Genomic DNA, 57,671 nt, shown 5'->3' with positions numbered 1-57,671 from the left:
GCCTGCGACAAGCCTGGGAAGTGTTGCGCTATCGGCGCAATATCCGCCGGCTGCCCCGCTACGAACTGACCAGTCGCCAGATTCCGGTTAGCCGTAAGCGTTTGTTCATGGGTCGCGGCTTTCGCTGGACCCGCCTGCACACCCAGCGCTTGGTCGAGGCCCAGGATCCGGCGGTCGCCCACTATGTCGACCAACCGACCAGCTACCGCCTGGCCCGTGGACTCGAGCGGCGCCTGGAGCATGCACCGTTTCGACTCTCGATACTGGCCCGTGTCACGGCCTGGGACAGTGCCTTCAATCCGTTGCGCCCTTTGCCCCCGGTAGGTGGGTCGCCACTATTGCATGGGGTCGAGCCCGATGAAACGGAAGTCAGTCTGCCGCTGGGCGAACGGGTAGGACACACCCTGGTGCTCGGCACTACCCGTGTCGGCAAGACGCGACTCGCCGAGGTGTACATCACCCAGGACATTCATCGCATCGAACATGAGGTGGTCATTGTCTTCGATCCGAAGGGCGATGCTGACTTGCTCAAGCGGATGTACGTCGAAGCCAAACGGGCCGGTCGGGAAAAGGAATTCTATGTTTTCCATCTGGGCTGGCCGGAGATCTCCGCGCGCTACAACGCGGTGGGACGTTTCGGACGCATTTCGGAAGTGGCGTCACGCATTGCTGGGCAGCTCAGTGGTGAAGGTAACTCTGCGGCCTTCCGTGAGTTCGCCTGGCGCTTCGTCAATATCATTGCCCGGGCTTTGATCGAGTTGGGCCGGCGCCCAGACTACCTGCAGATCCAGCGACATGTGGTCAACATCGACGCGCTGTTCATCGAATACGCCCAGCAGTTTTTCGCCAAAACCGATCCGAAAGCGTGGGAAGTGATCGTCCAGCTTGAAGGCAAGCTCACCGAGAAGAACATTCCCCGGCATATGGTGGGGCGCGAAAAGCGTGTGGTGGCCATCGAGCAGTACCTGGCGGTGAAGCGGGTATTTGATCCGGTAATGGACGGACTGCGTTCGGCGGTACGCTACGACCGTACTTACTTCGACAAAATCGTGGCTTCGCTACTGCCGCTGCTGGAGAAACTCACCACCGGTAAGACCGCCCAGTTACTGGCCCCCAACTACACCGATTTAGATGACCCGCGGCCAATCTTCGACTGGATGCAGATCATCCGAAAACGCGGCATCGTCTACGTCGGTCTGGATGCACTGACCGACGCCGAGGTGGCCGCCGCGGTGGGCAACTCCATGTTCGCCGACTTGGTCTCGGTCGCGGGGCACATCTACAAACATGGCATTGACCATGGCCTACCCCCATCGGGCAGCAACAGTGACAAGCTGCCGATTAACCTGCACGCTGATGAGTTCAACGAGTTGATGGGCGATGAGTTCATCCCGCTGATCAATAAGGGTGGCGGTGCCGGTATCCAGGTAACCGCCTACACCCAGACCCTCAGCGATATCGAAGCACGTATCGGCAACCGCGCCAAAGCTGGCCAGGTTATTGGCAACTTCAACACCCTGCAGATGCTGCGGGTGCGTGAAACCGCGACCGCGGAGCTGCTCACCCAGCAGTTGCCCAAGGTCAATGTGCTGACCAAAACCCTGGTGTCGGGCGCCACCGACACCTCCGATCCTGAAGCCAACACGGACTTCACCTCGTCCTCACAGGACCGTGTCAGCAGCACCAGTGTGCCGCTGATCGAGCCTGCGCACATCGTCAGTTTGCCCAAGGGGCAAATGTTTTCCTTCCAGGCCGGTGGTCAGCTCTGGAAAGTCCGTATGCCGTTGCCAAAATCCTCCAACAACGACGCCATACCCAAGGACCTGCAGGAGCTCACCCAGCGAATGCGGGCCACCTACAACGCGCAGGCAGGGCAATGGTGGAGCGCGAGCGGTGGCGGCCCAACAACAAACTTCGATCTGGATCAGGTGGGGTAGCCCGGCCCCGCCAAAGGTTTCGATTCAGCAAACACGTATTCGGCAGGCGCCGTGGCGGCATCAACTCAACGGTGCGCAATGGAGTAAACGATGGCGACTTCCGTACAGAACACGCCGCGACGGCCACAGCCGATCCAACACCCAGGACTGATTGTCTCAACGATCAGCCTAGTGCTGCGCATTATTGGCTTGCTGATCGCCTCGTTGCTGTTCTCGATCCTCATCGAGTTCGCAGGCCTGCTACTGTTCTGGGGCGATCAGGGTTGGCGACACAGCCAGGCCATGTTGAATAGCGAATTGGGATGGCTCAGCGAGCACTTCAAAGCTTCACTCATCATCCAACAACCTGGGCCAACGATTGTCCAGTGGCTGGACTTCCTCAATCAGTGGCTGCTAGTCAAGACAGGCTTTGCGGATTTTTCCCGGCAAGCGCGGGTGTCGAGCCAGGGCAACGGCTTCTGGAGTTGGACCAATCAGCTCTACGTGAGCATTGAGGATTTCGTGCTGGCTGCAGTGTATGTGACCTTTACCTTCGTGGTGCGCCTGACCATTCTGGTCCTGGCCACACCACTATTTTTGTTGGCCTCGTTCACCGGTTTTGTCGATGGCTTGATGCGCCGCGACCTGCGTAAGTTTGGAGCCGGACGAGAAAGCAGTTTTGTCTACCACCGCGCTAAACGAGCAGTGATACCACTGCTGATCGTGCCCTGGGTCATTTACCTATCCCTGCCCTTTTCACTCAACCCTATAGCTATTCTTTTGCCTTGCGCAGTAATACTTGGAGCAACAGTAGCGATCACCGCGACGACGTTCAAAAAATATCTCTGAGTGCGTTCGTCAGAGGGCGAGTGTCAACACTCCACTGATAAATGAACACCCTACTTTATGGTTGTCGCTCCCGCGCGGGTGATAGGAATAATCAGCCTAGTAGGCTCGCACCAAAAGGGGAGCGGCCAATGGCGTTAAGCTAAAAGCTTCACCGTCTTGAAGACATGACCGAAGGTAGCCCTATTCGATTTGAGTGCTAGAGCGACCACAAGACGGTAGAGTCAAGTAACCTCGTCTTTTCAACGACGCTTCGCCTTCGCCAGCTCAGCGATCAGAAAATCCCTGAACGCAGAAACCGCCGCCGGTAAATTGCGTCCAGCCATGCTTTGCAGTTCGATGCGCCGTGCCTGCATGCCTTCATCCAGGATCGGCAAGCATTGGAGTGCCTTGTCGGCCACCTGCTTGTGCAAGGTCATTTCGCTGGCCAGGCTAATCACTCCCTCTTCGCGGACGAAGCTATAGAGCGCGGCAACGTAATTAGTGGTCAACACCGGGTCGAACAACAACCCCTGTACACCGCAACAGATGTCGAACAGTTGCCGTATCGTGGTATCGGCCTTCGGTAACGCTATGGGCCAGGGTTGCAACTCAGCGAGGCTGACCGCTTCACGCCCGGCCAAGGGATGAGAATTGGAGACCACGGCAAAAATCGCCCCGCTCAGGACATGTTCGACCTTGATTTCCTTTTGCGGCATCAGGCTGAAAGTCATCGCCAGATCGGCTTCCCCAGAACGAACCTTCTCAGTCGCTTCCGCAGGCGCACAGACCTCCAATGTGAAATGAATACCCTGATACTCACGCCTGAACGCGCTAATGCTCCTGGGCATGTATTCCAGTGCAAATCCTTCCGAGCAGGCAACATGCACATGACCCCGTTGCAAGCCATGCAGCTCGGTAATTTCCAGCACCACCTGCTCGGCCTCAAGCTGCGACTTGCGCGCATAAGCCGCAAGTCGCGCGCCCGCCTCGCTGAGCACCATGCCCCGGGCACGACGCTCAAACAGGCTGGCATCCAGGGCCAACTCAAGCTTGGAAATTTGTCGGCTCACCGCTGACGCCGCGACATTCAATCGCACCGAGGCTTCGCTGATCGATCCGCATCGCGCTACTTCCAGAAAATAGCGCAGTGCCGTGGACTGCACACCATACAGCTGCATCGGCGCCCCCAAGGATTGCCTTTTCGGCAACGGAAGTATCGAAATATTATTCTTGTGGCATTGATAGCCTTTCCCTACATTCGTGTCCAGACCAAAAAAAACATTACCTGACCTTTTCATTCTCCTTTACGCATTTGCGATTCGCTGCCCTTTGATTCAACCACTCTCGCCAACGGAGACGACGGCATGGGCATCAAAGGTTTCGCCTGCAGTATTGCGCTGATGGGCCTCATCAGCAGTTTTCCGGCTCATGCCGGTAAAGCCAACGACACCCTGGTTTACGCTTCCGACAGCGAGCCTGAAAACATCAGCCCCTATCACAATGATTTACGCGAAGGTGTGATTCTCGGCCGGCTGATCTGGGACAACCTGATCTACCGCGATCCCAACAGCGGCGAATACAAACCCATGCTGGCCACCAGCTGGAAACAGGTCGACGACACCACCATCGACTTTGAGCTGCGCAAAGGCGTCAAATTTCACAACGGCGACGCCTTCACCGCCGACGACGTGGTGTTCACCCTCAACTACGTGGTGTCGCCCGAAGCGAAAGTCGTTACCGTGCAAAACGTAGACTGGATCAAGAGCGCCGAAAAAACCGGTGACTACAGCGTCCGCCTGTATTTGAAGAAGCCTTTCCCTCCGGCACTGGAATATCTGTCCAACACCGTTCCGATGTTCCCCAAGCAGTACTTCGAGAAGGTCGGCCTGGCCGAATTCAGTCGCAAGCCAATTGGTACCGGGCCGTATAAAGCCGTGTCGGTGGTGGCTGGCGAAGGCGTGACCATGGAGATCAACAAGGACTACTTTCCGGACAGCCCACAAGGCAAGCCACATATCGGCCACCTCACGTTCCGGGTGATCCCGGATGCAGAAACCCGCCTGGCCGAGTTGATGACCGATGGTGTCGACTGGACCTGGCGTGTGACCTCAGATCAGGCAGTCGACCTCAAAGGCATGCCGAACCTGACCGTGACCAGCAGCGAAACCATGCGCATCGGCTTCCTGATTCTTGATGCTCGGGGCACCTCCACGGAAAACTCGCCGATGAAGAACCTCAAGGTGCGTCAAGCCATCAACCATGCGATCAACCGCAATGCGCTGGCCACGCAATTGGTGGGTGGCGAAGCTAAACCCTTGCAGGTTGCCTGTTATCCAGGCCAGTTCGGTTGCGATACCACCGCGGCCACGGTCTACAACTATGACCCGGCCAAGGCCAAGGCGCTGCTCGCCGAAGCCGGTTACCCAAATGGCTTCGAGACAGAAATCTTCGCTTATCGCGACCGTGATTACGTCGAAGCCATCATCGGCAACCTCCGTGCTGTGGGCATCAACGCCAAGCTACGCTACTTGAAATACGCCGCCCTGCGCGATCAGCAACGTGGCGGCAAGGTGCCAATGTCCTTTCAGGCCTGGGGCTCGTTCTCGATCCTCGACACCTCGGCGTCGGCCGGTACCTGGTTCAAGGGCAATCCGGACGACAACATCAAAGACCCGCAAGTCCAGGGTTGGTTGCAGGCCGCCGATAACGCCCTCGACCCGCAATTTCGCAAGGACAACTACCGCAAGGCGTTGCAGCGCATCAGCGAACAGGCGTACTGGGCGCCGCTGTTCAACTACTCGATGAACTACGCCTACACCTCCGAACTCGCGTTCACGCCGTACCCGGATGAGCTGCCGCGTTTCGTTCAGTCCAGTTGGAAGTAATCCGCAACCGAGCGGATTGATCGAGAGGTGCCGTGGCTTGCGGACTAACCCGCACCACGGACACGTCCTCACACATGTTATCCATTGGATATGAGGAAACTTGCCATGCTTGGATTCCTTCTGCGCCGTCTGGGCATCGCTATTTGCGTTGCCATTACCGTGTCGGTGATCAGCTTTTCTCTTTTGCATCTGTCCGGCGACCTGGCCACTGCCATTGGCGGACCGGAAGCCACTAGCGAACAGATCGAACAGATCCGCGTGCAGTACGGTTTGAACAAACCGCTACCGACCCAGTACTTCAACTGGCTGGGCGATTTGCTGCGGCTGGACCTGGGCAACTCTTTCTTCTTTCAGGAATCGGTCTACAACCTCGTCGCCAGCCGCTTGCCGATTACCCTCGGGTTAGGTGCCATGGCGCTGGGTATCGCCTTGCTGGTGGCGATTCCACTGGGCGTGCTGGCGGCGGTCAAACGCGACACCTGGGTTGACCGACTGGCCTTGAGCATTGCGGTGCTGGGTCAGGCAATGCCAAGTTTCTGGTTTGCGCTGATGTTGATCGTGGTGTTCGCGGTGACGCTCAAGTGGCTACCGGTGTCCGGCAACTCGACCCTGCTGCACTTCGTCATGCCGGCCATTGCCTTAGGCTACTACGCGACTCCGGCAATCATGCGTCTGACCCGTGCAGGCATGCTTGATGTACTCAGCTCCGATTACATCCGCACCGCCCGCGCCAAGGGCCTGCGCCCTGCCCGCGTGTTGTTCAAGCACGCACTGCGCAACGCCTTGATTCCGGTAGTCGCGCTGGCGGCGGTGGAGTTCGGCTTCATGCTCGGCGGTTCGGTGGTGATCGAAACCGTGTTCTCCCTGCAAGGCATCGGACAACTCGCCTGGGACGCCATCGCCCGTGACGACTTTCCGGTGGTACAGGCCGTGGTCCTGCTGATTGCGGTGATCTACATCATCCTCACCTTGCTGGCCGATGTGCTCAACGCACTGCTCGACCCGCGCATTCGCGTGCGCTAGGAGGCTTACATGAGCACCCCCACTACCCTTGCGATCAATGACTACCTGCCACCACCGAGCAGCCTGAGCCGAGTACTTGGCAAGAGCTTTCGTCATCGTGGTTTCGCCATCGGCGCGGTGTTGTTGCTGATCATCTTCGCTGGTGCACTGTTCGCGCCGTGGCTGGCACCTTACGACCCATATGCGCAAGACGTGATGCTGCGCATGAAACCGCCGGTATGGATGGCCCACGGCACCTGGGAATACGTCCTCGGCACCGACAAGCTGGGCCGTGACTACCTGTCGCGACTGCTCTACGGCGCACGTATTTCGCTGTTCATCGGCATTGCGGCGGCGCTGATTTCCGGCTTTATCGGCACCGTCATGGGGCTGTTGGCTGGTTACTACGGCGGCAAGGTCGATGCGTTTATCAGCTACCTGATCACCACCCGGCTGGCGATGCCGGTCGTGATGGTCGCGCTGGCCTCGGCCTCGCTGATGGGCGGCTCACTGAAAGTGGTAATCGTGCTACTCGGTTGCCTGTTATGGGATCGCTTCGCGGTGGTGGTCAGGGCTTCGGTGCAACAGATTCGCGATGCTGAATATGTGGCGTCGGCCCAGGCTCTTGGTTGCTCGACCCTGCGCATTCTGGTCAGTGAAATTCTGCCCAATCTGGTCGGCGCACTGATCGTCGTCGCGACTCTGGAAATGGCCCACGCGATCCTGCTGGAGTCGGCACTGTCGTTCCTCGGGGTTGGCGTACAGCCGCCGACGCCGTCCTGGGGTTTGATGATCGCTGAAGGCAAACCCTACATGTTCTTTTCCCCATGGGTCATCGCCATTCCCGGCGTCGCCCTGATGATTCTGGTGCTGGGCATCAACCTGGTCGGCGATGGCCTGCGCGATCTGATCCTGCCCGACGGCCGCAACTGATAGAGGAGTACCGAACATGGCACTACTCCATGTGGAAAACCTGCGCGTGGACATCCCCATGGGCAACAGCCCGACGCCGGATGACATGCTGCATGCCGTGCGCGGTCTGGATTTTGAAGTCGAGCGCGGTGAAATGCTGTGCATCGTCGGCGAATCCGGCTGCGGTAAATCCCTGACCTCGCTGGCGCTGATGGACCTGTTGCCACGCAAGGCTAAACGCACCGCGTCCCGGCTGACTCTGGACGGTATCGACATGTTGGGCCAGAGCGAGCGGCGCATGTGCGACCTGCGCGGCAATCGTCTGGCGATGATCTTCCAGGAACCGATGACCTCGCTGAACCCGGCCTACAGCATTGGCGATCAGCTCAGCGAAGTGCTGACTCAGCATCGCAAGGTGTCACGCAAGGATGCCCTGGCTCGCGCCGCGCAGATGCTGGAGAAAGTCGGTATCAGCAATGCTACCGAGCGCTTGCGTCAGTATCCGCATCAACTTTCTGGCGGTTTGCGCCAGCGTGTGATCATCGCCATGGCGTTGATGTGCGAACCGGACCTGATCATCGCTGATGAGCCAACCACGGCACTGGACGTGACCATTCAAGCGCAGATCCTGCGCTTGATCCGCGACATTCAGAAAGAACTCGGCCTGGCGGTGATCTTCATCACCCACGACCTTGGGCTGGTGGCACGGATCGCCGATCGGGTCGCAGTGATGTATGCCGGGGAAATCGTCGAAACCGCCCCTGCCCTGCAACTGTTCGAGAACCCGCAGCATCCGTACACCCGTGGTCTGCTGGCCAGTATTCCAATCCCTGGCCGGACCAAACCGGGTGAGGCGCTGGGTTCGATTCCAGGCCTGGTGCCAAGTCTGGTAGGCGAACAGCAAGGTTGTGCGTTCCGCAATCGTTGCGGTCAGGCGATACCGGCCTGCGCGCAAAACATCCCCGAAGTAGAACAGGACGGACACATGGCACGCTGCCTGTTCGCCGCACCGGACCCAGCGCCGATTCGCCTTCAGGAGAGTGCATGGTCATGAAAAAAGACATCACTTTGGAGCTGTGTGACATCCGTCGCGAGTTTCGGATCAACAAGGGCTTTTTCAAACCCGCCGCCACCCTGAAGGCCGTAGATGGCGTTTCCCTGCGCCTGATGCGTGGCGAGACCCTCGGTCTGGTAGGCGAGTCCGGCTGCGGAAAAAGTACCCTGGCAAAGATGCTGCTCGGTCTGTTGCCGCCTACCAGCGGCGATGTGCTGGTCAATGGCAGACATCTGGCGGCGACTGATCGTAAGGAAATGTCCCGGCACATTCAGCCGATATTCCAGGACCCGTATTCCTCGCTGAACCCACGCAAGACGCTGCGCGAAATCGTTACCCTGCCGCTGATCGTCCATGACATCGGCAGCACCGCCGAGCGGCGCAAGAAGACCGAAGAGATGCTCGATGTGGTCGGCCTGCCCAAACGGGTCATCGACAGCTACCCGAGCCAACTGTCCGGCGGCCAGCGGCAACGGGTGGCCATTGCCCGGGCGTTGATCATGCGCCCTGACGTGTTGATCTGCGACGAACCCACTTCGGCGCTGGACGTTTCGGTACAGGCGCAGATTCTCAACCTGCTGCAAGACCTCAAGCGCGAATTCGGCCTGACCTATCTACTGATCAGCCATAACCTGGCGGTCATCGAACACCTCGCCGACCGGGTCGCGGTGATGTATCTGGGGCGCATCGTCGAAGAACGCACTCGCGAATCGTTGTTCGCTAAACCCGGCCACCCTTATACCCGCGCCTTGCTGGACTCGGTGCTCACGCCCGATCCGCGCCTGGGCATTCCCGAAATCGGCCTGCACGGCACCTTCCCCAATCCGATGTCACCGCCGTCCGGTTGCGCCTTCCATCCGCGCTGCCCGAGCTGCTTCGCCCCCTGCAAAACGGCCTACCCGGCCAATGGTCCGCTTATCGGCGGCAACGTGCGTTGCCACCTTCACGACATTCCTGCCCAAACACTGGAGCTTGTCCACTCATGAGTCGTTCACTGGCCATCAGCAACACCACAGAGCAATTTGACAACGGCGCATTTTTCAGTCTGCTCGAGCGTAGCGTCGCCTTGCACACCGAAAGCCAGGCAACGGACAGCCAGCCCGAGTTGCATCGCTACCTCAATGACTTCATCACCCCGCATGTCGAGGCGATGGGCTTCAGCGTCAAGATCTATGACAACCCGGTGGCAGAGCGCGGCCCCTTCATGATCGCCACACGCATTGAACATCCAGAACTGCCGACCGTGCTCAGCTACGGCCACGGTGATGTGGTGCGGGGCTATGAAGCGCAATGGCGTGAAGGCCTGTCGCCGTGGCAAGTCACTGTCGAAGGCGATCGCTGGTACGGCCGCGGCACGGCGGATAACAAAGGCCAGCACCTGATCAACCTGACCGCGCTGGAGCAAACGCTCAAGGCTCGCGACGGCAAGCTGGGTTTCAACGTCAAACTGCTGTTGGAAATGGGCGAAGAAGAAGGCTCGCCGGGCTTGAATGCATTCTGTGCCGCGCACCGTAAAGAGCTCGCGGCGGATATTTTCATCGCCTCGGACGGCCCGCGCCTGGCGGCATCACGACCGACGATTTTTCTTGGCTCACGTGGGGTGTTCAACTTCGAACTGGTGGTCAATTTGCGCGAAGGCGCTCATCACTCTGGCAACTGGGGCGGGTTGCTGGCTAACCCTGGCATCATTCTGGCCAATGCCATCGCAAGCATGGTCGATGAACACGGTCGGGTGAAAGTTGCGGGTCTGATGCCCGAGACACTGCCGGAGCCGGTTCGGCAGGCACTGACCGATATTGACGTCGGTGGCGGGCCGGGCGATCCGGAAATCGACGCCAACTGGGGTAATCCGGAGCTTTCGCTGAGCGAAAAGGTGTTCGGCTGGAACACCCTCGACGTCATCGCCTTCAAGACCGGCAACCCGGACGCCCCCGTGCATGCGATCCCCGGTAAGGCCAACGCCCACTGCCATATCCGCTTCGTGGTGAACAGCGACTACACGACCTTTATCCCGGCTGTGCGCACCCACCTGGATGCTCATGGTTTCAGCAATGTCGAGGTCAAGCAAAGCCGCATCGATGTGATGCATGCCACTCGGCTAGATCCGCAAAGCCCATGGGTCAATTGGGCGCTCAGCTCCTTGGCACAGACCACCGGCAAAAAACCTGCGCTTCTGCCAAACCTCGGTGGCTCGCTGCCCAACGACGTGTTCGCGGACGTGCTCGGCCTGCCAACATTGTGGGTGCCGCACTCGTACCCGGCATGCTCACAACATGCGCCGAACGAGCACTTGCTAGCACCGGTGGTCAAGGAAAGCCTGCAAATCATGGCCGGGCTATTCTGGGACCTGGGCAACGACGCGGCACGCCTGACTCAGGAACATCAGTTACGGGAGCAGGCGCAATGAACGCGACGCCACAACAGGCGCTGGACTGGCTTGCTGACCAGCGCCAAGCCATGGAAGCGCTGCTACAGCGTATCGTCGACACCGACTCCAACAGCTATGACAAGGCGGGCGTCGACGCTGTGGGCACGCTGCTCGAGGCTGAACTGGAAGCTGACGGCATCCTGCTCAAGCGCATGCCCGTCGATGGTTTTGGCGACGTGATACTCGCCGAAGTGCCAGGCGCATCTGGAAAGCCGGTGCTGTTGCTGGGCCATCGCGACACAGTGTTCCCCAAAGGCACCACCACGACTCGCGGCTACAGCCGCGACGCCAACCTCGCCTATGGCCCCGGCGTCGCCGACATGAAAGGCGGCCTGGTGCTCAATTGCTTCGCCCTCATGGCACTCAAGCGCGCCGGTCAGTTGCCCTATCCGGTGCAGGTTCTGTACACCGGTGACGAAGAAATCGGCTCCGGTAGCGCCAGAACCCATATCGAAAACGCAGCCCGTGCCGCCCGCGCCGTGCTCAATACCGAACCCGGCCGGGCCAGCGGTAACGTGGTCAGCGCACGCAAAGGCGGTGCCACGCTGATCATCGAAGTCAGCGGCCGCGCGGCGCATGCCGGGGTCAACCATGCCGACGGAGCCAGCGCCATCGAAGCCCTGGCACGCAAGATCGTCAAGCTCCATGCCTTGACCGATTACCAGGCAGGCATCACCACTAACGTTGGCCTGATATCCGGTGGCACGTCCAGCAACACCGTCGCGCCTAGCGCCTCCGCCCGGCTGGACGTGCGCTTCATCGAACTCAAGCACTGGGATCAGATCTTTACCGCAATCCAGGCCATCGTTGCAGAAGAGGAACTGATCGGCACCAGCGCCATCCTCAAGGAAGCGACGACCTTTCTACCGATGGAAGCCCATCACAGCGAACGGCTGCTGCACATCTACCAACAAAAAGCGCTGGCGCTGGGTTTCAGCGTCGAAGGTGAATTCACCGGCGGTTGCGCCGACTCCGGATTCACCGCCAGCCTGGGCATTCCAACCCTGTGTGGCCTCGGGCCGGTTGGTGGCAAGGTCCACACCGATCGTGAATATCTGGAACTGGACACGCTTGTGCCTCGCGCGCTGGCCTTGGTGGCGACCATTCTGGCTGTCGGCGAGAGCAGTTGAGGTAATGAGTATCTAAGAATCGCCGGGGATAGGGTGTTCACGCAGTCACGCCCCGGCGTTGAAGGTTGACGTCATCACCTGATGGCATACCACCGACGAGATGACATTCGAGCATCCGACTGTGAGAGAGCATGGTCATGACAATTCCAAGGGTCCAACGCTACTGTCCGGAATTGGTGGACTACTCCTTCAACGCCCTAGATAGCGACAAGCGCTCAAGCCTGGAGGCGTAACGTATCGCCAGCATAAGAATCCATCGGGACCTTGCGCACCATGTTCCTGCGTATGCAACGCGTCCTGGATGCGTGCAACAGCCTACTGACCCAACGGGAGACACCGCGCCGAATACCGTGTGGCCAATGCACTGACGGCACTGTTTTTCGCCCGAGGCCAGAACACGGCGTTCGTCACGGTATCCTTCAAGAATGCCTGCACACCCTCGACTTGCCGGGGAAAGTTCCGTCGCCACCGCCATGCCGATGAGTTTACCCACGTCCACACCACACCGGGGCGCGACCAAAGCGCAACGGTAACGTCATCCCAATTGGCGGTGACATGAAGATGATCCGCCACATTCTGATTTGCAGTCGCGGGAAAACACCCACCAATTTATCCGTACCTTCCAGATGATGAGCATCGCAACAGGGGGTGATTTACAGCGCCTTGTAGATCAACGCGATGACAAACGAAAAATCTATAAACGGCTCGACCAGACCGTCACTTTCAGACTACAAGACAAGCCTGCGGTAATCCGTCAGCACACTGCCCAGATAGGCATTGAAACGCCCGGCGGCGGCGCCATCGATAACGCGATGATCCCAACTCAGGCTCAATGGCAGAATCTTCCGCGTGACCACTTGCCCATCTTCCATCGCCAGTCTTTCCCTGCTTTTACCCACCCCCAATATGGCGACCTCGGGCGCATTGATGATCGGCGTGAAATAGGTCCCGCCAATCCCGCCCAACGATGAGATGGAAAAGCAGCCGCCACTCATATCGCTAACGCTCAACTTACCTGCACGAGCCTTCTCAGCAAGCGCTGACATTTCCCGCGCAATCGCCAGCACGCCTTTCTGGTCTACATCCTTGATCACAGGAACGACCAACCCCTGCGGCGTATCGGCGGCAAACCCGATATGGAAGTAACGCTTAAACACCAGTTCGTCGCCATTGAGGCTGGCATTGAACTCCGGAAACTTTTTCAGCGCCGCCGCACAGGCTTTCATCAACAAGGCCAGCAACGTGATCTTTATTCCGCCTTGTGCTTTTTCCTGGTTCATCTGCACACGGAACTGTTCCAGCAATGTGATATCCGCATCGTCATGATTGGTAACGTGAGGAATCATCACCCAATTGCGGTGCAAGTTAGCGCCGCTGATTGTCTTGATCCGGGACAGCGCCTTGCTTTCCACCGGCCCATATTTGGCGAAATCAACCACCGGCCAAGGTAATAAACCACCCAACGGCTGAGCATTGGCCGCCGGCGCCTGGCCGGTCAGAGCCCCTTTTACATGGGCAAGGACATCATCCTTAGTGATGCGATGACGCGCTCCCGTGCCCTGAATGGCCTTGAGTGAAACACCCAGTTCCCGAGAGAACTTACGCACCGAGGGCGATGCCAGCGGCAAGTCCGTTAGTGAACCATTGGTTTCAGTTGGCGATGGTGTCGCAACGACCCGCTCGGGTTCGGCGCAGGTTGCAACAGCTTCGGCTACAGGTGCGATATCCGGTTGTGGAAGCACTGACAATGGCCGATCAATCTCGATAAAGGCAATCGACGATCCTTCGCTGACCTTGTCATCCAGCTTGACCGCCAATGATTGCAACACGCCCGCTTGCGGCGAAGGAATCTCCATGGACGCCTTGTCGGTCTCGACGATGATCAGGGGCTGCCCTTCGACTACCGCATTGCCCGCCTTGACCAGGATTTCAATGACACCGACATCCTTGGCATCGCCGATGTCGGGCATTCGAACTTCATGCACATTCTTCATAACCGTTTCCTGAAAATTCGATTCTGTCTGAAGCCGGTTTCAAGCGTCCCAAGGGACTACTGCGTCAACGTCAATGGCGTAGCGCTCAATCGCCTCGGCACAGACACTGGCGTCCAGATGCCCCTCATGCACCAGTGCAGTCAGTGCGCTCAAGACGACCTGATGGCGGTCCACTTCGAAGAACCTGCGCAGCTGGTTGCGTGTATCACTGCGACCAAAGCCGTCGGTGCCGAGCACGGTGTAATGGGCATCGAGATAACTGGCGATCAGCTGAGGCAAGGCGCGCACGTAATCGGTGCAGGCAATGATCGGCGCCGTGTCGTTGAGCGACTCCTGAACATGGCTGCGCCGCTCGGTTTGTCCGGGATGCAGGCGGTTCCAGCGTTCCACTTCCCGTGCATCTCGGGCCAGCTCGGTGAAGCTGGTGACGCTCCAGACTTCGCTGTCGATGTTCCAGTCGCGGGTCAACAACTCGGCCGCCGCGATCACCTCAAGCAGGATCGTGCCGGAGCCCAACAGCTGAACGCTGCCGCGCGCGTCTTCGACTTCATGCCGAGCGAACAAGTACATGCCTTTGATAATCGCCTGCTCGACACCTTCGGGAAGATTCGGCTGCGGGTAGTTCTCGTTCATCAACGTGACGTAGTAAAACTCGTCGACCTGACGCTCAAGCATCTGGCGCATGCCGTGGTCCAGAATCACCGCAAACTCACTGGCGAACGCCGGGTCGTAGGCACGGCAATTGGGCACCATCGACGCCATCAAATGGCTGTTGCCGTCCTGGTGTTGCAAACCTTCGCCGCCCAGGGTTGTGCGCCCCGCGGTGGCGCCGAGCAGGAACCCGCGAGCGCGCTGATCCGCCGCTGCCCAGATCAGGTCGCCGATGCGCTGGAAGCCGAACATCGAGTAATAGATGTAGAACGGCAACATCGGCAGGCCATGCACCGAGTAGCTGGTCGCGGCAGCCACCCAGGAACTGATGGCGCCGGCCTCGCTGATGCCCTCTTCGAGAATCTGCCCGTCCAGGGCTTCTCGATAACTCAGGATCGAACCAATGTCCTCCGGCTCATAACGCTGCCCCACACTGGAGTAGATGCCGATCTGCTTGAACAGGCTGGCCATGCCAAAGGTACGCGCTTCATCCGCCACGATCGGTACGATTCGCGGCCCCAGTTGCTTGTCCCGCAGCAAACCGCTGAGCATCCGCACGAAGGCCATGGTGGTGGACATTTCCTTGCCTTCGGCGGTGATGGCAAACCCGGCGTAGCTGTTGACGTCAGGCACAACCAACGACGCCGAAGTGGTGGGCCGCGACGGCATGTACCCGCCCAACGCCCGGCGACGTTCGTGCAGGTAACGCATTTCCGCGCTGTCGGTGGCAGGTTTGAAGAAGCTCAGCGAGGTCGCCTGTTCATCGGTCAGCGGCAAATTGAAGCGGTTGCGGAAGGCGATCAAGGCGTCCTTGTCGAGTTTCTTCTGCTGGTGCACGGTCATCTTGCCCTGCCCGGCGTCGCCCATGCCGAAGCCTTTCTTGGTTTGCGCCAGAATCACCGTAGGCTTCTTGCCCTCGCGCATTGCGCTTTGATACGCGGCAAAGATTTTCACCAAGTCATGACCACCACGTTTGAGGCGATCGATCTGTTCATCCGTCAAGCCTTGAGCCAAATGCGCCAGGGCTTCGTCCTGGCCGAAGAAATGCTCGCGGTTGAAACGCCCATCCTTGGCCGCGAACGTCTGGAACTGGCCATCGACCGTTGCCGACAATGCCCGGACCAGCGCGCCGTCTTTATCCCGGGCAAACAATCCGTCCCAGTCGGAGCCCCAGACCAGTTTGATGACGTTCCAGCCGGCCCCGCCGAACAGCGCCTCCAGCTCATCGATGATGCGACCGTTGCCACGCACCGGACCGTCCAGGCGCTGAAGGTTGCAGTTGACCACCCACACCAGATTATCCAGCCCTTCACGCGCCGCCAGGGTCAGCGCCGACATGCTTTCCGGCTCATCCATTTCACCGTCGCCAAACACCCCCCAGACGGTCCGCCCCGAGGTATTTTGCAGGCCGCGGTGCTCCAGGTAACGCATGAAACGCGCCTGGTAGATCGAGCTGATCGGACCGATGCCCATCGAGCCCGTCGGGAACTGCCAGAAGTCCGGCATCAACCACGGGTGCGGGTAACTCGACAATCCCCGGGCGCCATTGGCGCGCGCGCCGATCTCTTGCCGATAATGTTGCAGATCCTGCTCCTCGAGGCGCCCTTCCAGAAAGGCCCGCGCATAAACGCCCGGTGCCGAGTGCGGCTGGTAAAACACCAGATCACCGCCGCGAGTGTCGGTGCGCGCCTTGAAAAAATGGTTGAAGCCCACTTCAAACAAATCGGCGGCGCTGGCGTAACTGGCGATGTGGCCACCCAGTTCCCCATAGGCCTGGTTGGCTCTGGCAACCATGACCAGCGCGTTCCAGCGCATGATCGAAGCCAGTCGCTCTTCCAGCGCCAGGTCGCCCGGAAACACCGGCTGCTGCTCGACGCTGATCGTATTGATATAGGGCGTGCCGTGGCTGGGCCGCCAACCGATCTCGGAAGTGCTGGCCACGGCCACCAGCATGTCGAGGATCTGTTTTGCCCGGACCGTGCCGCCGTGGGCGATGACGGACAGCAACGCCTCCCGCCACTCGGCCATTTCCTGTACATCTACAGCTGTCTGGCCCCGCAATTGGGTCTGGGTATCGGACGGGCTCATGAGCAACTCCTGCAGGTGTCGGATAACACTTCAAGGTGGTGCGAACGGTTCACTCGGGCGAGGCTTTTCACCTGTTCTACTGCCGCAATGACCGAACGTTCGGCCGCCCCGTCTGAAGCAATCGGGTAGATGCAGGGCTGACCAATGGAAAGGTCGTGCAATAAACGCTCATCCAGTTCACCGAGCACGACAAAACAGTAGTCACCCTTGGCCACTCGCACTTCAGCGAGCTGGCCAGGCATCGTGTTCACAGCATCGACATGGATCAGTGCCACATTGTCAAAACAGCTGAAACCCTGATGGATCAAGTCAATATGATCGCTATCAAGCCCGCACGCGATGACCACGATACGTGTGCAATTTGAAGGCTCGCGCATCCACTTCAGGGCGTTGGTACGACAGTCGGCAGCTTGGCTCATAGGCGTTGCCTTTGTTGTTTGGGGTGGTTGATTCAACAGGCGAATTGGCGAGGACACTGGCTAAATGACGCCGCGCGCCTGCAGCACGCTTTTCGCCAGACGGCGGGTCGCCGAAAGCACTTGTTCTACCTGTTGATCCATCGCTGCGGTGGATGAGGCTATCGCTCCCAGTTCGACGACGCGCAACGGGTGACCGCGCACGGACCCCAGCCAGGTCAAGCCGGGAACCGTGCCGACTTCGACATCCAGTAAAAAACTGCCGTGGGAGACGGAGCGCAACAGGTGGCTGGCATAACACGCGTCGCCCCCAGCAGATTGCTCCGGGCTAGACCCGACCCGCAACCAGTCAACCATCAACTCCTCGGATTGCTTGACGGCTAGATAAGCCACCTGGTCCCAGTCATCTATCGCCACGTGCAGCTTGTCGATCATGTATTTGGGCAACGCGGCGCTGGTCACGATGACCACTCCGGCATCCGCCGAAGGTTCCTTGATCCAGACTGCGGATTGCGATATCGCATGCATGGCGGTACTCCCGGCGGTTTGGTAGGAGCAGCTTGCTCCGGGCGGTGATCCGACGATGTGGCCGTGACATTCAACATTGATGCCGACTAACCCACCGCTTCGTGAGCAAGCTCGCGCCTACAGGTTATTGGCGTTAATCAGCCGTTGCGGAACAGGAAACTGTAGGCGTTCAGCGCAGGTGCCCCGCCCAGGTGTGCGTAAAGCACTTTCGAGCCTTCGCGGAACTCGCCACGGCGGACCATTTCGATCATCCCGTGCATGGATTTGCCTTCATACACTGGGTCGGTCAACACACCTTCAAGGCTGCCGCACAGACGAATGGCTTCCAGCGTACCTTCGTTGGGCAAACCATATTCCGGGTAGGCGAAGCGTGTATCGAGCACCACGTCGTCTTCGGTGATCTCACGACCCAGTTCCACCAGCTCAGCGGTGTGCCGGGCGATACGCAGTATCTGTGCCTTGGTTTTCTCGGGCTTGGCCGAGGCATCAATGCCGATAACGTTCTTCGAACGGCCGTCCGCGGCGAAACCGACGACCATGCCGGCCTGGGTACTGCCGGTGACGGAGCAGACCACGATGTAATCGAACTTGAACCCCAGTTGTTTTTCCTGCTCCCGCACTTCCTCGGCAAAGCCGACGAACCCGAGCCCGCCGTAGGGATGTTCGGAACAACCCGCCGGTATCGGGAACGGCTTGCCACCCCGTTCCACCACGTCGTTCATGGCCTTCTCCCAGCTGGGCCGAATACCGATGTCGAACCCTGCAGCGTCCAGTCGTACGTCCGCACCCATGATGCGGGACATCTCGATATTGCCGACCCGGTCATACACGGCGTCGGAGTAGTTCACCCAATTTTCCTGCACCAGCACACACTTCATGCCGAGGTGGGCAGCAACGGCGGCGACCTGCCGGGTCTGGTTCGACTGGATCCCGCCGATGGAGACCAGGGTGTCGCAGCCCTGTTCGAGTGCCTCGGGAATCAGGTATTCGAGCTTGCGCGTCTTGTTGCCGCCAAAGGCCAGGCCACTGTTGCAGTCTTCACGTTTGGCATACAACTCGACCTTGCCGCCCAGGTGTTCGCTGAGGCGTTTCAAGGGCGTGATGGGAGAAGGACCGAAGGTCAGCGGATAACGTTTAAAACGATTCAGGTTCATGACTCTGCTCCTTGTTTATTGGATATCCAAGCGCCAGACCGAAAGGCAAAAAGGCTGCGTTCCAGGTTTTTTCAGAGGGGCTTCGATGAGTTCAATATTAAGAACAAAGCTGAAAATATGTGTTGCAAGTTTCAATTCATTAAAGAAACATAAGTCATCAATTAATACCTAAAACATATTTTTATTGTGTAGAAACCAATATGAGCGCAACAAATAATCCCAAGAAGCCCGGCACTTCAGGTGCGGAGCCGCACCCGCTGGACCGGACCGACCGCGCCATTCTCAAGACCCTGCAGCGAGACGCCTCTATCTCCAATGTGGCGCTCGCCGAGAAGGTGAAACTGAGCGCGCCGGCCTGCCTGCGACGAGTCGAACGCCTCAAGCAGGCGGGCCTGATCAAGGGCATTGTCGCGTTGCTGGACAATCAAGCGCTCGATGCAGGGATGGTGGTGTTGATCGGCGTGGTGCTGGACCGCTCGACGCCGGAATCCTTCGCAGCCTTCGAAGCCGCGGCGCAAAAGGTGTCCGGCTGCATGGAATGCCATGTGGTGACGGGGGAGTTCGACTACTTCATGTTGATACGAACCAAGGACAGCAACAGTTTCAACCGGCTCCACGCGGAGCAATTGCTTTACCTGCCCGGGGTTCGCCAGATACGCTCGTTCATGGGGTTGCGCCAGGTCTTGTCGACAACCCACATCCCTCTTTGAGGCTCAAATTAGCCCGAGCAGGCGTCGGTCTGCAATCCGGTGTCCCAGAAACATCAGCATCCATTCATGGTCGATCTCATCAAAGAACGACGTGATGTCCGCATCCAATAGCAGGGTCAGTTGATCGATCCTCTGCCAAAGACGACACATAAAGAAGCCCGCAGATGCGGCAGGTAGCAGTGCTCATAATGCTGATCCCCTTGTAAACGTTGACGCGAAAGTGGTCCTCTCTTACGGGCTTAGCCCGCGCATTGGCGGGCATGCCGTGGAGCGGCTTTTACGGCCTATTTACGTTGGTTGTTCAACCAGGTCAAAACGGTTCCATCGACACGAGTCAGCGTAAAGCCACCTACGTGACCGACCACATGATCAGGGAAATGGGTTGTGACGATATCGTTATCAACGAAGCTCACCAAGAGTGGGATTTCCCTAGAGCCTCAACCACTCTCTCCACCAAAGATCGAAGGACCACATTAGCGGTAATGTAAACATCCCCAGTCGTTTCCCAGAAAAAGCGATTCATCAGACCTCAGGTTTCTTACGGAAAAATTCACCCTCTGGCTTGATTCTGCTCCCAGATCCATATGGGCCAGCATCATGCCAGCTACCACCTTCCGCTACTTGTTACTGCTCTCGCTGGCTATCGTTCACGGCAGTAGCTATGCCGCCTCGGCTCATGAGCAGGATCAACTCAGCCTTATCCAGCGGCAACTCGACACCATCGAACGCCTTGCAATGCGAGCTGAGGTAGCCAGCACGGCTGAACCCGACGATCGCTATCGCTTCGACTATCCCCGCCTAATTCAAGACATCCAACGTATCCGTCAAGGTGTGCAGGACTATCTGTCCCCCTCTCGTGCTCAGCCCCGCGCGCCCGATGAATTGGTCGGCGATTACCGCCTCGATACTCCGCCAACGGAGCCCTCTCCATGAGCATGACTGACGCGCAGACCTCAGCGTTCCAAAACGCCTCAGGCTTCTCGGTACAGAGCAGTTCGACACTGTGGCTGTCCCTGGTTCTCGTCCTGGCTTTGCTCTGGTGTGCCTGGGTGATGTGGACGGCTTACCGGGCTTGGGCAGCCGGCAGCGTGCGCTTCGGCGTCTTCGGCGGCAGTGCCGCGCGCGTCTTGCTCGCCCTACTCGTCCTAATGTTCTTCACCCTGTCCTGACACCGGAGATTGTCGTCATGTTCAAGTACTTTACTCCTCTGAAAAACAACCTGCGTGATCGTGCGAGCCAACGCTTGATCGGGCTACTGCTGGTACTCGGTCCAAGCCTGGCTTTTGCCGAACTACCGACCATGGAAGCCCCTTCGCGCGGCGAAGGATCCGGGTTGATCGAGACGATCAAAAACTACGCCTACGACGGCGGCATCCTGCTCGGCCTGCTGATCGCCCTGCTCGCTTTTCTCGGCGTGGCTTGGCACTCGCTGACCGTCTATGCCGACGTACAGAATCAGCGCAAGACCTGGAAGGACCTCGGCGCCGTGGTCGGCATCGGCGCCTTGTTGGTGGTGATCATCATCTGGTTCCTGACCAAGGCTGCCGCAATTCTCTGAGGTTGCCATGAACGACACTATCGAACGCCTTGCCGACGGCACCTTGGTCTTTTTGCCGGAGCGACTCAATCGTGATCCCGCCGTATTGCGAGGGTTGACCAATGATGAGATGTGGGTAGCACTCGGTCTCGGCGCACTCGTCGGCCTGGTGCTGGGTGTTCCTCTGGCGATCGCCACCGCCTCCATTGCCGCGGCGCCGACCAGCATGATCGCCAGCATGGCGGTGGTGTTGTTTGTCGGTGGCACGCTACTGCGCCGGGCCAAACGGGCTCGCCCCGAGACCTGGTTGTACCGCAAGCTCGAATGGATACTCGCCAGCCGTTGGCGCCTGGGGCGCGGCAGTTTGATTCTCCACTCCGGCGCCTGGACGGTTCGCCGTTCGCGTCGACTGCGCCCTGCCCTGTCCCGGTGGCAGCCATGAGCCGATTTCGAAACAAGGTCGATGCCCAACAGGCCCATATCTTCAGCCTACGCCTGGCGGTAGTGATCCTCGCCCTGGTCTGTGCCGGACTCTGGTATGGCTGGCGCTCGGCACCGACCGATCTGACCGTGCATGTTCCCCCGGATCTGCGCTCGGGCAGCACGCGCAAGTGGTGGGATATCCCCTCAGAGAATGTCTATGCCTTTGCCCTGTACATCTTTGGTCAGCTCAACCGCTGGCCCTCGGATGGAGAGCAGGACTATCGCCGCGCCATCTATGGCTTGCAGTCCTACCTGACACCCGCCTGCAAGGCCTTCCTTAATGGCGACTATGAGTACCGCAAGGCCGCCGGCGAACTGCGTCAGCGGGTGCGTGGCGTCTATGAAATTCTGGGCCGAGGCTACAGCGAAGATCCGGAACTCCGGGTTAAGCAACTCGACCGCGACAGCTGGCTGGTCAAGCTCGACCTCAACGCCGATGAGTATTACGCCGCCGAACCGGTGAAACGGGTGGTCGTGCGTTATCCATTACGCGTGGTGCGTTTTGATCTGGATCCCGAGCGTAACAAGTGGGGGCTGGCACTGGATTGTTATCAGGGCACGCCGCAAAAAATCGCCCTGCCTGGAGGTGAGCCATGAAGCGGATGTCTACCCTGGGACTCACCGTCGCACTGATGCTATGGGGAGCTGCAGCGCAGGCCGTCGAGCTGATGCACTGGGAACGCCTACCGCTCGCGGTCCCACTGGTGATCAATCAAGAGCGGGTGGTCTTTGTCGATGAGGCTATTCGAGTCGGCGTGCCCTCAACCCTGACGGGCAAGCTGCGCGTGCAATCAACTGGCGGCACGCTGTACCTGCGAGCGTCGGAAGTCATTGCCCCGACACGATTACAACTGCAATCGGTCGCGACAGGCGAGATCATCCTCCTGGATATTGCGGCCACGCCTGGCGATCAACCGCTGGAGCCCGTGCGCATTCTCAAGAATGCTCAGGTGCAGTCTACCGAGGCTGAATCGAGCACCGTCCCTGTTCCACAACGTACGCCGATCCCGGTCGCGTTGACGCGCTACGCCGCGCAAAGCCTGTACGCGCCGCTACGCACCGTAGAGTCTCTGCCCGGTATACGCCGCGTCCCGCTCAAGCTGCGCACCGAACTGCCAACCCTGCTGCCGACCGAAAACGTGTCCAGCACGCCCATCGCCGCCTGGCGACTCGGTGATTACTGGGTGACGGCGGTGAAGTTGCGCAACCGTGGCTCAGAAACGGTGCAACTCGATCCACGTCGGCTTCAGGCCAAGCTGTTCGCCGCGGCCTTCCAGCATTCATTCCTCGGACCGGTCGGCAGTGCTGAAGACACCACGATCGCCTACCTCGTCACCCGCGGTGCCGGCCTCGAACACGCCGTGCTGCTCCCGCCCGTTGCGCGAGGTGCCGACGATGAAAGCTAATGTCCTGCTCAAATGGCTAGTACCGGCTGCCCTACTAGCCGTGGTGTTGATCATCCTGAAAACATGGGTCGCGGGTGGCATCACGCGCTCCTCAGAAAACCCAGTGGATCAGGGCAACCTTCAGTTATCCGCCGAGCAAGCCAAGTCGCTCGGCATTGCGGGCGACACTCCACGCGACACGGTCGCCACCCTGGTCGGTCAAGTGAAGGCCATGCGCAGCGACATGCTCGGCCTGAAGAAACACAACGACTCATTGCTGACGGAGAACAACCGCCTGCGTGAGCGGGAAAACAGTGTCGACTCGCGCATCCAGATGGCGCTAAGCAGTGTGACCCAACAGGTCGACGAAGGCCGTCGACAAACCAGCGAGGCCCGGCTCAAAGCGGAACAAGACAGCCGCCAGGCCCGTGGTCTGTTGACGCAATTGCAGGAACAGCTGTCGGGGCTGACCGGCAAGGGGAAGGACATGCCGATCGGATTGGGGCTTGAGCCGGGCGACGGTGCTCAGTTCGAAGGGCAGGATTCTGACAATGATGCGCTGCAGTGGATTGAACCCGCGGATGCTCCGCCCACCGACGCCCGAGGCAAAACCAATACCGCCTCCACACTGAGTCTGCCTACTGCCTTCAACTCACTGGAAGGTTTGAACGATAACGCTATTGATCGCAGCCAGAAACAGTTGCGCGCGGTCACCCAGGGTGAGCGTGACCTGACACGATCCGTTGACCGAACCGAAGGCGCGAAACCGGTCTACACCATTCCCGAAAACGCGACATTGATGGGCTCGGTCGCTATGACCGCGCTGATCGGCCGAGTCCCAGTAGACAGCACCGTGAATGATCCCTACCCCTTCAAGGTGCTGGTCGGCCCCGAGAACCTGACGGCGAACGGCATCGACCTGCCGGACGTTGCGGGTGCCGTGATGAGCGGCACGGCGTCCGGTGACTGGACCCTGTCGTGCGTACGTGGACAGGTCGAGTCGATCACCTTTGTGTTTACCGATGGCACCATCCGCACGGTGCCTCAGCCGAAAACGGTAGCCAGCCGCAATGCCTCCACCACCCAGAGCTCGAACACCGACAAGATCCGTGGCGGACTCGGCTACCTGTCCGATCCGTATGGCATCCCGTGCATTGCCGGCGAGCGCCGCTCGAACGCCCAGCAATACCTCGGCAGCCAGAGTCTGATCACTGCGGCCGGTGCGGGCGTCGCCGCCTTGCTTGGGGATGAGCAGAACAACAGCAGCGTGATCAGTTCTGGCGGCAGTACCTTCGGGATCACCAACAGCACGGGCAACAGTGCGCTGAATTCAATTCTCAGTGGTGGTGTCAGCGACATCCGTGAGTGGGTGAACAAGCTGTATGGCGAGGCCTTTGCGGCCGTGTATGTGCCACCGGCGGCCCAAGTCGCATTGCACCTCGACCATGAAATCACCATCGACTACGAGCCCAAGGGCCGGAGCGTTCGCCATGAAAAAGACCCTGTCTCCCTGCCTGATCTGGATTAGCGTGTTCTGCTGGGTCCTGGCGGGGTGCTCCACCGACAAGGAGACGCTTCTGCCCCATGGTGAGCAAACCATGTTGGACATCTGGAACGGTGCTGGTTCGCAAGGCACTCAGCAGCAACTGCTGGATGCTCGGCAGCAGCTACGTCGTCCGCTGACCCAGGCAGATTTCTCCGCCTTTCTCCAAGAACCGTACACGCGCACCGCGGCGAACGAGATCCGCAGCCTGTTCCCGCGTCTGCCCAATCCCGATCTGGTGCTGTACGTGTATCCGCACCTGAGCGGTACCGAGCAGGCACCGGTCCCCGGTTACTCGACCGTCTTTCCGTTCTACCAACGGGTGCAGTACGCATTGCCGGGTGAACGTCAGGAAGACTTGTAGTGCGTACCGGCGATTCGGGCAACCGCACGTCTGCGTGGAAAGCCTGGCGCAACCCATTGCGCCCTCGCGCCACCTTGGCAGATGAAGCTGCACTGTATGCGCACAACCCCAGCTTCACCGATCACCTGCCTTGGGTGGAATACCTCGACACCGAACAGTGTTTTCTACTGGATGACAATCGCTCGGTGGGTGCGGTTTTCGAATTACTGCCCATCGGCACCGAAGGGCGCGAACCTGATTGGCTGATGGCCGCCCGCGATGCCCTCGAAGATGCCCTGCAGGACAGTTTCGATGAGCTGGATCAAGCGCCTTGGGTGGCGCAGTTTTTCTGCCAGGACGACAACGACTTCACCCCCTACCTGACCCGGCTCACCGATTATATTCAGGACAGCGCGCGAGGCACGGTGTTCACCGAAGCGTACCTGGAACTTACTCGCCGACATCTGACGGCCATCGCCAAGCCCGGCGGTCTGTTCGGGGACAAGGCAGTCACGCGCCTGCCCTGGCGCGGAAACAACCGCCGGGTGCGCCTGGTGGTCTATCGCTGGCTTGAGTCTGACGGCGAGGAGACGGGACTCACCCCGGTGCAATCCCTGCAACAGGCTTGCGAACGTATCGCTGCTTCTTTGCAGGCGTGCGGGGTGCAATCGACGCGAGTCGATGGCCGAGGTTTGTATGCCTGGTTGTTGCCCTGGTTCAATCCAGCACCCAGGCTCACCGTTGAAGCGCCCGAGGATTTCTACCGCCGCGTGGCCTCTCCGGAGCCGGGTGATGGCGAGTCGCTGGAACTGCCCTTCGATCATGACTTCGCCGAGCGACTGTTCTTCAACGAACCGCGCTCGGATGTCCAACGCGGACTCTGGTTTTTCGACGATCAGCCCCACCGGGTGATGGTGGTGGACAAGCTGCGGCGGCCCCCCTTGATTGGCCAACTCACTGGTGAAACCCGCAAGGGCGACGCGGTGAATGCGCTGTTCGACCAGTTACCCGAAGGTACGGTGATGAGCCTAACCCTGGTGGTCAAACCGCAGGATGTGCTCGAGGAGCAGTTGAACCGCCTGGCCCGCAAAGCCATCGGTGAAAACCTGGCCTCGACCCAGACCCGCCAAGACGTTGAAGAGGCTCGTGCGATCATCGGCCGCCAGCACAAGCTGTATCGCGGCACGCTGGCGTTCTACGTGCGCGGTCACGATGAGCAGCAACTGCACCAGCACTCGGTCAGCCTGGCCAACGCGCTGCTGGGTGCGGGGCTGCAACCGGTACGTGAAGGCGATGAAGTCGCCGCCTGCAACAGCTACCTGCGTTGGTTACCGATGGCTTACAACCCGGCCCGAGACACGCGCAACTGGTACACGCGCCTGATGTTCGCCCAGCATCTGGCGAACCTCGTTCCAGTCTGGGGCCGCAGCACAGGTACCGGCCACCCGGGCATCACCCTGTTCAACCGTGGCGGCTCACCGTTAAGCTTTGATCCGTTGTCACGCCTGGACCGGGCCATGAATGGTCATCTGCTGTTGTTCGGCCCCACCGGCGCCGGCAAGTCGGCCACCCTAGTCACCCTGCTGATGCAGGTCATGGCCGTGTACCGCCCTCGCCTGTTTATCGTCGAGGCCGGCAACTCATTCGGCTTGCAGGGCGACTACTTCGCTACACAGGGCCTGTCGATCAACAAGGTCCAATTGAAACCTGGCGCCTCGGTTAGTCTCGCCCCGTTCGCCGATGCTTGGCGCCTGGTCGAGCAGCCGGATCAGGTCTCGAGTCTGTCGATCGATGAGCTGGATGATGAGGTGGTAACCAGTCGCGAAGACCAGCGCGATGTTCTTGGCGAACTGGAAATCACCGCTCGGCTGATGATCACCGGCGGCGAGGCCAAGGAAGAGGCCCGTCTGAGTCGAGCCGATCGCAGCTTGATTCGCGAGTGCATTCTCGATGCGGCGCAGACCTGTGTCGCAGCGAGCCGCCAGGTGCTGACCCGCGACGTGCGCAACGCTTTGCTGCGCGTCGCCGTCGACCCGCACTTGCCGGAAAAACGTCGCGAACGTGCCCAGGAGATGGGCGAGTCCATCGACCTGTTTTGCCAGGGTTTCGAGGGTGAACTGTTCGATCGCGAGGGCACGCCTTGGCCCGAGAGCGATGTGACCATTGTCGACCTGGCCACCTATGCTCGTGAAGGCTACGAAGCCCAGATGTCCATCAGCTACATCAGCCTGATGAACACCGTGAACAATCTCGCCGAGCGTGATCAGTATCTGGGTCGGCCGATCATCATGGTCACCGACGAGGGCCATATCATCACCAAGAACCCGTTGCTGGCACCGTTCGTGGTCAAGGGGACGAAGATGTGGCGCAAGCTTGGCGCCTGGTTCTGGTTGGCCACGCAGAACCTTGCCGACTTTCCCACGGCTGCGCAGACCATGCTCAACATGATCGAATGGTGGATTTGTTTGAACATGCCACCGGCGGAAATCGAAGAAATCGCACGGTTCAAGAAACTCACGCCGGCACAGAAAGCTTTGCTGCTCTCCGCCAGCAAGGAGCTAGGCAAATACACCGAAGGGGTCGTGCTATCGAAGAAGCTCGAAACGCTGTTTCGAGCCGTGCCGCCCAGCCTCTATCTCGCCCTGGCCATGACAGAGCCCGAGGAAAAAGCCGAGCGCTGGACACTGATGCAAGAGAATGGCTGCTCAGAGTTGGAAGCGGCTTACCGGGTAGCTGACCGGATCGATAGAGCGCGAGGAATAGAGCCCGAAATCTATTCGAGTATCGCGCTCTAAAGCGAGGGATAGGTTATTGCGATGCGCCTCGCAGCCGCTGCTGAATTCTCAACAGAAATCCGGCTTCAAAAGCATCTTGGCAGTCACCGACCGGAAGAGTCTTGCGTGTTTGCGCCAGCTCCCACCACAGTGGAATCTCGCCGGGCGTATCAAGCCAAGCCTGAGCGCATTGCACGCCACGTTCGATCATTGGGGCAAATTCGTTGCCCCAGGGTGTCAGAAGACTTGGGCAACCATCCGCCGCAGGAATTGAAATGTAGTTTTCGTCCATACACACCCTAGATGTCTGATTTTATTGTTAGACGCTGGACCCAGCCTGGAAATCATAACGAAACCAAATGAACGCTCGATAACAGACATCAGCATCAAATGGCCTAGATCAATACCAATGTAGACTATATCCCGTGGATTGAGAGTCCCTCAAGGCGCAATTTGCGCGCATGACTCAAGACTACGAACAGCTGCGTCTGCAACTGGCGGAAAACATCCGCTTGATGCGACGTATAAAGAACCTTACCCAAGAGCAGTTGGCGCTCATGGCCGAGGTCGATCGTACCTACGTCAGTCAAATCGAACGATGCACGGGCAATCCGTCGCTGATGGTCCTGTGCAAGCTCGCCAATATCCTTGAGGTTACGACGGATCAGCTACTCACCGAGCCAGACGCCCTTCGCCGTGTGCTGGACATCGAATAGCCACCTCGTCGCCCTGAAAATCCTTGTAAACCGACAACGTCAGCTTCAGCTTTATCACTGACGGTGTAGGTTCAATCATTGAACGTGTCCAGGCCATTAGCCCAAAGAGCCTGGATCATGTCTGTCGTATGCCCGTCAATTGCGCCCCAGAAGCTACGACCTTTGGCGCTGAGCATCCTGCTGGCGTGCGGGCCAAGCGTGGCGCTGGATACCGGCAGCATCACGTCCTCCGTACTTTCGCCAAGTTGTCTCGCCTACAGGGTCGTTGGCATTTGTTTCTGGCTGCTCTGCACACCCTTCGGCTGCACAGTCAAAACCTCGACCAAGGTGCGTCATTTCATTCCTGAACTCGTGGTCTCGAGCTACGCCACCACGGGCAATAACCCATGGACCGAGATGGCCACCCTCTCCTCTCCCATCAGCGGTGCGGAAGGTGGCGGTAACCTGATCACCCCGAACACCCAGCGCGACAACCTGTCCCGTTTCAAGAACGTCGATGGCATTGGTCATCCAGGTGGCTGGGCCGCCACACAACTGGCCTCTCAATCCGGCTATGCCTGCGCCAGCGGCGCAACCGCGTTCATGCCCTACTACCTGAGCACCCTGGACTCACTGGCCTGGCGCCATGGCATACCGGAAAGTCTTTACCCCGAGTCGCTCATGCCAGGGATCCGTGAAATCGGTAGTCAGGCCTCAGAGAACATGTGGGGCAACGTCTATCCCCGGCAGGGCTTTCTGGTGCAGCCCGACGACTTCAAAGCCGCCGCAGTCATGGCGCAACGGGCCGGCGATGTGATTACCCGTAACGGGCAGCCGCATGTGTATGTACCGCTCACGCCCGCCAAACGCGACGGCTACTGGCCGCCTGGCCCGATCGTTGAGAACGACGCTTCGACCCACAAATGGCAATTGCTCTCCCCTCAGATTCAGCCGACGTGCGCCATCTTCCCCAGCGATCCGGTACAGAGCGCGGATGGCGGTTATATCTGGTCGTTGTGGCGGCCCTACAGCTGTTGCAAACGTGAGGGGCAGACCTTTCTGTTCAACATCGATTTCGAAGGCGGTCCGTCATGAGACGGCTTCTCGTGCGCCCCTGGTTGGGCACGATGAGTCTGTTGCTCTACGGACTGCTCGCCATTGCCACGCATGCCCAGGCCGCCGAAGGCGATTACCGTCTGGGCACTCAAGGCGAGGTACTCGATGATCGGGTGATGTACACCATCGGTGGCGGTTCGGCAGTGGGCTCACCGAGCTCGCTCTACCGACCCAGCGGTCTGGGTGTCGGCGGGTCCTGGCGAGCGAACATGATGTGTGGAAACATGAGTCTCACCAACACCCTGCAAAACCAGCTGAACGGCGCCACCGAAGGCTTCCAGCAGATCATGGGCAGCATCGTGCAGAACGCGACCCAAGCGGTGATGTCGCTGCCAGCGTTGATCATACAACGCGCCAACCCCGGCCTCTATGAGTTGTTGAGCAACGGGGTGATGCAGGGTCGCATCGACTTCGATCGCTCCAAACTGACCTGCCAAGCCATGGCCGAGAAGATGGCGGACAAGGTCGGTCAAGCCGACTGGGGCGCGCTGGCCAAGAACCAAGAAATGCAGGGCAATTTGGAGCAAACCGGCGGTGATGCGGTGGCTGCGGTGAAAAATACCGAGACCCATAACGGCAACAATGGGGTGCCCTGGGTCGGCGGCTCAAAGGCCGGAGGTAACGGGCAGACGCCCATTCGGGTGACTTCCGACGTGGTGCGCGCGGGCTATAACCTGCTGCATAACCGTACGGTGGATGACCGCACCTCGATCAGTAGCAGCGACTGCTTAGGCGGGGCTATTTGCCAAACCTGGGCCTCGCCCCAGGAGGAATCCGAGTGGGCCGTTCGGGTGTTGGGCGAGAGCGAAGTCGCGACCTGCGACAGCTGCGAAACCCTGCGGGCGACCGCTGGCAGTGGATTGACGCCGCTGATTCAAGAGGCCTACAGCGAACGCCTCAAGGCCCTGCAAGGGTTGCTGTCGGGCTCACTGCCGCCTACCCCTGACAATCTGGCCAAAGCCTCCAGCCCGATGCTGCCCGTGACCCGTGGAGTGGTCGAAGCCCTGCGCGATGATCCTGACCAGGACCTCCTGGCGCGACGTCTGGCCAGTGAGACAGCCTTGTCCAGTGTGCTCGACAGAGCGTTGCTGCTACTGCGCACGCTGCTAGCGGGCAGTCACGAACCGAACATCGCCTCCGCCGAGCCAGCCCAAACCGCCTTAACGAAAAACATCGACGCTCTGGAGCGCGAAATACGCCTGCTGCAGACCGAACTGCAGGTCCGGCAGATGCTGGCCACCAATACCGCCAGCCTGGTGCTCGATCGGCATGCGGGTGGTGCCGATGCTTCGCGCACCGTCGAACAAGGTGATCCCGAGCCCGGCCGACTCAATGACGCAGACGCCAGGCGCAAGTGAGCCATGAAACGCTCACGGCTGTTCACTCTGCTTTCAGGTCTGGGGATTGCCGCAGTGATGATCCTGAGCGCCGCACTGGTCGCCTGGATCGGCCGCACTGCACTGGGTAGTTTCGAGGCCTGGCAGCAGGCATTCGAATCCGTACGGCCCTATCTGCGGTGGTGGCGTGCCCTGCTCTACGGCGCCCTCTTTGCGCTCTGGTGGGGTCTGCTTCGGCGCAACCGACATCGACCACAGGATCGACTGCGCGTGAAACGCATCGGGACATTAGGGCTCGTGCTCTTTACCTGCGTCGAACTCACCCGACTGTGAGATCACCACCATGCTCATGAGCACCAACAGCTACCTGGAGTTTTACCTCTCCCTGCTGGCCTTGATCATCAACAACGGCCTCTGGAGCGTCCTGTCCGACACCGGACTGTTCGCCGCGCCCTTTGGCGCAATCATTTTGCAAGAATGGTTGTCGGCCCGTCAGCAAGGCGCGGATGAAGGCAACAAGGGACTGCTCTCGGTTCCGCGGATCGAGAACCGGTTGTGGCTGGCCTACATCGTCGTGTTGTTCGGTTGCGCGCCGGTCTTTCCGTTGAACCTCTCGTCAATGACGTTCGATGATGCGGCGAGTCAGCGCTGCGGCGTGAGTGTGGCCAAACCGACGGAAACCGCCTGGGGGAGGACCTTCAATACTATCGGCGAACGCTCCGCCAACGTACCGATCTGGTGGTTTCTGGTGCATGCCTTGAGCAAAGGCATCACCGCCGCAGCCACGGCTACCATTCCCTGCGCACCGGATATCCGGCAAATGCGCATGGAAATCGACAGCTCGCGCATCGACAGCCAGGTACTGCTGCAGGAAGTCGCCGACTTCACCCGCGACTGCTATGGCTATTCGCGTTCTCGGCTGTTCACCAACCGCCCGCAGTTGGACAAGGCACAAAGTCACGACGCGTCCTGGATCGGCTCAAGCTATTTTCTCGACACGCCCGGCTACTACGACACCGATCGCTCACGCACACCGCGAGTCAGCTGGCCGTATGACGAAAGCCGCGATGTTTCCTTACCGCGGCTGGAGAATGGCGCGGGCTACCCCACCTGCAAGCAGTGGTGGAGCGACAGCGGTGTTGGCTTGCGCGGGCGCTTGATCGAGCAGGTCGATCCTTCGCTGCTGACTCAGCTGAAAGGTTGGTTGACTGGTCGTTCGAGCAACGAGATCGAGGATGCCACCCTGCGTGAGCTGGTAAGCCCGCGCCAGCAATCGATGTCCATGTCGCCCGGACAGGTGTACCAGGACTATGGCTCCAGTGCTCGCGGCGGGTCGATCAATCAGGGGCTCAATAATCTCGCCACCAATACCGGGCTAGCCCTTGGCTCCTTCAGCAACTTCCCGGCGATGAATGCGCTACGTGCCGCTCTGCCAATGGTGCAGGCCTTCCTCATCATGGGCGTCATCATCAGCCTGCCGCTGATTCTGTTGGTCAGTACCTACCAGTTGAAGACCGTCATGACGGTGACGTTCGCGCTGTTCACCTTGCACATCCTGACCTTCTGGTGGGAACTGGCGCGCTGGGTCGACTCCAGCATGCTCGACACCTTGTACAACCAAGTGTCGGCGTCCAATCAAGTGCTGTTATCGCTGCCCACATCCGGGCTTATGGATGGGACGGTCACGGCGCAGGTAATTGAGTATGTGATGGGGGCGATGTTCATCGTGCTGCCAATGGTCTTTCTAGCCGCAATGAGTTGGGCCGGATATAGCGTAGGTTCCATAGCAGAAGGCATGTTAGGAAAAGGGACACTCAGTGCACAAAATGCGGGTTCGAAAGGTACTGATGCTCTGATCTCTGCAGGTACTTCAATCAGAAAAAGCTAACGACAACCCACTAATGCTCGTCCAGGTCAGGCTGTCCCGGTGCACGATTGAGTTCGTACTCTCCATAAGGATCGCCGAATGCCTGAGCCCCGTAAAAGTCCTTTGAGGCGTTGGGGCGGCGATGGACGATTACCCAATACAAACCCATTAGAGTCATCAACGACAGGAACAGCCAAAAACTTACAAAAAGCAACGCTCCCACCATAGTGAACTTGGCGATCAGAAAGCTTCCGCGAACGAGTAAATTACCCGCAGGCACACCTGCCACAATCGCGCGCTCAGCTAAACGGGTCTCGAATGCTTTCAGTATGCGATACCCACGCTTTATCGACATGCCACAGGTATACGCCCAGCGGTGGGCACGTGAATTCTGAACAGGGTTCTGCGTCGGCATGGTCTCGCCCTCTTCTGAGCGTTTTCATGGTTGAGACAGGAGTAACAGCCTACTACTGAAAACTGTCCGTGTCTGACCGTTTATCAGTTTGCCCAGCCGAAAAATCTTCACTGGAAGACAGAAGACAAGCCCCGTGAACCAGCTTCTCTCCAGTGATTGACCCAGATAAATCGTCCGGCTAAATACAAGGTACGGATCGCTGTTATCGACAGCACCTGCCCAGGTAGCCAGAGCCTTCAAGACTACGTCACTTCGGTGATGGTTCTCCCCAAGTGCGATTAGCGTTCGGTAGCTCGCACGGTCACCGTTTCTATGGTGATGAACGCCTACTGCTCTCCTGAGCGCCTTTCGAGCGCTGCTCGCCAGGCGAACCTTCTTGTTTTTCTGCAACCCACCGCGGGGAAGTTCTTTCCCCCACGGGACAGGTTTCTTCGCGCTTTCAACGGAGGCACACCATGTCCGATTCACTTACACCGGAAGCACTGAACACCCTTCGGTTGCCCATTGTGTTCACTCCTGGCGCGTGGCAACACGCAGTACTGCTCGAGCGCTCCGATCACGCTGTGAAGCTGCAGGTCGATCGGCTGAGCCACGTATTGCGCGCAGCCTTCGAGGCTCACCTGGCCTCTCCACACGAGCCCTTTGTGCTGTTCGAGGTAATCCACATTGAACCAACAGATCACTTAGACCACGACCCGTTGCTGCAATTGAGTCTCAGCCTACTCCAAGAACCGGGTCAGCCTGGCGCCTTGCTGATAGCGCTTGCAGGAGAGGCCAACGCTAAACGCAGATAACCGTACTCGGCACCCCGATCCACACTCAGACAGCATGCAAGACCCGCATCAATCCAACCATCACCCACCGGGGAACCCTCCCCGACGGGCAAGGCGTTCCTCCGTTTTCTCTCGAGGAAAATGCCATGCGCGATATCTACCAAGACGTGACTGACAAAATCGTTACCGCGTTAGACCAAGGCGTTGCTCCCTGGATCAAACCCTGGTCCTCAAGTGGCTCAGCTTACGTCGGCAATCATCAACCCTACCCCATCAACGCCATCACGCGTCGTCCCTATTCGGGTATCAACTTGCCACTGCTCTGGGCCGAAGCCAGGTTGCAGGGATTCACTCAAGATCGTTGGCTGACCTTCAACCAAGCCAGAAAGGCCGGTGGGCACATCCGTAAGGGTGAGCACAGCACCCTGGCGGTGCTCTACAAGCCGATGGAGCGCGAGGAACAGACCGAGTCAGGCCAACCCGCACTTGATGAACACGGTCAGCCCAAGGTCGCTCACTTTGGCATTCTCAGGACGCATTTTCTGTTCAACATCGAGCAAACGGAGGGGCTCGAAATGCTCAATGAAACCCTGCTCGAGACGGAACAGAGTGATCCCTTCCAGCCCAACAGCGCTGCGGAAAACCTGCTGTTAAGTTCGGGGGCACACATCGTTCATCGATCTGCAGATGAAGCCTTTTACCACCCGATCAGGGATCTCATCCAACTGCCGACAAAAGCGCAATTTCACGATGAAGGTGGGTACTACGCCACCGCACTGCACGAACTGACGCACTGGACCGGGCATCGCACTCGGTTGCAGCGCGAAGGCGTGACGTCAGTATGTCCGTTTGGCTCGCCAGGCTACGCGTTTGAGGAGTTGATCGCCGAAATGGGCGCTGCGTTTTTATGTGCCTACTCCGGTATACAGGGAGAGCTTCGGCACGAGGGCTATATCGACTCCTGGCTCGGTCTGCTCAAGGCAGACAAGCGCGCGATCTTTCGTGCCAGTGGTCACGCCCGAAGCGCCTCGGTGTATGTACTCAGCTTGGAGCAGCAACTGAAGCAAGCGGTCATGGATGACTCGCCTTGCATGAACGATGGAGCTTAATCGATACCTCACCGTTGCAAACGCTTCAAAGGGCCTGACACGAGTTGGGCCCTTTTTTATGCTCAGAAGAAAAGCTCCATGCCGCGGGACTCTGACGCAAAGAACAAGAGAGGCGCGCACACCAGCAGCCTGTCATTCCGCATCCAGGTTCTGCGCCAGAAAATCCACCAGCTCGAGCGGTCTCCGGCTGTCGATCACCTTGTAGATCAGATCGCGCTTACTACGCGGCAACTTCTTGACCACGCTCTTCGCCGAGGCCCTGACGGCTTCGTCTGTCCCATGGATACGTGCCGCAAGGAGCAGCACCAGCGTGGCGTCAGTGAGGTTCATGGCAAGACCCAAAAAATATGCACCGCAGTGTACCGACTCTTGTCTTTTCCGTACTAGCCCCCAACAAAAACGATGTCTAGCAAAATCAATATCCCGATTGCCGCACAAAGGGACACGAGCCAAAAAGGACGGGTAAGGGTTGGAAGGGAATGGGGACTTAAGGGTAAGAGCGCTATCCGAAAAGGCTAAAAGGCCACTGACCCAGCCACCTCCCGGAGGTAACGATGCTCAGTCTGTTTCGCCACAAAAGGCAGAAGCCCCCTCCACCACCGACCGTGAGCGTCGCCGAAGGCTACCTGCCCATCGAGTCGGCCCACAGCTTGTTAGCCGCGGAACACCGCCGTCAGTTGCTCGATCGCATCTGGGAATACACCGCCCTCTCCCACGCCCAATTCACCCAGCTCTACTTAAATCCGATCCATCGCTACGCCGAACAGGTCCAGCAACTCCCGGCCAGCGATACGCACCACCATGCGTATCTCGGCGGCATGCTCGACCATGGCCTGGAGCTGGTCGCTTGCAGTTTGAAACTGCGTCAGTCGTATCTGCTGCCCACTGGCGCCGCGCCCGAAGACCAAGCCGCCCAGACCGATGCCTGGTCGGCTGGTATCGCCTATGGCGCCCTGCTGCATGACATCGGCAAGATCGCCGTGGACCTGCTGGTCGAACGCCAGGATGGCCGTCTTTGGCATCCTTGGCAGGGCTCCCTGGATCAGCCCTACCGTTTTCGTTATATCAAGGGTCGTGACTACCACCTGCACGGCGCCGCCGCAGGCTTGCTCTACTCCCAAATTCTCGACCGCCCAATCCTCGATTGGCTCAGTGGATTTCCGCCACTGTGGGCCAGTCTGCTGTACGTCCTGGCAGGTCAGTACGAACGTGCTGGCGTGCTCGGTGAGTTGGTGATGCAGGCCGACCGCGTCTCCACCGCGCAGAACATTGGCGGTAACCCGAGCAAGGCGTTGCAAGCACCGATTCATTCGCTGCAACATCATTTGATCAGCGGACTGCGTCATCTGGTTCAGCACGAGCTGAAACTCAACCAGCCAGGTGCCGCGGGTTGGTTGACTCAAGACGCACTCTGGCTGGTCAGCAAGACGGTCACGGACAAGCTGCGAGCCTATCTGCTGTCGCAATCGATTGAGGGCATTCCCTCATCCAACATTGCTGTGTTCGACGAACTGCAGTCGCATGGGCTGGTCGAGTCGACTCCAGAAGGCAAAGCTATCTGGACTGCGCTCGTGGCACAGGGAAACTGGCAGCAGAGATTTACCTTTCTGCGCCTTCAACCGGCGTTGATTTGGGGGAGCGAAATTCGGCCTGAGGCCTTCAGCGGAACGGTGAGCGTGGCAGTCGATGACCATACAACTGACGCTCCGGTATCACCACCGCCGAAGGCAGTCAGTACAAGGTCAACTCAAAGCCAATCGCAGCCCGATCCAATGACTATGGAAGATGCGGACTACTTAGGATCGTTGCTGGATATGTTCGAGTTAGAGAAGCCTGAGGCCTGCGATGCACCGTCCGCAATTGCTCTCGAAATCTCAAACCCTCCTGCGAATAACCCTGATCAGGTTTTCCTGAATTGGGTCAGGGAAGGCATTCAAAGTCATAAGCTGATCATCAACGACAGCAAGGCCAAGGTTCACACGGTGGACGGCACTGTGTTCCTCGTGACGCCTGGCCTTTTCCAACGCTATGTTCAGGAGTTTCCTGGTATCTCACAGGGTGCCGAGCACGAAGGTGAAGAATGGCGCTGGGTGCAGAAGCAGTTCGAGAAACTGAAGGTCCACAGGAAGCGAGGCAACGGTCTAAATATCTGGATTTGCCAAGTACAAGGCCCTAGGAAAAAAACCACATTGAAGGGGTATTTGATTGAGGATCCGAAGCTATTTTTTGAATTGATACCACCCGATAATCCCTTTCTTAAAATCGAAAAAGATTAAATTTCCAGAGTGTCCCACTAGTGGGGATCGAAACGCAGAGCTGACTCTGGAGTGACTCGCTGTTACACCGCTTTATTACCCATCGCAGGTGGTGCATCGCGTCCTTGATGGATTGGATGTGGCAATCCACCGCAGCCCCGGCTCGCCTAGCCTGCCCTGCTTTATCTCTTCACCTTGTAGCAATTTTTAAGCAGGCTTTCGCACAGGCCTGTCACGAGCACCACCGGTTCTTTGTTTGTCGTCTTGGGGAATCGACCCTTGTATAGGAAGGGGCGGCAGTAAATCACCCTCTCAACGTTCGACTGCTACGCTGAGTTCTTCACGGAGGATTCGCGATGCCAAATTCAGACCTGCTCCCTTCACTGCTCGTCAAAATTAACGAAAATCAGCTCGCCCTTGAAGCGGCGATTCTGGAACTTTCCAATTGGGTGGAGCGGCAACGCGGCTCGTCCGAGGTAGCCGACAACGTTCGCGGCGCCTTGGCCGCGATTGACCGCAACGAAGAGTTCATAAAGATGACGCTTGCGCTCCTCCTTACGCCACCGTGACCCCGGATCAATCAGGGATGATTTCCAAGTGATATCAAAATGTAATCGCTGACCGCTGGCAAAAGCGCTAGGATCATACGTTACATTGGCGCACTTTGTTTTCAGAAGGAAAAATCATGAATGGAATCGCTTCGGTGCTCGAGGCCAAAATTCTCAGCACAAGCCTACATCACCTCGATATCGAGACTGAGACATGTAATTCCGTTGCCATTCCCGTTGATAAAGCAGATCTCGAAGCCTATTTGAGCGCCTTGCTATTAGAAATTCATGGGCGTCCGCAGAACCGCCTGTACACATTGGCCAGTCCAACAACCGAATTCGCAACTTCCCTGAATGCATTTTTCGGCAGCAAAGACCTGGTAACCGCGCCTGAGACCCAGACACTAGCCGAACGTTTGCTGCGCATCGAAGTAAATACTGAAGAGCGTTATGGGCACCTGGATAGGTCCGGTAAGGGGCTTCTCAATAAAGGGAGTTTTCTCCAATTCCTTTATGTAGATGGAGGCTCGCTATCTTACTTAGGGGTGAAGATCGAGCATCAGCGATTTATTGATGAAACCGATCTAAAACAAAAAATTGGCCTTGGTGAATCCAATAAAATTTACAAGGCTTGCAAAGTAAGCATGGATGCCCAAGGAAAATTGGAACAAGTCTTCGTATTTGACACGCACTCCCGACCGTCAACCTACTGGTGGAAGGAGGTGCTGGAGCTACAACAGCTACGCAGTGATGCGCTCAATACCGAAACCGCTGTCAAGTGGGTGGTGAAGACACTTGGCAAGGTCAAGAGTGTATCGCCGGTCGATTACACGATCCTCCGCAACGCCACCATCGCGGCATTTAAGCAGACCGAAACGTTGAACTTCGATGATTTCGTGACCAAAACGTTTGCCAGCTATGCTCCACTGAGCACCACACTTGCCGAGGAGCTGCCAAACCTCGTGACCACTTTACGCTCGCTTCCGGAAAAACGAAAATTTGATGGGCAGTTCACTCTAGTCCCATCGGCAGTACCCTTTCGCCGTCAAACTATCAAAGTCTCCGATCAAATCAGTGTGGCGTACGACGAGGATATTCCTGATCTTCCCGACAAGATCTGGTATTCGAAAACTCCGGCGGGCCAATCAGTCTTGGTGCTGGACGCACCTAATGTTGCAGGAATCTTCACCGAAAAGCCCTGGGACCTGAAATAAATGCTCAGCAGCCTTTTCACCTCTCGCCTAACTATTTCATCAGCAGAGGAACGGCTCGACCAATACAGACTTAACGCTGGTGAGCTCTGCACTATCTCTAAAGCTCGAGGCATAGTAGATGATGCGTTTAAGTACTGGCGACTGCAGATTTCGTCCCGTGACAGGCTCTCCCTGACCATCGGATACGACGAGGACTCAAGGTGTGTAACGGACTTCTCCGAAGCAAGCTGCGCGCGCGTGAACGAGCTCTTCGAACTGAATGACGAAGATGACACATGCCGCATGTCAGTGGAGCTCATCGTACATAAAACGGTGCAACATCAACGACTGTCCTTATACGCACCGGCCTTGCTCGGCGCTTACTTAGAAAACACCCCTACTCTCCAGGTGTTAAAAGTTTTGGCTGGACGCATGGAGGGTGCACTGATTTTTGAATGCTTTGCTCCAATCGCGGCGGCTACCAGTTCAAGCATCTCGTTTCAATGTTCTGCGGATACGGCAGCCAATACCGGTGACCAACAGCAGGAGATCAACCGGAAGTCTGTCTTCGAAATTTTCCAAGACAATTGTTTTAGCAGAACCTTGCCGGGCATTTTTGTGCCGCAGGACTTCAATCTTACGACAGCAACCGGTGTGACAGGCATTGATAATTTCTTTAAAAAAGCCCGCACTCTAGTCTCAGTGATATTTATTGCCAGCTCCGCAGAATTAGATGATAAGGACCACCTCGAATATCGTATTTGTGGATACAAGACAATAGCGGGAACGGGACCACTCGATGACTTGGCCGAAGGATCCGACATACTCTATAAATTGGTTACTTGGGCTTACGGAGATGGTGGAAACGCCGACAAAATCGGACTCGCCCGCAATGTCTTGTCGCTGTATATAACCGAATTAAAAAACCTATCCAATCATCCAGAAATAATTCACGCGATCCACTCAAACTATCAAATTTATTTAAAAGAAAACGTAGAAAGCTACCTTGAAGTAAAGGGTAAGATCACCGACATCCTCGTCGATGCAGTAAAAAAAACCCATGACCTCGTTGATTCGTTTATCGACTCGCTTAAAAATGGTATATTTGTATTATTAACATTTGTGCTAACCGTCGTGGTAGTCAACGGTCTTAAAGACACCAGTACCAGCGCGATATTCTCCTCGACCTACATTTGGGTCGTGGTTATCTTGTGCCTATTAATGAGCATTTGGGTTTTTAGTGCGCGATCCAGTTCGCTCAGCCAGTTTGACAGGGCGTTCGACTCAATCGAAGAGTTGCTAAAACGAAACTACCATGGAGTACTTCAACTGGCCGAGGTTGACAATGCTTTGAACCCGGTTCGGATCAGCAACCGGGATTACTTGAGGAGTCAGTCGACACATTATGTCAGGGTGTGGTTGCTCATCGTCTTACTTCTGATCGCCGGTTTCGTCATAGGAAACGTGCTTTTCGTTCAAGCATCAACAGCGTCTAATTCAGCACCCCCGCTTACACCAACCCAAGTATCAGTGCCGAACCCTGTAAACAAACAGGCCGCACCGTCTCCCGGTACGTTTGAACATACTAATCAACTGGATCGACTCAAGCCTACCAATGCGCTCGATCGCCGCGTCAATTTACGACATGGCAAATCCGATTAACGCTGTATTTTTCCATCCCAGTTAATGTCGTGTACGCTCACTTTGAGCATTTTGAAAAAAAACGTACCATTAGAGCTACCCAAGGAGAGATTTAAAAATGTGGAATTTTTGCGGTGATATTGAGTACGAATGTCATAAGTGCAAAATCAAAAACACCATGCCTATTGATGACTTCAGCATTGAGTGCACAGGCGGCTCCGAAAGATCAATGGGGGCCGAAAGCATCTACGAGATTATCTGCGAACTATCCTGTACCAAATGTGGAAACAACATCTCATTAAACTTTGAAGCATCAGAATACCCGTCAGAAATCCTAAATTTCATCATTGACAACTCAACTGGCGCGAACACTTCAAACGAACCAAGAATTGAGTACTTACAAGAGTTCTACCAAGCCGATGACCTCGACTTGCTTTGGCAATCGATCCCCGAACTGATCACGGCACTTAAAAGCAATCCAAAGCTAATAAGAGAAATATCACCTCGTGAATTCGAAGAACTGATCGCGGAAATATTTCGAAAAAAAGGTTTTGAAGTTGAGCTCACTAAAAGAACTCGAGATGGCGGAAAAGACATTATTGCGATATCCACCGACCAACTTGGAATCAAAAACAAATACTTTATTGAATGCAAACGCTATGCGGAAGACAATAAAGTCGGTGTAGAAGTTGTGAGAGCGCTACATGGCGTGAAAAACATGAAAGAAGGGCCAAATAAAACAGTCATAGCAACAACCTCCTTCTTTACGAAAGACGCTAGAGATTTTGTTGACAATGAAATTTCCAGCAGTTGGGACATGACACTTGCAGATTTTAATGAAATTATGAAATGGATTAACGACCATTAAAAATATTTCGGCGGAGGAACCTCGCCCCCGCCTTTACTCTATGCCATCCATTGCGCTGGAAACATAGGCGCGCCCGTAATTTTTACGATGAAGTCACTCACCGACAACAGTATGACCATCTGAGAATTCGGCCATTTCCGGCTTCGTGCACACTCCACTTTCTAGTTATCACTCGAAAACAGATACCTTTCAACAGATATCAAACCCGAGCTCAACCATTCGCAGTTTCTCGTTGGGTTTCAGCGCCTTCACGCCCCAAATCAACAGGTGACGAGGCCTGGAACTAGCGACGTAGGCAAAACGTGCAGCCTCTGAAAGTGGATCTTTAAGCCAATCCTTCCAATGCGATTGGGAACCCGATTTGAGCGAGGAGACAACAACAGTCACATCATGTGTCTCACCCTTCACCTGATGGATCGTGGCGTAGCGGCGTGTCGATGCTGGTTGCTGATGCGCCATGGATAGTCGAGCGGATAGCGCTTGGGACCCCAAACCCGCTGGTGCGGCTAAGCTTACCTCCCTAAGGCCTGTAAGCTTTGCAGCGATAACTTCCAACACGAAAGGCTGGTCAGGGATCTGCCGAATCGCAAGTTTCGCGACTACTGCCCATTGCTTCCAAGTCAGACCAATATCTGATGCCCCACAAACACTCAGGTATTTGAGGCAATTGAAAACAAATCGGCGCCACGCAAGCTTGGACTCTATCTCAATCGGACAATAGAGGCTCGCGGGAGTGACTTCGAGATTCAGCTTGAAAGCCAACCATCCTGCGAAAGACTTCAGTGCGCGCCTCACCTCCTCTAGGTTTTGGCTCTCGATCGAGACACAGGACAAAGCCAAGTCTTCCAACACACTGAACTTTCCACCGCGTGAGAAACGTTGGAGTGTGCTGTGCCCCCGAGCAACGATCACCACATTTTGATAGCCTTGAGCAAGGGCGATGATCAGGGGAGTTAGCTCCGATGGGCACTGCTGATACTGAATCAGCTTCGGCTTCAATGGCTCGATGTTTGGGTTGCCAGCACTTCTTGCGACATTCAGCAGATCACTGCAAAGATCGACAATCGCCTGGCCGCTTCGCCAATTGGCAGTCAGTTCGTACTCAGTAAATTGCAGATCATCCAGCAGTTTGCGTACGCGCGCTGGATCTGATTTTCTGAACCCGTATATAGACTGATTCAAGTCGCCCACAAAATGAAACTTCATTCCCCGCCTAGCTAATTGCCTGACGATCTCCAACTGCTCCGCGGACAGGTCCTGGCACTCGTCAACGACCGTAATAGGGAATCGGCGAACGACTTTGGCGAGATATTCTTCGAACTGAGTGCCTCTCAAAGCCATGAGGGCAATCATGTCGATGTCCCGGTAGGTTGCGAACCCGCCCTTCCAAAACCGCTTTTTGGTATCGACCAGATCCTGCTTGGTCTCAGCACTCAGCTCCGCAGCATTGAGCTGAACATCCGTCAGCTCTCCTGTAGCGAACACGAAGCGCTTACTGTCCAGGTCGTAGTCATATTTGCACGCTGAAATCGTCCTCCCACATATCTTGGTCTTCGTGCGAAAAATGTTGGCTGTCTTATCGATGAGCCGGATGCGATAGTCACCAACCCTCCCCGGATAACCTGTTATCTGACTCGCTATTTTTGCCACGATATGGGTGAGAAGGAAGCTGTCGAACGTAGAGACGCAATGGGGATGTGCCAGTGGCTCTCCCAAATGTTCGGTGAGCCGAAGTTTCAACTCATCAGTCGCGCTATTGGAAAAGGTCAACACAGCGATTCCGGATGGAAACCGCCGCCAGTTCTGAATCGACTTGCACACCATGGCAGCAAGGACTTCAGTTTTGCCGCTTCCCGGACAAGCCTTTAGGTAGATATTCTCTTCCAGCGAAGCGCCTATGTAAGCCCGCTGCTCATCGGTGGGGAACGTCATTCGGCGCCCTCTGGCTGTGCCTCACAAGCCCAGAGGATGGCGGCACGAATGTATTCGGGCACCACGAAATCCCCCAAGTTTTCCGCTAAGGCATCTGCCAGGACCTGAGCGTAGAGGCCTTTACCCATGTCATCAGAGTCGATGCGATCCAGCAGTTGCCCAGCGTACTCTGCCTTTTGAGCGTTCGGCATGTCGCCAAAATTCAATTCCGATGCCTCGTCCAGTCCCTTTTTTACAGGGCCTTGCGTGGGCCAATGATTCGCGGCGACTGCAAACATCCTGCTCAGGTTGTTGCTCTCGAGGGCGATGTCATACTCGAAGGTCTTGTACTTACCGGCGTAAAGTCTTCCGTACTCGGATTTTGCAATGATCGGAATAAGCTTGAGGGCATGGTTACTGCCTGCCATAAAGCTCTCTTGGTGAGGTAAGTAAGGAACAATTGTCTTTTTACCCTCATCGTCCTCAATGGTTTCGACCGACTTGGGAGGATCATTGTCGGTGAGCCCTGCACATCGAACCGGCACATTGCTGGCTTGGACTTTCTCATCCGCGTCACAGAACAGCTGCATGAAATGATTGAAGTAGATGCCATTCAAGTTGATGATCGATACACCGTAGTCGTCTAGGGAGTCTCGGCCTTTCCCATATGCTCGCAGCACGATACGAGCCAACTCCGGAACAACGATCGCTTCGGCGATACCCTCAACCAAGATAACGCCTTTCGAAAACAGTAGGTTCGATTTGGTAACGTCCAACCAGCGATCAATGAATCGACGGCTTGGATCGGAAAGCCCGCACTTACGCAGAGGGACTGCGATCGGCTGGTCTTTGCGGGACAGATGAATAATGTTGTTGACGGACACCGCTGACGAGATGACGGTCGAGTGAGTGGTAACAATTACCTGGATTCCCTTCGCTGCCGCGACTGTTCGCAAGTGCCTCAGCAAACGGATTTGCAACTGAGGATGTAAATGCGCCTCTGGCTCTTCGATCAGTAGTAGGCGCAGGAACGTCTCTTCACCTCGGTCCTCATCTACCTCCAGGATCAGTTCCGCCAGAATCGATGCGATGTACAGCAAGTTGTTGTACCCGAGGCTGTTCTCTTCGAGTGACCTGAATTGAGTAGCATCGGCGCCATTAAGGTCTGGGTAATACAGCAGTCTGAGACCCTCAACAATTTTCGAGAAATTGACCTCCGAAAACTGGATGAGCGTGCCCTGAGAGAGATTCATGCCCAAGGCTTCCTTGAGGTTGTCTCCAATCCGCTGGTTGGCCTGCTTGATGGCGTAGTCATCGCTCTCGGCCAACTCTTGATTGAATTCTCCAACCCGCTGCTCGAGCGGATGAGCCACTCCTGCCTTGCGGCATTCGTCGATCTCCTTGCGGCAAAGCGCCTTCATCAACCGGGCAAGCCGTGACTGGCGACCTTCGCGAAGTTTGACTTCGGCGTCACGCAACGGCGGGAGATAGACGCAGTGGATCAGATCGAGGATTTCGACCTCTACAGGCTTGATCCGCTGATGCCCCCCCCAGATGGAGTACCGATATCGGCCGCGCGACTCCCGGTTCGTTGCAGTGAAGGTAAGTTTGGCCTCAGGCTCCTGGCCGCACCAATCGATAAAGGCTGTGCTCTCATCTTGGTCCAGCCCGCTGAACGTGGCCTCAATACGAATGGCCTCGGTAGCTAATGCCCCTGGCTCGAAGCCGCGGTAGAAGTCTCGCTCATGGATGTTTCGCTTTCCCGACTCGGAGTCATTGAACAACTGCCGAATTGCACTGATGATCCCCGTTTTACCTGCCCCATTCTCCCCTACCAGGACGTTGAGGCCATCATGCAACTCAATGGTGAAGCCTGTATTGAAACATTTAAAACCATCAATTTCCAAGATGCGGAGATACATTCGAGTCCTTTCCTGTAATAGTCGAGCAGATTCTCCTGCCTCACCCACTCACGGGCTGAGGCGGACATTCTCTGCATGATGGCAGTACGCACACACCTGTTTGACGCTTACTTATGAGCACAGGAGCTGAGCAGCGAAGTCAATTTGCGATCTATCAACCGTGTCAGTTACCCAGTAAATAGCGCGAAGTGCAGCCCTTCCCTGATGCATAAAAGTCCTGGGACACCGCCTAGACCAAGCCAACCACGCCAACACGGCGTTCCCACTGCATCTCTGCCTCTCGCTTGTACTTGTCTGTTGTTCTCTCAACCTCTACCCGAGCAAACAACCGAAGATTCATTGCCAACGCAAGCTTCTTCAGAGCATCAGCATCAACTTCGAGAAGAAAACCCGATGATTTAGGCTCGTGCAATCGGCGTCCTTGATCAAAGGCCTCCTGCCACTCGACTCCACGGCTAAACATGGCTCCCCCTAGTCGCGTACCAAGATAGTCGGCACACTCTTCAACATCTGGGAAACACGTCCTCCAGACACCAGAAAGTGCCGCAAGCTCACGAGTGTGCCTACCTCGAAAAGCGCGCAACGAAGAGGACACTAGCGGCACGATCGGCTCCGTAACGCCCCCTTCACGCCAAGGCAATTCAAATCGGTACAAGTTGCGATTGCGAACCCGTGAGTCCGCGTATAACGCAGACAATGTGGCGCTAGGAAGCTCCATCCCAGTCGCGAGAGAACCGAACATTTCGACTCGGACAACACATGCCCTTTGGCATTGACTGCCTATCTCGCCACCGCTGCGTTGCTCAGTGTACTCAAACAACCGGGCGAAGCCGTCCTCAACGCTAAGGGCGGCCTCTACGCAAGCATCAAGGTCAGCGAATTCCATGAAATCTGCATCACATGCCGCGACACTCAGCCAGTCTACTTTCTCGGGACGGGAGACAGGCTTGACCAAGCTATCGGTAGGGTCCCGCAACCTCAATACCTCTGCTGCTTCTGAGAGGTAAGTAGGATTGATCTCACGCGCATCCATGAGGCGAGAAACAGCGCGATTTACGGATGATCGGCATGCCTCGTCAAACGTCGCCGCAATCTCCAACTCATCAAAGTTGGTATTGATGTTATGCGCTCGATGTACCGCAGATTCCTGCTCCAACCCTACGTGGGCGTCGGGATACGTCTCATGGAGAATTCGCAACGCCTCCGAGCGCATCAACTTCGGGTGGGCGAAGCCTTTCGAAAGAGCATTGATCACCCAACCTTGGTATTGGGTCCAAGGAACTGGAAAAAGGGCGCCACCAACAAGTTGCGGACTCAGCACCTCTGAAATACTAGGGTGCAAAAGCAACGCATGCGCCTTTTCAGCCAAGGGGTGAGCTGGGCTTGTCTGACGCTTATCGCCACTAAGCGCCAAAGCCAGCGAAGCGCGGATGTTGTAATGCGGCTCGCCAGAAGCTGCGTCATATAACCACGACGCCCATTGCTCCACCAGCTCTGGGTGCAACCGACCCAACGAGTCGAGCATCGAAATCACGTACTCTCGCTGCCCGTCGGTCAGGATTCGCCAGTAACTACGCATGAACTCAATCAGATCGGGTCTCTTGCCACACAGCTCCACCAAGGCTTCCACGGCCAGTAGCCGAACATCAATCTCAGGGTACTTTAGAAGCGCCAACAAATAGCCGACAGCCTCTCCCTCGAAACCGAGCCCGTCCTCGGCAGATATCCAGTGATGTTCTATAGGCTTTGATATCAGGCCGGCCGTGAGGCGCCGATTGTGAAGAGCCCAAGTGTCATACAGTGCAACACCGTCCAAGGCCATTGCCGAATTCAAGCTATCAATGAGCCCTCCAAGCCTGTACACCAGTGACGTGGGGTACTTGTTGTACTGATGTCTGAAGCTGTCGAGCATGAAGCGGCAGCCCCTACTTGCATCAATTTCAAGTGACAACTCACATATTTCACGGCACAGATCCAAGTGCTCGAAAAAGAAATCCGCGATGGAGTCCCGTGCCTCTTCAAGTAACTCAAATGCTTCCTCCGGTTTCGCCAGACGATAGCGTTTCGCGACCTCAACCAAGGCCAGCGCACGTGCGTCAGATGTCAATTTTTCTCGAGCGAGCGCCAACCAACTGGGCAGTTGAGTAAACGAAGCCCCCTGAATTCTGTCTGGCAGCAACGCACGAAGCTCGCCTTCAACACGGTAGCCAATGCCGACTGGGCGAAGCAATTTGTCAAGCCAGGCATCAAGATCGAAAGCCTCCTTAAATCGCGCGAAACTTAGTTGTGGCACTCCAACGAATAGCGAAAACCCGTCAACAGTCTCACGAACGACTTCTTCGGCAGCCTCGCGCAAATGTGCATCGTCCCTTCCATATAGACCAAGAACCTGCTGTTCGAATGATTCGAGGAATACCTCAAATTCCTGATCAAGGTCGGGGGGAACTGATTTCAGCGAAGACGTGGCGAGCAGCGCTCGGCGCCAATCATTACGCTCCTGAGACAACCTGGTCGCTGTCCTCTCCCTCAGCTCTTGATCAGCAAATTCCTCCAGTTTCACTCGGAATGCTGCGGTGTCACCCGGGTCAAGTCTCTTCAATGTTGCTTTAACTTGCGTTCTGAAATCGTCGGAATAGTTTGTTTCTGAGTGCTCCTCCGACGGTTCCTCAGGCTCCCAATACATCACCTCGTCACGCTGCGCATCCTCGTTGGCAGGTTCAATAGCGTTTCGCATCACGGCCCATTCGCCTAACAGCCGAGGCCGATTTTTCTCGACCAAAAACATTTGACGTGCGAACTCATAGGTCTCATCTGCTACGTCATAACTGCGTTGTTTGAGTAATGACGCAAAGAAACCCCGCATTGCGGGAAGCGTCTCGTCATCGAAGTGCCCATAGTTCTGCCAGCGAGACATCGTTTTCAGGACTGCCAGCAATATCCGTTTATCGAATGTCGACACGGCGTTAAGTTCCGACAACACACCACCTAGTGCACGCTCACGAAATATTTGTCGCTCCTCGGCTACCAACCCCCGAAAGACTTCAGCTGGCCACCATTGCGCAACAAGGCCCAACAGACCTTCGATAGCAATCGCCACCTGTTTCCCGGCCCCCGTGTCCTCTAAATGGTGGGCAAGTTCGAGCTGTTCCGCTAGACGTTGTCGGCTGCCTTCAGGGTCTTTATCGTGAGCAAGCTTCAGGGGGATGAGTATTTCACTGAACTGATAGTCCTTGCGGTTGTGAACACCGCATGCAACGGTCGCGACGTCGCTCCAAAGACGGACGGCTTCCTCCCTAAATCCGCAGGCACCCCAAGTACGCGCAACGTCAAGAAGAGCTGGCACGAGCGTCATCGTCTCCTCTTCTGCACGTGCTGCTGCTTCAACACTATCCAAGAGCATGCGCTGGATCTGGGCAGCGACTGCTGCACGGTTACCAATCAGGGACTCGGCCAATTTACGGGTAGCGGATGGAAAACGCCTGCATCGTTCACCACCATTAACCTCAAGCCAGTAACAACCCAGAGCAGTTTGGTCTTCTTTGCCTAAGAACTCGGCGGCACAATCCCATACATGCTGATACAGCTCGTGGGCAGAACCAGCATATAAGTGACCATGGTAGTGGGTGTCTGAATCACGCCGGAAAGTTTCCGGATGAATCGCAAGCCGATCGCAAATTGCCTTAAGTGATACAAGGCCATCACCCACTGCTTTCCCTGAGGCTGATTTCACCCAAAACTCAGCCAATGAAATCAGCGAAGTAACGATGTCACCAATAGGCGCCCTCAAGTGGACGCAACTCGCACGAAGTGCGGCTGCACCATCGACTCGATTGAGCATGAAGCTTCGGAACGCTTCGAACATCCCAATCAGGTCTGGATTGAAATGGTGATTCTTAGCCAGTGTGTTCGGCACTGTGGGGATGGAAATGCTTTCTACACCGACAAAAGGAATATGGTAACGCGCAAACTGAACTTGCACCCACGTTAGAAACTCATGGGGTAGGCACTCTAGTTTTACGCCCTCCGCAACAACGATGGCGTCGGGGATAGAGCCAGACTTTGAATATGCCACCGCCAATGCTGCTTGGCATGCAGCGCCTAGGATACAATCTGGCAGCTTCTGGCTAGAGATTGCAATTAGCTTGTCGATTGAGACGCGATCAACAAGGCTCTGCAGTACCTTTAATTGCAACTCAAGATTGAGTTTGCCATTCTCTATAGCCTCCGCAGCCGCAATTGCGTGACTTCCTTGGCGCTTTGACTGCCAACGCAATTGAGCGATCTCTCCTAACAGCGCCGCAGGCTCCATAACTAAACTAGCCACACGATAAATAGCAGCGGTTCCTGGGTAACCAGAATTGCCGCGGGTGGCAAGTGACTCGCGAACGATAGCTGTAGGGAGCGTACGGCCGATCCGGCATGCATAATGCTCAGCAAATAGCGCAAAATCGGCGGGGGAGACCATGCAAAACTCGCCGTCCCAAACCGCACTCAAGGCGCCATCCGACAGCCCGATGTCCATGAGAGTCATCGCCATTTCGACAGGCTTGAGTTCCACATTCTGCTCGATCAACCCTGCCTGTTGCCTTAAGAAACCGATGCGTATGAAGGAAACGAGATCGTTAGCTTGAATACTTGCTCGCCAAATAAGATCCAGATTCCGCTGGATTTCACTCATTGGTCTGTAACAACTCCAAGCCCGATTCACCCAATCGTCATCGCAGGCATTAAGCGCCTCTTCGTGAAGCCCCTCATCTAATAAATGCCGAAATCTATGACGCCAAGATTCATCAGTTGTAGGCTCCGCTTCATACCAATCCAGAATTGCACGTGTGATCTCAGATCTATAATCGGCAGTACGCTCGCTTACGTACTCGGCAAGGCTAGCGTGATTGATGGCAAACCCTTTTGCTTCTGACACCTTCAATACGTAGCTGATTGCCTGTAACTTCTGTTTTACCACCGCGAGAGAAAGTGGATGATTAACGCTTCCGAGCAATTTTCTTAGCGTTTCTGGTGTGGTGTATTCTTGCCGAACGACCAATATGGCAATCAAATAAACCGTGTCTAAGTCCGCAGACCACTCTTGCCACATGTGATCATGAAAGTGATCAATCCTGTCGTTCCGCAGCGTGGGCGCTTGTCGCAGATACTTCCGACGCTCCGCGACATCCATATCGAATAGTATTTTTGCCAAATATTCCAAGTAGATTGGCACGCCAGCCGAAACAACAAAGATTTGCTCTAGCAACTCACTATCATGCGTGACACCTCTATGCAGCATAAATTCAGACACTTGCAGACGATCAAACCGCTTGACAACTATTCGTCTAACGGGCTCCCGCCTGAGATGACTAACAATGGCAGAAGGTAGCGCCTGCTCGTATCTTGTTGTAACTATGATCAATACGTTATCTGGAAGATGCCCATCCAAAACACTTGTTAAGGGCTTGGATAGTAGTGACTGGCGAGTTTTTCGATCGACATGGTCAACCCCATCAATCAGGAACACAACTCGCTCGTTGCTTTTAGAAAGCTCCTGCAACCACTCGTTCAACAGTTCGACCGATGCTGGCGCATAGGCTTTTGGAAACTTAAAGTCAGGATATGCATCCTTCAGACCAGAGCACACAGAACGAACAAAGGCATCTTCCTGCAATCGTTCATTTCCCACGGCCCGCTCGTCCGGGATAAAACAATAGTATCCAAACTTTATGCTCGAATTTGCACGGAGAAACTTCGTCAACGCCGTCGACTTCCCAGCCCCTGGTTCACCAACCACGGCAACGAAACCAGAGGAGAGACTTTCTAACGCCCTGTCCAGAGCCATGAAAAGTTCTGGGGTTGGCACCCATAATCCCTCATCGACAGGGAACCGATGGCTCAAGCGCTCTGCAAAGCGATCCGACAGGCCCAACTTCTCCAGAACAAGGTCTGCCGTTATCCTCGCGCTTCCAATAGACCATTTGACACATTCATCTAGCAAAACACCGAACTGTTGTTGCTCGATGCCGAGTTGACTCAAACGAGTCCTAACACGAGCCGAAACTGTATCGCGGTCATCTTGCGAGAGTTTGAATCGCAAAGATCTCAAGAACGCTGCGAATATTTCAGCGTCGGAGATGCCTGACGCTAGTTTGAGCTTTTCGATAGTCTGTTTGTAATATTGATATGCTGGAACAGACTCCATCGACATGCCCGGAGCACTCGATATATAGGGCTCATGAAACTCAGTAATGAACTGTTGCAGGCTTTGAACAAAGCCCTGCGCAGGCTGTTTGTTAACACCAGCCCTTCGCGTAGATAAGAGCTCTACGACTTTTTCCCCTTGCTCAGAGTGAATCTGCTGATATCCGCGTGCCAGCTTTTCCCAAAGTGAGCCACCCTCATCTTCCGCGACCAAGCTAGCCAAGGTGAATGAGGTACTTTGATCTTCTGACCACTTAATCTGAACGAATCGTGCCCCCGTATCTGTGTCGATGATGAGGTCATCGATGTGTTTCGCGCGAGCGGGGTTTTCTAAGGTGACACTGCGTACCCTGGAGCCAATGTCGATCAACTCAAGCAGCTGCAGTGCTGCGACCAAATTCTGGTAATAAAAGCCGGCCTGCGCCTCAGCTCCTGCCATGGTTACTCTCCGATCCACTTAAGCGCATCAGCGCCTTGTAACTTAGTATCCCTTCATCAAGGAGCGCACGATGCGGAATGACGATATGCTTGATCCCGACAATCAAACCTGACTACGAAGCATCGTAATCGCCTCATCAACACTCGCTACGACCTTACAAGCGTATCGAGTATCAAGAGCAATGTGCTTGGCTGTGACCATCGACTTCAGGCCTCGCTCAGTGAGGAACACATCGCAATATCCAAGGGCCGCAGCCGCATGATGAAAATCGTAGAAGTCATTTGCTTCCAGCTGCTGCGTTTTATTCCATCGCACGGCCGCGTGAAGGCAAGTGTTGATGTGGATCGTCCTAAGGGCGTCTTTGACTTCATCCTTCTTGAAGGCTGCGATCAGCAGCGCGTACCACTGTCGAACAAGACCATCCCACTCAGACCCCTCTCTCGGCATTGACTGGCTCATGGCCCGTTCAGCAATTTTTCGAGCTACGTCAGCGGCTACTGGCGCGAACAAGTCAAGGGCTCCTCGCAGCTCAATCTGGTAAGTTTGTTGAAAACTACGAAGGTCCCGGGCATGGTGTGCACTAGCTGCATTTAAGGTGTCAGCGAGATCTCGGTATTCAGGTCCAAGCGGCATGCCATCACCAAGAACTTCCACCATTTGGGATAATGGAATATCCCACATATGATCGAAGAATGCCTTTTGAACCGCCAGCTCAGTATTTGCATCGAAACCGGTGTTTGCTGGATGAACAATTCCCAGCACATAGCTCAGCTTGGACCATACCATCCCTCCCAAGGGCGGAGAGCTCCCTGTCATGCTTGTCGATGAGATAAAGCGCTCAAGCTCCATAGATGAACGCGTGTCAAACGGGATCAGCGCAACGCCTAGACTCAGCTCGTCAATCAACTCTGCCGTAGCCACCCTTGTGCGATGATCGCTTTGCTTGAGTAGCTCGGCAAACGTGCTCTCGCTGATGGGACAGAACGCCAAACCGCTAGCGACCCGCTCCTTCAGAATCGTCAACAGCTCGCGCTGCCGCTCTGTGCTGCCCTGCTCTGCTACGACGTTCCTAAGTAAAATCCAAAACTTAATATCTAGGTAAATAGCTTGGCGTGACTCTAAACCTCGTGCGAGTTCGGCTCGACGACTATCCACGTGCTGATCGAGTGAGACCTCTGGAGCGTCCAAATGCTGCTGTATAGTGCTGCCCATTCGCTCTTCCCTGTAAGGCTCTGGCCATATCGTATTCTGAAACGCGCGATGGAGCCACGATCCCGACTCAACCACCATCGTCAGTAGGACGGGACGTGTGATGACGCCAGTAGATCAAAACCTTTCACCAGACGGCCATGGTAAAATGTTAACGTCCCGATACCGAGCGCTGGATGACTGTGGATGGCCGACAAAATGGCGATAATTCCCTAATAGCGATTTCCCATCCATCACTTGCGACAGGGGGCATATCTGGGGGCAAATTTATGATTCTACTGCCTGTAAACCCCAGGTAGAGCCCTATTGAAATGTTCTTCGGAGAGCAAGAGTTTGACTGTAAATAACAGACTCTAGACTCGCAGCGCTTTGTACGTGGAGCAAGAGCCATAGCTGGACTTACAGAGACAATCGGCAGTACCGGCGGCAGGGCTGGATGGTGGCGCATTCAACTCAAGCGCGTCATTTTTCCTTCGTAGTTGAGACGTCTTGCCAAATGGTGTTCTCCTGCGCATTAAAAAATCCGACTCAAGGGCAGCGTATCGCGATCATTAGCCCGTAGAAATCAGATGTTGACCGTAATTTTTCGAGTGTCTTCCGGTGCCTCATATGGCGAAAGAACTCCTGCCCTCCAGCGGCAACTCGAAAAATAACGAACTCCCATCAGAAGCACTCAAGTGTAGCGGTAACATCCATCGTCACCGCTCGAAGTTAACGCCTCAGTTTGAGCCCAGGGCACTACACACGATCCGCTTGGTCACGTCGAAATTATCCGAAGTGAGGGCATCAATTGGCGAACGATCTTTTTGTCGCCAATCGAGTGACATTCTCGCCGGCCAGATTCGCAAACTCATGAGGCGTGACATGCTCCTGAAGATTCGCCGTAAGGTACCGGCTCCACCAGTTCATGATCAACCGACGCTCCTCAATGAACTCTGCCTTGTGAATGTAGGCAGCTCGAACGCTGTTGCGCTCTCTATGACTCATTTGCCTTTCGATGGCCGTCTCAGACCACAGACCTGACTCGATCAGTGCGCTACAGGCCATTGAGCGGAATCCGTGACCACAAATGTCTGTCTTCGTGTCGTATCCCATGGTGCGCAACGCTTTGTTCACGGTGTTTTCTGACATCGGCTTCCAGGCCCTAGCATCACCGGCAAACACCAGGTCGAATGTGCCAGTGAGGGTGTGGATCTGTTCAAGCACGGCCACAACTTGCGGCGATAAAGGCACAAGATGAACATCGCCCGCCATTTTCGTCCCCCGTGTTGAATGGCGTACGTCCTCCAGCTCCGGCCGAGTATCCGGGATCTCCCATACGCAACGCTTGAGGTCGAACTCACACCAACGAGCGAAACGTAACTCACTCGAGCGAACAAACACGTGCAGCGAGAGCATGAGCGTTAACCGGGTCAGCTCTCGGCCCTTGTAGGCATAGATTCGTGCCAGCAATTCAGGCAGGCGTGACAGGGGCAATGCAGGCCGATGGGAGACTCGCGGCGCTTTGATCAAGCCCTGAAGATCGTACGCAGGGTTTATCGGAATAAGACGAAGGCGTTTTGCCTCACGCATAATACTTTGCAGGTATCTTTGTACCCTTAAGGCGACGTCAATCGTTCCACGTTTTCTGATCGCCTCCAAAGGTTGCATCAGATCATAAGTATCGAGATCAGCAATCGCGCGAGCACCGATAAACGGGAACACATAGTTATTCAGACGGTTGAACACATTTTTGGAATGGTCGGGTGTCCATCTGGCCGACATGTTCTTGTGCCAGTCCAACGCAACGCTTTCAAAAGTACGGCCGTTAACAGCATCTTCCGTTTTGGCTTTACGCTTGTTCTCGACGGGATCAATGCCGTCTGCGAGCATCCGCTTCGCATCTAAACGCTTCTGGCGAGCTTCGGCCAGGCCAATCACGGGATAGCTGCCGAGGGAGGTCAACCCCTCCCGGCCGTCAGGCTTTACATACCTGAGACGCCAGCCTTTACGGCCATTGGGTTGAATTAGGAGATAGAGACCGTCGCCGTCGAAAAGCTTGTAGGGACGGTCCGTTGGCCTTGCTAAACGGCAAGCAGCGTCGGTAAGCGGAGCAGTTGTGCGCGACATAAGGGTATCATCCTTAATCGAACCAAAGACTACCCCTAACTCTACCCTCTAAATGACTGGATTCCAGAAGAATGGACGAGAATCCGACGGAATGCTAAAACGAAAAAACCCGCCAGAAGGCAGGTTTTTCAAGGCTTCCAAAGAACTCAAAAGCGCTCAGTGGAATGCAAGATGGTGCCCGAAGCCGGAATCGAACCGGCACGCCCTTACGAGCGGGGGATTTTAAGTCCCATGCGTCTACCAGTTTCGCCATTCGGGCGGTAGCGCGGTGAAGCGTCCAGGTTTTGCCAAATAACGATCTGGCAGTTCTGACGCTTGTGCAGCAGAGGTGGAAATATATACATCCCGCCCCGGTGAAGCAAGTTCGCAAATACCCTTTTCAAGACTAAATCTTGCAGGCTACTGCAAATAAAAAAGCTCCGTAAATCATTGATCTACGGAGCTTGTTTATTAGTGGAGGCCGAGGTCGGAATCGAACCGGCGTAGGCGGATTTGCAATCCGCTGCATAACCATTTTGCTACTCGGCCTCAAAACATTTGGTGTCTAGTAGCACGACATCAAATGCGTACAAACTTGGAGCGGGAAACGAGACTCGAACTCGCGACCCCGACCTTGGCAAGGTCGTGCTCTACCAACTGAGCTATTCCCGCGTCTTGGTGTGGCGCATTCTATAGAATCCAGAAGCCCCGTCAACCCTTTGATTCAAAAAAGTTTTATTTCTTTTCAACGTCGGTCTTCAGATGTGGCCAGGCAGCCCGCAGGTACTGGACCATCGACCACAAAGTCAGGCCAGCCGACACCATCAGCAAGGTGTAGCCCAGCAAGACCCAGAAACTGAAATCCTTGGGATTGGCCAGCAGGATCACCAACGCCAGCATTTGCGCGGCGGTTTTCCATTTGCCAAGGTTCGACACGGCAACGTGGGCGCGGGCGCCCAGTTCGGCCATCCATTCGCGCAGTGCCGAGACGACGATCTCGCGACCGATGATCACGGCAGCTGGCAGCGTGAGCCACAGGTTTCCGTGTTCCTGTACCAACAGCACCAATGCAACCGCAACCATCAGCTTGTCGGCAACCGGATCGAGAAAAGCCCCGAACGGTGTGCTTTGTTCCAGACGGCGGGCCAGGTACCCGTCCAGCCAGTCGGTGGCGGCAGCGAATGCGAAGACCGAGGCGGAGGCCAGGTAACTCCATTGGTAAGGCAGGTAGAACAGCAAAATGAAGATTGGTATGAGCAGAACGCGTAGAACGGTAATCAGATTAGGGATATTCATCGGCACAACTGGCTACGAGGTGAGGGGGCATTCTACTCGCTGTGCAGATTTGCATAAATCAACTCTGCGAGCTTTTTACTGATCCCGGGGGCTTTGGCAATTTCTTCGATGCTTGCACGAGACAGCTCCTGCAATCCACCAAAATGTTTCAGCAAATCCCGCCGACGTGTGGGTCCGACGCCAGCGACGCCTTCCAGTGTAGACGTCCGACGGGTTTTTCCACGCCGGGCGCGGTGCCCGGTAATGGCAAACCGGTGGGCTTCGTCGCGAATCTGCTGGATCAGGTGCAGCGCGGGAGAGTCGCCGCGCAACGTGAACTCATGTGCAGCGTCGTTCAGGTACAGGGTTTCGAAACCGGCCTTGCGCGTCGCGCCTTTTGCCACGCCAAGCAGAATCAGGTCAGGCACGGCCAATTCATCGAGCACATTGCGGGCCATGGACAACTGACCTTTACCGCCGTCCACCAGCAGGATATCCGGCAGTTTGCCCTCCCCGTCCTTCAGTTTGCTGAAACGTCGGGTCAACGCCTGGTGCATCGCCGCGTAGTCATCACCGGCCGTAACGCCCTCGATGTTGTACCGGCGGTAATCGGCCTTGATCGGGCCTTCGGGGCCGAAGACCACGCAGGACGCCACCGTCGCCTCGCCACTGGAATGACTGATGTCGTAGCACTCAAGTCGTTGAGGAGGCTCATCCAGCTTCAGCACCTCGGCCAGCGCATCGAAGCGTGCCGTAATGTGCTGACGATTCGCCAGGCGCGCACTCAGTGCCTGCTCGGCATTGGTCACCGCCAATTGCTGCCAGCGCGCCCGCGTACCCCGCACGCGATGGCTGATGGTCAGTTCACGACCGCGCAACTCGTCGATGGCGGCGATCAGTGTGGGAAAGTCATCGTGGACCACATTGACGATCAGTTCACTTGGCAAGTCGCGCTCAGGACTGCTGATGAAGTACTGGCCGAGAAACGCGGCCATGACTTCAGAAACGTCTTCTTCAATACCGACTTGAGGGAAGAAGTTCTTGCTTCCCAGTACCCGCC

General features: G+C 56.3%; 47 protein-coding genes and 3 tRNA genes (1 of these 50 running past the window's edge). 31 read left to right on the top strand and 19 right to left on the bottom strand.

The window, feature by feature from the left end; translation table 11 throughout:
* A protein-coding gene (gene traD / locus KGA85_RS06315; RefSeq protein ID WP_223534579.1) for a type IV conjugative transfer system coupling protein TraD crosses the window boundary here: on the top strand, positions 1–1,937 show its 3' portion. The gene continues 169 nt to the left of window position 1, outside the view; 1,937 of the gene's 2,106 nt are visible here — the last part of the coding sequence; the start codon falls outside the window, past its left edge; the stop codon is at positions 1,935–1,937.
* A 90-nt stretch (positions 1,938–2,027) separates the two neighbouring features.
* Positions 2,028–2,765, top strand: coding sequence for a TIGR03747 family integrating conjugative element membrane protein (locus KGA85_RS06310; protein WP_223510736.1), 738 nt, complete (start codon positions 2,028–2,030; stop codon positions 2,763–2,765).
* A gap of 239 nt (positions 2,766–3,004) precedes the next feature.
* Here the strand turns inward: KGA85_RS06310 and KGA85_RS06305 are convergent, their stop codons facing one another.
* Positions 3,005–3,922 (bottom strand): LysR substrate-binding domain-containing protein, encoded by a 918-nt coding sequence (locus KGA85_RS06305; RefSeq protein ID WP_223510918.1) that lies wholly within the window; start codon positions 3,920–3,922, stop codon positions 3,005–3,007.
* Positions 3,923–4,108: 186 nt separating this feature from the next.
* Between KGA85_RS06305 and KGA85_RS06300 the strand changes: the two genes are divergently transcribed.
* From KGA85_RS06300 to KGA85_RS06270, 7 genes are all read left to right on the top strand, one after another.
* The gene (locus KGA85_RS06300; protein ID WP_223510735.1) at positions 4,109–5,629 is read left to right on the top strand and encodes an ABC transporter substrate-binding protein; all 1,521 of its coding nucleotides are present in this window, start codon (positions 4,109–4,111) and stop codon (positions 5,627–5,629) included.
* A gap of 105 nt (positions 5,630–5,734) precedes the next feature.
* Entirely contained in the window at positions 5,735–6,652 is a 918-nt protein-coding gene (locus KGA85_RS06295; protein WP_024077467.1) for an ABC transporter permease, read from the top strand.
* Between the two features lie 9 nt (positions 6,653–6,661).
* Positions 6,662–7,564: an ABC transporter permease gene (locus tag KGA85_RS06290; protein WP_217857979.1), complete on the top strand. Its 903-nt coding sequence runs from the start codon at positions 6,662–6,664 to the stop codon at positions 7,562–7,564.
* A 16-nt stretch (positions 7,565–7,580) separates the two neighbouring features.
* Positions 7,581–8,597 (top strand): ABC transporter ATP-binding protein, encoded by a 1,017-nt coding sequence (locus KGA85_RS06285; RefSeq protein ID WP_223510734.1) that lies wholly within the window; start codon positions 7,581–7,583, stop codon positions 8,595–8,597.
* Positions 8,594–9,583 (top strand): ABC transporter ATP-binding protein, encoded by a 990-nt coding sequence (locus KGA85_RS06280; RefSeq protein WP_223542996.1) that lies wholly within the window; start codon positions 8,594–8,596, stop codon positions 9,581–9,583. Before KGA85_RS06285 ends, KGA85_RS06280 begins: the two co-directional genes overlap by 4 nt.
* Positions 9,580–11,004, top strand: coding sequence for a M20 family metallopeptidase (locus KGA85_RS06275; protein ID WP_223510732.1), 1,425 nt, complete (start codon positions 9,580–9,582; stop codon positions 11,002–11,004). Before KGA85_RS06280 ends, KGA85_RS06275 begins: the two co-directional genes overlap by 4 nt.
* Positions 11,001–12,155, top strand: coding sequence for a M20 family metallopeptidase (locus KGA85_RS06270; protein ID WP_223510731.1), 1,155 nt, complete (start codon positions 11,001–11,003; stop codon positions 12,153–12,155). Before KGA85_RS06275 ends, KGA85_RS06270 begins: the two co-directional genes overlap by 4 nt.
* Before the next feature lie 728 nt (positions 12,156–12,883).
* Here the strand turns inward: KGA85_RS06270 and KGA85_RS06265 are convergent.
* The 5 genes from KGA85_RS06265 to KGA85_RS06245 all read right to left on the bottom strand — a co-directional run bounded on the left by KGA85_RS06265 (position 12,884) and on the right by KGA85_RS06245 (position 18,986).
* Positions 12,884–14,149 (bottom strand): dihydrolipoyllysine-residue acetyltransferase, encoded by a 1,266-nt coding sequence (locus tag KGA85_RS06265; protein ID WP_223510730.1) that lies wholly within the window; start codon positions 14,147–14,149, stop codon positions 12,884–12,886.
* 39 nt (positions 14,150–14,188) lie between these two features.
* On the bottom strand, positions 14,189–16,888 hold the full coding sequence (gene mdeB / locus KGA85_RS06260; RefSeq protein ID WP_223542995.1) for an alpha-ketoglutarate dehydrogenase: 2,700 nt from the start codon (positions 16,886–16,888) through the stop codon (positions 14,189–14,191).
* Complete coding sequence (locus KGA85_RS06255) at positions 16,885–17,307, bottom strand: hypothetical protein (protein WP_217857986.1); 423 nt, start codon at positions 17,305–17,307, stop codon at positions 16,885–16,887. The genes mdeB and KGA85_RS06255 overlap by 4 nt, the downstream gene beginning before the upstream one ends.
* Positions 17,308–17,367: 60 nt before the next feature.
* A complete protein-coding gene (locus KGA85_RS06250) occupies positions 17,368–17,832 on the bottom strand; it encodes a transketolase (protein ID WP_223510728.1) in 465 nt (154 codons plus the stop codon).
* Between the two features lie 137 nt (positions 17,833–17,969).
* Positions 17,970–18,986 carry a 1-aminocyclopropane-1-carboxylate deaminase gene (locus KGA85_RS06245; protein WP_223542994.1) on the bottom strand — a complete coding sequence of 339 codons (1,017 nt, stop codon included), beginning with the start codon at positions 18,984–18,986 and terminating at the stop codon, positions 17,970–17,972.
* A 200-nt stretch (positions 18,987–19,186) separates the two neighbouring features.
* On the opposite strand from KGA85_RS06245, the gene KGA85_RS06240 reads away from it, so the two are divergent.
* The 10 genes from KGA85_RS06240 (at position 19,187) to KGA85_RS06195 (ending at position 27,782) form a co-directional block, all read left to right on the top strand.
* Positions 19,187–19,696: an Lrp/AsnC family transcriptional regulator gene (locus KGA85_RS06240; protein WP_223510727.1), complete on the top strand. Its 510-nt coding sequence runs from the start codon at positions 19,187–19,189 to the stop codon at positions 19,694–19,696.
* Between the two features lie 597 nt (positions 19,697–20,293).
* Positions 20,294–20,629 carry an RAQPRD family integrative conjugative element protein gene (locus KGA85_RS06235; protein WP_223510726.1) on the top strand — a complete coding sequence of 112 codons (336 nt, stop codon included), beginning with the start codon at positions 20,294–20,296 and terminating at the stop codon, positions 20,627–20,629.
* Entirely contained in the window at positions 20,626–20,865 is a 240-nt protein-coding gene (locus KGA85_RS06230; protein ID WP_223510725.1) for a TIGR03758 family integrating conjugative element protein, read from the top strand. Before KGA85_RS06235 ends, KGA85_RS06230 begins: the two co-directional genes overlap by 4 nt.
* Before the next feature lie 17 nt (positions 20,866–20,882).
* Positions 20,883–21,254 carry a TIGR03745 family integrating conjugative element membrane protein gene (locus tag KGA85_RS06225; protein ID WP_223510724.1) on the top strand — a complete coding sequence of 124 codons (372 nt, stop codon included), beginning with the start codon at positions 20,883–20,885 and terminating at the stop codon, positions 21,252–21,254.
* A 7-nt stretch (positions 21,255–21,261) separates the two neighbouring features.
* Positions 21,262–21,675, top strand: coding sequence for a TIGR03750 family conjugal transfer protein (locus tag KGA85_RS06220; protein WP_223510723.1), 414 nt, complete (start codon positions 21,262–21,264; stop codon positions 21,673–21,675).
* A complete protein-coding gene (locus tag KGA85_RS06215) occupies positions 21,672–22,313 on the top strand; it encodes a PFL_4703 family integrating conjugative element protein (protein WP_223510722.1) in 642 nt (213 codons plus the stop codon). The genes KGA85_RS06220 and KGA85_RS06215 overlap by 4 nt, the downstream gene beginning before the upstream one ends.
* The gene (locus KGA85_RS06210; protein WP_223510721.1) at positions 22,310–23,122 is read left to right on the top strand and encodes a TIGR03749 family integrating conjugative element protein; all 813 of its coding nucleotides are present in this window, start codon (positions 22,310–22,312) and stop codon (positions 23,120–23,122) included. Before KGA85_RS06215 ends, KGA85_RS06210 begins: the two co-directional genes overlap by 4 nt.
* Positions 23,112–24,629 (top strand): TIGR03752 family integrating conjugative element protein, encoded by a 1,518-nt coding sequence (locus KGA85_RS06205; protein WP_223542993.1) that lies wholly within the window; start codon positions 23,112–23,114, stop codon positions 24,627–24,629. Before KGA85_RS06210 ends, KGA85_RS06205 begins: the two co-directional genes overlap by 11 nt.
* Entirely contained in the window at positions 24,592–25,008 is a 417-nt protein-coding gene (locus tag KGA85_RS06200; RefSeq protein WP_223542992.1) for a TIGR03751 family conjugal transfer lipoprotein, read from the top strand. The genes KGA85_RS06205 and KGA85_RS06200 overlap by 38 nt, the downstream gene beginning before the upstream one ends.
* Positions 25,008–27,782, top strand: coding sequence for a conjugative transfer ATPase (locus tag KGA85_RS06195; protein WP_223542991.1), 2,775 nt, complete (start codon positions 25,008–25,010; stop codon positions 27,780–27,782). The genes KGA85_RS06200 and KGA85_RS06195 overlap by 1 nt, the downstream gene beginning before the upstream one ends.
* Positions 27,783–27,795: 13 nt before the next feature.
* Here the strand turns inward: KGA85_RS06195 and KGA85_RS06190 are convergent, their stop codons facing one another.
* Positions 27,796–28,053, bottom strand: a complete 258-nt coding sequence (locus KGA85_RS06190; protein WP_223510717.1) for a LasR-specific antiactivator QslA — start codon at positions 28,051–28,053, stop codon at positions 27,796–27,798.
* A 169-nt stretch (positions 28,054–28,222) separates the two neighbouring features.
* Here KGA85_RS06190 and KGA85_RS06185 point away from each other — a divergent pair, with 169 nt between their 5' ends.
* The 5 genes from KGA85_RS06185 to KGA85_RS06165 all read left to right on the top strand — a co-directional run bounded on the left by KGA85_RS06185 (position 28,223) and on the right by KGA85_RS06165 (position 32,797).
* Positions 28,223–28,477 carry a helix-turn-helix domain-containing protein gene (locus tag KGA85_RS06185; protein WP_044269235.1) on the top strand — a complete coding sequence of 85 codons (255 nt, stop codon included), beginning with the start codon at positions 28,223–28,225 and terminating at the stop codon, positions 28,475–28,477.
* Between the two features lie 117 nt (positions 28,478–28,594).
* Positions 28,595–29,551 (top strand): TIGR03756 family integrating conjugative element protein, encoded by a 957-nt coding sequence (locus KGA85_RS06180; RefSeq protein ID WP_223542990.1) that lies wholly within the window; start codon positions 28,595–28,597, stop codon positions 29,549–29,551.
* Positions 29,548–30,930 carry an integrating conjugative element protein gene (locus tag KGA85_RS06175; protein ID WP_223534591.1) on the top strand — a complete coding sequence of 461 codons (1,383 nt, stop codon included), beginning with the start codon at positions 29,548–29,550 and terminating at the stop codon, positions 30,928–30,930. The genes KGA85_RS06180 and KGA85_RS06175 overlap by 4 nt, the downstream gene beginning before the upstream one ends.
* A 3-nt stretch (positions 30,931–30,933) precedes the next feature.
* Complete coding sequence (locus KGA85_RS06170; protein WP_223534593.1) at positions 30,934–31,242, top strand: hypothetical protein; 309 nt, start codon at positions 30,934–30,936, stop codon at positions 31,240–31,242.
* 10 nt (positions 31,243–31,252) lie between these two features.
* A complete protein-coding gene (locus KGA85_RS06165) occupies positions 31,253–32,797 on the top strand; it encodes a conjugal transfer protein TraG N-terminal domain-containing protein (RefSeq protein WP_223542989.1) in 1,545 nt (514 codons plus the stop codon).
* Positions 32,798–32,807: 10 nt separating this feature from the next.
* On the opposite strand, the gene KGA85_RS06160 is transcribed toward KGA85_RS06165, so the two are convergent.
* Entirely contained in the window at positions 32,808–33,191 is a 384-nt protein-coding gene (locus KGA85_RS06160; protein WP_081360895.1) for a DUF3742 family protein, read from the bottom strand.
* A 455-nt stretch (positions 33,192–33,646) separates the two neighbouring features.
* On the opposite strand from KGA85_RS06160, the gene KGA85_RS06155 reads away from it, so the two are divergent.
* Together KGA85_RS06155 and KGA85_RS06150 are read left to right on the top strand one after the other, a co-directional pair.
* Positions 33,647–33,985, top strand: a complete 339-nt coding sequence (locus KGA85_RS06155; protein ID WP_223542988.1) for a hypothetical protein — start codon at positions 33,647–33,649, stop codon at positions 33,983–33,985.
* Positions 33,986–34,110: 125 nt separating this feature from the next.
* Positions 34,111–35,073, top strand: coding sequence for an ArdC family protein (locus KGA85_RS06150; RefSeq protein WP_223542987.1), 963 nt, complete (start codon positions 34,111–34,113; stop codon positions 35,071–35,073).
* A gap of 132 nt (positions 35,074–35,205) precedes the next feature.
* On the opposite strand, the gene KGA85_RS06145 is transcribed toward KGA85_RS06150, so the two are convergent.
* Positions 35,206–35,403, bottom strand: a complete 198-nt coding sequence (locus tag KGA85_RS06145) for a hypothetical protein (RefSeq protein ID WP_032830353.1) — start codon at positions 35,401–35,403, stop codon at positions 35,206–35,208.
* Between the two features lie 224 nt (positions 35,404–35,627).
* Here KGA85_RS06145 and mobH point away from each other — a divergent pair, with 224 nt between their 5' ends.
* From mobH to KGA85_RS06120, 5 genes are all read left to right on the top strand, one after another.
* Complete coding sequence (mobH, locus tag KGA85_RS06140) at positions 35,628–37,349, top strand: MobH family relaxase (protein ID WP_223542986.1); 1,722 nt, start codon at positions 35,628–35,630, stop codon at positions 37,347–37,349.
* A gap of 335 nt (positions 37,350–37,684) precedes the next feature.
* Entirely contained in the window at positions 37,685–37,897 is a 213-nt protein-coding gene (locus KGA85_RS06135) for a hypothetical protein (protein ID WP_223542985.1), read from the top strand.
* 116 nt (positions 37,898–38,013) lie between these two features.
* Complete coding sequence (locus tag KGA85_RS06130; RefSeq protein WP_016978900.1) at positions 38,014–39,090, top strand: hypothetical protein; 1,077 nt, start codon at positions 38,014–38,016, stop codon at positions 39,088–39,090.
* The gene (locus tag KGA85_RS06125) at positions 39,091–40,731 is read left to right on the top strand and encodes a hypothetical protein (RefSeq protein WP_223542984.1); all 1,641 of its coding nucleotides are present in this window, start codon (positions 39,091–39,093) and stop codon (positions 40,729–40,731) included.
* Positions 40,732–40,828: 97 nt separating this feature from the next.
* On the top strand, positions 40,829–41,578 hold the full coding sequence (locus KGA85_RS06120; protein ID WP_223542983.1) for a restriction endonuclease: 750 nt from the start codon (positions 40,829–40,831) through the stop codon (positions 41,576–41,578).
* Positions 41,579–41,767: 189 nt separating this feature from the next.
* Here the strand turns inward: KGA85_RS06120 and KGA85_RS06115 are convergent, their stop codons facing one another.
* From KGA85_RS06115 to KGA85_RS06070, 10 genes are all read right to left on the bottom strand, one after another.
* A complete protein-coding gene (locus tag KGA85_RS06115) occupies positions 41,768–43,510 on the bottom strand; it encodes a UvrD-helicase domain-containing protein (RefSeq protein ID WP_223542982.1) in 1,743 nt (580 codons plus the stop codon).
* Positions 43,507–45,411 carry an ATP-dependent nuclease gene (locus tag KGA85_RS06110; RefSeq protein WP_223542981.1) on the bottom strand — a complete coding sequence of 635 codons (1,905 nt, stop codon included), beginning with the start codon at positions 45,409–45,411 and terminating at the stop codon, positions 43,507–43,509. Before KGA85_RS06110 ends, KGA85_RS06115 begins: the two co-directional genes overlap by 4 nt.
* 229 nt (positions 45,412–45,640) lie before the next feature.
* Positions 45,641–52,039 carry an ATP-binding protein gene (locus KGA85_RS06105; protein WP_223542980.1) on the bottom strand — a complete coding sequence of 2,133 codons (6,399 nt, stop codon included), beginning with the start codon at positions 52,037–52,039 and terminating at the stop codon, positions 45,641–45,643.
* A gap of 102 nt (positions 52,040–52,141) precedes the next feature.
* Positions 52,142–53,251 carry a hypothetical protein gene (locus tag KGA85_RS06100; protein WP_223542979.1) on the bottom strand — a complete coding sequence of 370 codons (1,110 nt, stop codon included), beginning with the start codon at positions 53,249–53,251 and terminating at the stop codon, positions 52,142–52,144.
* 783 nt (positions 53,252–54,034) lie between these two features.
* Positions 54,035–55,357, bottom strand: coding sequence for a tyrosine-type recombinase/integrase (locus tag KGA85_RS06095; protein ID WP_223542978.1), 1,323 nt, complete (start codon positions 55,355–55,357; stop codon positions 54,035–54,037).
* A gap of 172 nt (positions 55,358–55,529) precedes the next feature.
* A tRNA-Leu gene (locus KGA85_RS06090) sits at positions 55,530–55,616 on the bottom strand.
* A gap of 195 nt (positions 55,617–55,811) precedes the next feature.
* Positions 55,812–55,885: transfer RNA gene (locus tag KGA85_RS06085), tRNA-Cys, on the bottom strand.
* Positions 55,886–55,932: 47 nt separating this feature from the next.
* A tRNA-Gly gene (locus KGA85_RS06080) sits at positions 55,933–56,008 on the bottom strand.
* A gap of 63 nt (positions 56,009–56,071) precedes the next feature.
* Positions 56,072–56,632, bottom strand: coding sequence for a CDP-diacylglycerol--glycerol-3-phosphate 3-phosphatidyltransferase (gene pgsA / locus KGA85_RS06075; RefSeq protein ID WP_007992985.1), 561 nt, complete (start codon positions 56,630–56,632; stop codon positions 56,072–56,074).
* Between the two features lie 32 nt (positions 56,633–56,664).
* A partial coding sequence (locus KGA85_RS06070) for an excinuclease ABC subunit UvrC (protein ID WP_223534658.1) occupies positions 56,665–57,671 on the bottom strand: 1,007 nt, incomplete at its 5' end.

This window comes from Pseudomonas sp. GL-B-12 (genome assembly GCF_019955895.1).
In the GTDB taxonomy this organism is placed as follows: Bacteria; Pseudomonadota; Gammaproteobacteria; order Pseudomonadales; family Pseudomonadaceae; genus Aquipseudomonas.
Note: the sequence above shows the minus strand (reverse complement) of the source record. Positions and strands in the feature narration are given on the sequence as shown.

What these genes read in the sequence shown, in the direction of transcription:
- KGA85_RS06200 (WP_223542992.1), top strand. Translation starts at nt 24,592, where the DNA reads ATGAAAAAGACCCTGTCTCCCTGCCTGATCTGGATTAGCGTGTTCTGC.
- KGA85_RS06205 (WP_223542993.1), top strand. Translation starts at nt 23,112, where the DNA reads ATGAAAGCTAATGTCCTGCTCAAATGGCTAGTACCGGCTGCCCTACTA.
- KGA85_RS06160 (WP_081360895.1), bottom strand. Translation starts at nt 33,191, where the DNA reads ATGCCGACGCAGAACCCTGTTCAGAATTCACGTGCCCACCGCTGGGCG.
- KGA85_RS06150 (WP_223542987.1), top strand. Translation starts at nt 34,111, where the DNA reads ATGCGCGATATCTACCAAGACGTGACTGACAAAATCGTTACCGCGTTA.
- KGA85_RS06155 (WP_223542988.1), top strand. Translation starts at nt 33,647, where the DNA reads ATGTCCGATTCACTTACACCGGAAGCACTGAACACCCTTCGGTTGCCC.
- KGA85_RS06210 (WP_223510721.1), top strand. Translation starts at nt 22,310, where the DNA reads ATGAAGCGGATGTCTACCCTGGGACTCACCGTCGCACTGATGCTATGG.
- KGA85_RS06225 (WP_223510724.1), top strand. Translation starts at nt 20,883, where the DNA reads ATGTTCAAGTACTTTACTCCTCTGAAAAACAACCTGCGTGATCGTGCG.
- pgsA (WP_007992985.1), bottom strand. Translation starts at nt 56,632, where the DNA reads ATGAATATCCCTAATCTGATTACCGTTCTACGCGTTCTGCTCATACCA.
- KGA85_RS06250 (WP_223510728.1), bottom strand. Translation starts at nt 17,832, where the DNA reads ATGCATGCGATATCGCAATCCGCAGTCTGGATCAAGGAACCTTCGGCG.
- KGA85_RS06270 (WP_223510731.1), top strand. Translation starts at nt 11,001, where the DNA reads ATGAACGCGACGCCACAACAGGCGCTGGACTGGCTTGCTGACCAGCGC.
- KGA85_RS06215 (WP_223510722.1), top strand. Translation starts at nt 21,672, where the DNA reads ATGAGCCGATTTCGAAACAAGGTCGATGCCCAACAGGCCCATATCTTC.
- KGA85_RS06220 (WP_223510723.1), top strand. Translation starts at nt 21,262, where the DNA reads ATGAACGACACTATCGAACGCCTTGCCGACGGCACCTTGGTCTTTTTG.
- KGA85_RS06255 (WP_217857986.1), bottom strand. Translation starts at nt 17,307, where the DNA reads ATGAGCCAAGCTGCCGACTGTCGTACCAACGCCCTGAAGTGGATGCGC.
- mdeB (WP_223542995.1), bottom strand. Translation starts at nt 16,888, where the DNA reads ATGAGCCCGTCCGATACCCAGACCCAATTGCGGGGCCAGACAGCTGTA.
- KGA85_RS06285 (WP_223510734.1), top strand. Translation starts at nt 7,581, where the DNA reads ATGGCACTACTCCATGTGGAAAACCTGCGCGTGGACATCCCCATGGGC.
- KGA85_RS06190 (WP_223510717.1), bottom strand. Translation starts at nt 28,053, where the DNA reads ATGGACGAAAACTACATTTCAATTCCTGCGGCGGATGGTTGCCCAAGT.
- KGA85_RS06175 (WP_223534591.1), top strand. Translation starts at nt 29,548, where the DNA reads ATGAGACGGCTTCTCGTGCGCCCCTGGTTGGGCACGATGAGTCTGTTG.
- KGA85_RS06280 (WP_223542996.1), top strand. Translation starts at nt 8,594, where the DNA reads ATGAAAAAAGACATCACTTTGGAGCTGTGTGACATCCGTCGCGAGTTT.
- KGA85_RS06110 (WP_223542981.1), bottom strand. Translation starts at nt 45,411, where the DNA reads ATGTATCTCCGCATCTTGGAAATTGATGGTTTTAAATGTTTCAATACA.
- KGA85_RS06275 (WP_223510732.1), top strand. Translation starts at nt 9,580, where the DNA reads ATGAGTCGTTCACTGGCCATCAGCAACACCACAGAGCAATTTGACAAC.
- KGA85_RS06185 (WP_044269235.1), top strand. Translation starts at nt 28,223, where the DNA reads ATGACTCAAGACTACGAACAGCTGCGTCTGCAACTGGCGGAAAACATC.
- KGA85_RS06300 (WP_223510735.1), top strand. Translation starts at nt 4,109, where the DNA reads ATGGGCATCAAAGGTTTCGCCTGCAGTATTGCGCTGATGGGCCTCATC.
- KGA85_RS06235 (WP_223510726.1), top strand. Translation starts at nt 20,294, where the DNA reads ATGCCAGCTACCACCTTCCGCTACTTGTTACTGCTCTCGCTGGCTATC.
- KGA85_RS06095 (WP_223542978.1), bottom strand. Translation starts at nt 55,357, where the DNA reads ATGTCGCGCACAACTGCTCCGCTTACCGACGCTGCTTGCCGTTTAGCA.
- KGA85_RS06265 (WP_223510730.1), bottom strand. Translation starts at nt 14,149, where the DNA reads ATGAAGAATGTGCATGAAGTTCGAATGCCCGACATCGGCGATGCCAAG.
- KGA85_RS06295 (WP_024077467.1), top strand. Translation starts at nt 5,735, where the DNA reads ATGCTTGGATTCCTTCTGCGCCGTCTGGGCATCGCTATTTGCGTTGCC.
- KGA85_RS06170 (WP_223534593.1), top strand. Translation starts at nt 30,934, where the DNA reads ATGAAACGCTCACGGCTGTTCACTCTGCTTTCAGGTCTGGGGATTGCC.
- KGA85_RS06290 (WP_217857979.1), top strand. Translation starts at nt 6,662, where the DNA reads ATGAGCACCCCCACTACCCTTGCGATCAATGACTACCTGCCACCACCG.
- mobH (WP_223542986.1), top strand. Translation starts at nt 35,628, where the DNA reads ATGCTCAGTCTGTTTCGCCACAAAAGGCAGAAGCCCCCTCCACCACCG.
- KGA85_RS06130 (WP_016978900.1), top strand. Translation starts at nt 38,014, where the DNA reads ATGAATGGAATCGCTTCGGTGCTCGAGGCCAAAATTCTCAGCACAAGC.
- KGA85_RS06120 (WP_223542983.1), top strand. Translation starts at nt 40,829, where the DNA reads ATGTGGAATTTTTGCGGTGATATTGAGTACGAATGTCATAAGTGCAAA.
- KGA85_RS06305 (WP_223510918.1), bottom strand. Translation starts at nt 3,922, where the DNA reads ATGCAGCTGTATGGTGTGCAGTCCACGGCACTGCGCTATTTTCTGGAA.
- KGA85_RS06180 (WP_223542990.1), top strand. Translation starts at nt 28,595, where the DNA reads ATGTCTGTCGTATGCCCGTCAATTGCGCCCCAGAAGCTACGACCTTTG.
- KGA85_RS06145 (WP_032830353.1), bottom strand. Translation starts at nt 35,403, where the DNA reads ATGAACCTCACTGACGCCACGCTGGTGCTGCTCCTTGCGGCACGTATC.
- KGA85_RS06230 (WP_223510725.1), top strand. Translation starts at nt 20,626, where the DNA reads ATGAGCATGACTGACGCGCAGACCTCAGCGTTCCAAAACGCCTCAGGC.
- KGA85_RS06105 (WP_223542980.1), bottom strand. Translation starts at nt 52,039, where the DNA reads ATGGCAGGAGCTGAGGCGCAGGCCGGCTTTTATTACCAGAATTTGGTC.
- KGA85_RS06115 (WP_223542982.1), bottom strand. Translation starts at nt 43,510, where the DNA reads ATGACGTTCCCCACCGATGAGCAGCGGGCTTACATAGGCGCTTCGCTG.
- KGA85_RS06240 (WP_223510727.1), top strand. Translation starts at nt 19,187, where the DNA reads ATGAGCGCAACAAATAATCCCAAGAAGCCCGGCACTTCAGGTGCGGAG.
- KGA85_RS06310 (WP_223510736.1), top strand. Translation starts at nt 2,028, where the DNA reads ATGGCGACTTCCGTACAGAACACGCCGCGACGGCCACAGCCGATCCAA.
- KGA85_RS06125 (WP_223542984.1), top strand. Translation starts at nt 39,091, where the DNA reads ATGCTCAGCAGCCTTTTCACCTCTCGCCTAACTATTTCATCAGCAGAG.
- KGA85_RS06245 (WP_223542994.1), bottom strand. Translation starts at nt 18,986, where the DNA reads ATGAACCTGAATCGTTTTAAACGTTATCCGCTGACCTTCGGTCCTTCT.
- KGA85_RS06100 (WP_223542979.1), bottom strand. Translation starts at nt 53,251, where the DNA reads ATGGGCAGCACTATACAGCAGCATTTGGACGCTCCAGAGGTCTCACTC.
- KGA85_RS06135 (WP_223542985.1), top strand. Translation starts at nt 37,685, where the DNA reads ATGCCAAATTCAGACCTGCTCCCTTCACTGCTCGTCAAAATTAACGAA.
- KGA85_RS06165 (WP_223542989.1), top strand. Translation starts at nt 31,253, where the DNA reads ATGCTCATGAGCACCAACAGCTACCTGGAGTTTTACCTCTCCCTGCTG.